Origin of the sequence: Photobacterium sp. GB-50 (assembly GCF_003026755.1) — a bacterium.
GTDB lineage: Bacteria > Pseudomonadota > Gammaproteobacteria > Enterobacterales > Vibrionaceae > Photobacterium.
In genome coordinates this window covers 115,343-173,013 of the sequence record NZ_PYNX01000006.1, presented here as the reverse complement: position 1 = coordinate 173,013, position 57,671 = coordinate 115,343, and the positions used below count along the sequence as shown (strand labels likewise).

Below are 57,671 nucleotides of genomic sequence, written 5' to 3'. Positions count from 1 at the left end.
TGATTTGTATATCTTATCTGGGAGTATTGAGCGATCCCAAAAGTTAACGATAATCCATATCCATCATAGTCCGGTTGAGACTGTTTAATTCGTTCTAAATCGCTGATTCTCATAAATTGACTATGAGTGTGTAAAATAGAGGTCCAATCTTCTTGCGTGTTTATACCATATGCTTTAGTGACTCTGACAGGGTAAAATGATGGCATAGCGTAACCAACCGTCCAATCAGGAACTTCATCAGGTACGCGTTCTCTATTTATCATGCTACAACCAGCCAGTAATAGGCAGAGCACCCCTGTTGATATGATCTTTTTCATTTACTGTCCTTGTGTAATGAATGCTGAATCTAGCTCTTTCATTGAGCGCCTTACAGAAAATAGTGAGGCGGTAAACCAATATTAATGAAGCTGATCTACAATATAGTTTTTTGATGTATATATCTTATTTACCTTGTCCCAAGGGATAGGCGTTAAGGTTGCGTTAGCCTTTTTAGCTCTTTTAAGTACAGAGTTTCTTGTCTGGTTATGATCAGAGTAAGTACTTCCGTTATAGTCCGTTTCGGGTGTGCTCGTTGGTGACAGCTCAGTAACGTACGTATACTTGCCACACCCTTCAAGCCACACTTTCACTTGCCCATTTGGTAGGAAACCAAAATCAAATTGACTCTGATAGCAAATACGTTTTATTCCGTCAGATTCCACATGATGCTGTTGTGTGTACATCAGCGCTTTCATTTTTGGGGTGACATCTAATTCAGTAATATAGAACTTCGCATCAAAAAGGGATGTCCAGTAAAGCACGACTTTATCGGGTAGATGATTGGTTTTCATAATCTGTTCATAGTAAGCAATTGTAGAATAACTTCTTAATGGCATACCATAACCATCATAATTAGGTAAAAAGCCTTTTATACGCTTAAAATCACTAACCGTCATAAACTGACTATGAGTGTGTAAAATAGAGGTCCAATTTTCTTGCGTGTTAATACCATATGCTTTAGTGACTCTGACTGGATAAAATGATGGCATAGCGTAACCAACCGTCCAATCAGGAACTTCATCAGGTACGCGTTCTCTATTTATCATGCTACAACCAGCCAGTAATAGGCAGAATACTCCTGTTGATATGATCTTTTTCATTTACTGTCCTTGTTTACATTCGAATATTTGACGCTCATTGTATCTTTGCTCTGTCGGCCTTTTCTGGCCATTTGAGACCAAAAGCCTTTATGATTCGCTGGCGCTTGCGGCGGAATATGCTGAGAATTGTACGGGGTATGTTTCATGGTTATTTTCTATCTTTCTTCGGCGTTAACGATTCCCTGAGTGAGAATACACGCTAAATAGACTGGGCAATAATTGGCCTGATTATAAGATATGACCTCCACAAAAAAGCACGCCGAGATGGGCGTGCTTATTATGCGTTAGGCAGAAGCCGTGTTTGGTGTGGTTGCTATAGAATCAGTGGTAGGGATCGGTATAACTTCACCCAATGGTGGCTCTGAATTTTGCTTCTCAACAATTTTCGTCACTGCTTGTTCAAACGCTTCATCATCCATACTGAACCAAAAGTCTGGCTTTCGATGATGCGCCTTATCATAAGCAACGGTTGCACTGTCTTTATGGCGGAAAGGCTCATTCATTGGAATGTCGGGCAAAGGCTGGCTCACATCCATATAGGCTTGGATCATGTTCCATAAGCGTTTGTATTCATCAAGATCTCTTGAACCATTGATAAAACGGCCAATGGGAACCCCATGTTTATAACCATTATAACGATGAACAAGAAACAGTTGATAATTAATAAAACCCTGTGGGGTTGGCGATGTTGTCAGGTAGCAATCAAACTCAACAAAAGGGTGACTAAATCGCACCTTATTACCGAAACCATACAGTGTGACCATGCCCGTTTCTCGGCTTAATGAAAATAAGGTTTTAATGGGTAATTTTCCATTAAAAAAAGAGAAAGACCACCAAATGAGTAAGGATGGTATCAATACGTATAAAAGAAAAGTCAAAATATCGATTGATGATTGCGATGAAATGTTGGTTACGAGATATATTATCCCCAGAAGAACAAATGCTAACGGCATCATATAGAGAGCAATAAATTTTCCGAATGTCACGGCATAAAAATAGACCAAGCCCCACCATGGGAAAGTGATGTCGTGAATCTCACGCTCACTGTATATATCACTCTCAAATGTCTTAAGCTTTTTCAGTTCAGAGGGGGTACGGGATCGCAGCTCTTTTTCTGGCACATGATGATTATTGCAAGTAAATGGGAAGTGCACACCTTTTCTGGCCATGTTTGACCAAAAGCCTTGCTGATTCCCCGGCGCTTGCGGCGGAATGTGCTGTGAGTTATAAGGATTATGCTTCATGGTTATTTTCTATCTTTCTTCGGCGTTAACGATTCTCAGAGTGAGAATACACGCTTAATAGACTGGGCAATAATTGGCCTGATTATGAGATATGACCTCCACAAAAAAGCACGCCGAGATAGACGTGCTTATTATGCGTTAGGCAGAAGCCGTATTTGGTGTGGTTGCTATAGAATCTGTGGTAGGGATCGGTATAACTTCACCCAATGGTGGCTCTGAATTTTGCTTCTCAACAATTTTCGTCACTGCTTGTTCAAACGCTTCATCATTCATACTGAACCAAAAGTCAGGCTTTCGATGATGCGCCTTGTCATAAGCAACGGTTGCATTGTCTTTATGGCGAAAAGGCTCATTCATTGGAATGTCAGGCAAAGGCTGGCTCACATCCATATAGGCTTGGATCATGTTCCATAAGCGTTTGTATTCATCAAGATCTCTTGAGCCATTAATAAAACGGCCAATGGGAACCCCATGTTTGTAACCATTATAACGATGAACAAGAAACAGTTGATAATTAATAAAACCTTGTGGGGTTGGCGATGTTGTCAGGTAGCAATCAAACTCAACAAAAGGGTGACTAAATCGCACCTTATTACCGAAACCATACAGTGTGACCATGCCCGTTTCACGGCTTAATGAAAATAAGGTTTTAATGGGTAATTTTCCATTAAAAAAAGAGAAAGACCACCAAATGAGTAAGGATGGGATCAATATGTATAAAAGAAAAATCAAAATATCGATTGATGATTGCGATGAAATGTTGGTTACGAGATATATTATCCCCAGAAGAACAAATGCTAACGGCATCATATAGAGAGCAATAACTTTCGCAAAAGTCACGGCATAAAAATAGACCAAGCCCCACCATGGCAATGTGATGTCTCTAATTTGACGTTCGTTGTAGCCGCCTTCAGATGGGTCTAACGTTCTAAGCTCAGAGGGTTTACGGGATCGCAACACTTTACTTGACACATGATGATTATTGCAAGTAAATGGGAAGTGCACACCTTTTCTGGCCATTTGAGACCAAAAGCCTTGCTGATTCCCCGGCGCTTGCGGCGGAATATGCTGTGAGTTGTAAGGATTATGCTTCATGGTTATTTTCTATCTTTCTTCGGCGTTAACGATTCTCAGAGTGAGAATACACGCTAAATAGACTGGGCAATAATTGGCCTGATTGATGATGAGATATGACCTCCACAAAAAAGCACGCCGAGATGGGCGTGCTTATTATGCGTTAGGCAGAAGCCGTGTTTGGTGTGGTTGCTATAGAATCTGTGGTAGGGAACGGTATAACCTCACCCAATGGTGGCTCTGAATTTTGCCTCTCAACAATTTTCGTCACAGCTTGTTCAAACGCATCATCATCCATACTGAACCAAAAATCTGGCTTTCGATGATGCGCCTTATCATAAGCAACGGTTGCATTGTCTTTATGGCGAAAAGGCTCATTCATTGGAATGTCGGGCAAAGGCTGGCTCACATCCATATAGGCTTGGATCATGTTCCATAAGCGCTTGTATTCATCAAGATCTCTTGAACCATTGATAAAACGGCCAATGGGAACCCCATGTTTATAACCATTATAACGATGAACAAGAAACAGTTGATAATTAATAAAACCTTGTGGGGTTGGCGATGTTGTCAGGTAGCAATCAAACTCAACAAAAGGGTGACTAAATCGCACCTTATTACCGAAGCCATGTAGTGTGACCATACCCGTTTCTCGGCTTAATGAAAATAAGGTTTTAATGGGTAACTTTCCATTAAAAAAAGAGAAAGACCACCAAATGAGTAGACACACCACTGATATAAAGATTAACCCAAGATATGCTGTATTTAGTTCACTTTGTGGGGCTTTAGTAAAAATATTCACCATACCAAAAACCAAAAAAGCTAACGGCATAAAATAGATTGCAATAACTTTCGCAAAAGTCACGGCATAAAAATAGGCCAAGCCCCACCATGGGAAAGTGATGTCGTGAATTTCACGCTCACTGTATATATCACTCTCAAATGTCTTAAGCTTTTTCAGTTCAGAGGGGGTACGGGATCGCAGCTCTTTTTCTGGAACATGATGATTATTGCAAGTAAATGGGAAGTGCACACCTTTTCTGGCCATTTGAGACCAAAAGCCTTGCTGATTCCCCGACGCTTGCGGCGGAATGTGCTGTGAATTGTACGGGGTATGTTTCATGGTTATCCTTTTCATTTTATAGGTTATCAGCCCATTCTTTTTGTTGTTGAGTAAAGTCAGCACGGGGAGGTCCAATATTGTTCAAACGTATTGCATTTTTATCTAAAGAAGGAAGTGGAAATACCGTACCTTTATGTGTTATTCGCGCTTTCGCTAAAACAGCGACTTCTATTGTTTCTCTGACATTTTTTGTCTGGCGAGTATCTTCCGTCGTTTTTATACAAAAAACATAACTATTACCTAAACTCATTCCTCCTAGGGAGGAGAGGGGCTGCTGGCTGGAATACTGATCACTCAACTGATTATTCCCATCAATTAATACCTTTGTAAGCTTTTGGCATGCTTTCACAGTGATATTCTTCTGATTTAATGAGATGGGTAAATTCGACTGAATATGAATATAATGTGTTGTAGGCATTGTATTCAAACGTTGTGATACTTTATCACTTAATTGTAACTGCACTTTATCTTTTGGATAAACAGTGATTTTAATGCCAATAATTTCGTTCAACCATGTAAGATATGCAAGCTCAGGGTCGTCCTTTAATGATGCATACTCTCCATTAAAACGATCTTCCTCCTCTGCAAAAGGACCATTGGCGAGCCATTCTTGCATTGAGTTATCTTTTAGCCATAAGTAGCAAAGCCCACCAGTAAGGGAGATTGCAATGGCTAACCACCCCCAAGGTCCGACTAAAACAGACGGCGTTTTAATCCTGTTCTTTCCTAATATTCTGCTTGTTCTGCAAACAGTTTTTGTGCTTTTTCTACCCACTTCTCACTGCATTGATTTTTAAAATACATATTACAATAGCGGCTATCTGGTGAAAAAAATAGAGCGGCATAGGGGTTGCCTAACTCTGCTGCTTCAATCAACATTTTTCCGGCCTTCGGAGTATCATATATACTCGAACCGTAGGTAATGGTGGCTAACCAATACATCGCTTCTGGATTTTTTTTATCGGCTAAAGGTTGAAGTGCTTTTTCAGCTTCTCCCCATAACTTACGCTGTATATTAAGTACCCCTTCAAAAAGCGGGTCACCTGGCTGATAGATACTCGCTATATCAATAGAAGGGTTGATACTTGATATCGGATTTTCTGATAAAAATTGTTCAAATACAGCAATATCGGCTTGTTGAGGTGTTGTTGCTTTTGAGCAACCGGTTAAGGCTATCGAAGAGAGAGTTAAAAGAAGGGTAGTAATTATTACTTTCATGCATTTAAGGCCTTAATTTAGCTGACTAAGAAGCTAATAGATTTAATGTTGAATAGTACACCTAAAAACAATTGGGCAATAATTTGCTTTAATATTGATTAAAAAAGCGCTTCCTTTTTATTTAGGAAGCGCTCAAAAATTAAAAAATAATTAACCTTCAGGTACGTGAGCCCCATCAATATAAATCACTCTTTTTACCGAATCTGCTTTTTCTTGTGCTTTATTATTTGCAACAATCAAAGCTTCTTTTTCTTTAGGTGGATGAGTAAAGCTTATTGCAAAGTCATCACCATTAAAAAGTTCAGTTGCTTTTGCTGCAATATATTTCTCTTTTTCAGATAAAGAGTCATCTTCAATACTTAAGATTCTATATCCTCTCCAGGCATAGTTTGCACCCAAAGAGATACCTTGTGTCATTAATTCTTTATATATAGAACCATTCATTCTTTTATGTTTACCCTCAATTTTCATTAAGGATTCAATAGCCGGAACAAAGTTATTAAAACGTGCATAATTAAGAAGCTCAATAGCGAGTTCCTTCATTTCTTGATTGGAATCTTCTGCTTTTCTTAAATTATTAGAGTATTCAACAAGCGGGTAGTAGTAGTGACTTTTCGCTGCGTTGATAATGGCACTAATATATTGCTCGTGGGTTAAATCTGGTTTCAATACTGTACTGTAATATACGGCACGAACATCGCCTGTTTTTGCTTTTTCTACAAAAAGTTTTTGTGCTTTATCTACCCATTCCTCACTGCATTCACTGGAATAGTACATTTGACAAATATCGTTTTTAGGCGAAAAAAACAATGCTGCATAAGGGTTGCCTTGTTCAGCTGATTCCATATATAGCTTTTTAGCCATAGGGTTGTTTTTAATACCCGTTCCCCATGTAATTGATGCTAACCAAAATTTTGCGTCAGGATTTTGGTTTTTTACCATCGGTTCAAGTTGTGTCTTTGCCTCAGCCCAAAGATTACGTTGGATGTATAAAACACTTTCAAAAAGTGGATCCCCTTGTTGGTATATACTTGCGATATCAACGGTTGGACTTACTGACGATATAGGATTTTCTGATAAAAATTGTTCAAACACAGCAATATCGGCCTGTTGTGGCTCTGTTGCTTTTGAGCAACCGGTTAAGGCTAAAAAAGAGAAAACTAATAGTAGGGTAGTAATAGTTACTTTCATGCATTTAGACCTTAACTTAGCGGACTGAGAAGCTGATTGATTTTAATGCACAATAGTACACCTAAAAATTACTAGGCAATAATTTGCGCGAGGTGTAGATAGTGAAAGGAAATGTAGAGTAGGTTAAATTAAGAAAACCTACCAAGAATTTGATTTTCAATAGTTAAAAATCCCCCCTCATAATAAAGGGGGGAATAGGGTATTAATCGGAAATCATTTTATTCACTTTGTTAAAAAATCCGCTTAGGCTTTCGTCGTTATACAACTTTTCGTATGGTTCAATACTATAACTTCGCATTTCCATATCCCATCCTTGATTATTATTTAATTTTATCGCCTTATCATATTCTTTTTTTAATTTAGTAGGTATTTTTGAATGTGGATGTCTTAAATATTTTAAGAAATTAATATAATCCTCATTGTTTTCAGCATAGAATAAAATAAAAGCTAACGAGTTATACCCTAATAAATCTCCATTTTTAGCTAAATTACCGAGCATTGTATTTAACTCTTTATTTGATGGACAGATATCCGATAATGATTTCTCTTTTGATTTAAAACAAACCCCAATAAACCCAGTTGATAAATATTTATTTTCTGCATTAATTAGAATGTCTTTAGCTAATTTTTTATAATACTCATATTCTTTATTCTGTTTATCATTTTTATTTTCAACAAAAAATAAACCTTTCTGTAGTTCATTAGCACATTCAAAAAAACGCTCTTCTGCACATTGCTTAAGAAGTTTCTCTGCTTTTGGTGTGAACCATGTCCTCTCTTTATTTACTCTCTCTTCAAATGACATATAACGATACTGTTCATAATCTTCGTTATATAATACCGATGAGTTTCCCTTTTTCCATTTACGATAAGTGGATCTTAATACTTTGTCATAACCAGAATTATCACATAATTCTTTATATCTATTAAGTTGACAGGTTCTTTTCTCCCCATAGGTATCCATGGCATAAGGATATCCTTCATCAGTTAAAGCTTTTAGCATCTCTAAAGACTTTTTTAGATCATAACGTGCCATTGAAACTGCATAAATATATCTTGCCTCTATATTATCTTTATTATTAATATAAGGTGTAGTTAGCTCTATCGCTTTTTTAAAATCAAAATCGTACACCATAAAATTTTTCGCAAGATATATTTTACCTTTATCTAAATTTGACAACTCAGAAGAATAACCATTCTTCATTATCTTATCCATCGCAAAAACTGGATTTAACTGGATAATACATAAAATCAATCCATAAAATATCTTTTTCATTATCTATTTACCTATAGATCTAGCCCCCTGGCTTTAAGGAGGCTAACCAGTCACTATTCGGAATCTAACTTATTTACTTTGTTAAAAAATCCGCTTAGGCTTTCGTCGTTATACAACTTTTCGTATGGTTCAATGCTATAACTTCGCATTTCCATATCCCATCCTTGATTATTGTTTAATTTTATCGCCTTATCGTATTCTTTTTTTAATTTAGGGTCTAACTTTGAATCTGGATATCTTAGATACTTAGAAAATCTAAGATAATTTTTTGTATTGTCATTATGAAATAATTCATAAGCAAGAACTTGATACCCTTTTAAATCACCTTCTTTAGCTAAATTAGTTAACATTAATCCTAATTCTTTTTTAGATGGACAAATATTAGATTCTGATTCTGGTTCATTACAATATCCAAGATAGTCAATTCTTAAATATTTATTTTCTGCATTAATTAAAATATCTTTAGCTAGTTTTTTATAATACTCGTATTCTTTTCTCTGTTTATCAGTTTTATTTTCAACAGAAAATAAACCTTTTTGAAGATCATCAGCACAATAAAAAAAACGCTCTTCTGCACATTGTTTTAGAAGTTTCTCAGCTTTTGGTGTGAACCATGTTCTCTCTTTATTTACTCTCTCTTCAAATGACATATAACGATACTGCTCATAATCTTCATTGAATAATTCAGATGAATTTCCTTTTCTCCATTTATAATACATTGTTCTTAATAATTTTTTATATCCTGAATTATCACACAATTTTTTGTATCTATTAAGTTGACAGGTTCTCTTCTCTCCATAGGTATCCATGGCATAAGGATATCCTTCATCAGTTAAGGCTTTTAACATCTCTAAAGATGTTTTTAGATCATAACGTGCTAATGAAACTGCATAAATATATCTTGCCTCTATATTATTTTTATCGCTAATATAAGGAGCAGTTAACTCTATCGCTTTTTTAAAACCAGCTCCATAAGTAAGAAAATTTTTTGCTAGATATATCTTATTTCTATCTACATTTGACAATATCGAAGAGTAACCATTTTTTATGGTCTTATTTATAGCAAAAACAGGATTTAACAGGATAATACATAAAATCAGCCCATAAAATATCTTTTTCATTATCTATTTACCTATAGTTCTAGCCCCCTGGCTTTAAGGAGGCTAACCAGTCACTATTCGGAATCTAACTTATTTACTTTGTTAAAAAATCCGCTTAGGCTTTCGTCGTTATGCAATTTTTCCCAAGGTTCTATATTGTAATTTTTTTTCTTATAACTCCATCCAACACCATTATTCAATTTTAATGCATTATCAAAAATGTCTTTTAGCTTAGATGATGATAAGAGTTTTGGATATAAAACATATCTTGGAAAACTAAAATCATATATATCTTTATATAGTAAAAACGATAATGTATGATATCCTGATAAATCTCCTTTTTTAGCTAAATTAGTCAACATCGTATAACTTTCATTTTTAGTTAAACAAATATCATTATCTCTATATTTACTCTTATCAAAACATCTATCCATATAGTCTATTTTTAGATATAAATTATCTGCGTTGATTAATATTTTCTTCGCTAGTTTTCTATAATACTGATAATCTTTCTCTTGTTCTGGAGTTCTTTTATTAATAAAATATAATCCATTTTGTAATTCATTTGCACATTGAAACACATTATCATTAGCGCATTGACGAAGAAGCTTATCGATTTTAGGATTAAACCAAGTATGCTCTTTGTTAATTCTTTCATCCCATGGGGTATCAAGAAACTGTTGATAAAATTCATTATATTGTTCAGAAGGATCTATTTTTCTCCAATCTAAATACGTCTGACTCAATAATTTATCATATCCATATTTTAAACAAGCATTCTTATATTTATTAAGTTTGCAGGTTCTTTTCTTCCCATAAGTTTCCATCGCATAAGGATATTCCTCATTAGTTAATGTTTTTAGCATTTCTAACGAAGTTTTCAGATCATAACGCGCTAATGCTGATGCATATATATACCTAGCAAAAATATTGTCATTGTTTTTTATATATGGTTTTGTAAGTTTAATAGCTTCTTTGTTGTCTTTACCATATTCCAAATAAATATTTGCTAAGTTTATTTTTTTTAAATCATCATTTGATAAATTACTTTTATTTATTTCGCTTCTAGAATAAACACAACCTGAGAATAAAAACAAAAAAATTAGAATACTATTAAATTTCATAATAACCATCCATCAAATCTAATAACGCACTCATGTCACCATTCTTAATGGCTTCTAATATACGTTTTTTATTTTTGAAATCACCAATACTATTTTCTTTTTCAACCATATTATCAACTAAATTATTTATTGATTTAACCATACTAGACTTTATCATCTTCGATGGTGAATTTATAAATGATAATAGGCCATCAGAAAATTCTTTATATTCATCAGGATAAACCTTAGACCTTGCTAAATGGTAATATCCAAATTTCAATTCTAATGAGAGGTTAGTTCTCTCGCCATTAAAGACTACAAATTCCAAATCAGTACCATAAAGTTTTCTTTTTATTACTTTGTATTTAGTTTCAGGGTAAGAATTAAAATATGCATCTATATTATCTTTAACTTTATTTACAAAATAAAGTTCATTAATGTTAATGCTTTCGTGATAATCTAACCCATCAATATAGAACTGATCATATCTCTCTAAAATCTCTTTTAACTTCCCCCAAACAATATAAGGAATCAATTTATTAGCATAATCCCTCACAAGCATTACTTTACCAAGAGCATTAAATCTTGTAAAAGTTTCGCATATTTGTCTATCTTCAACAGACTTATAAATATAACTATCTTGATTAACCCAAAAATTAAGTAATTTACAGATAGCTATCCAACGAGGGGCCTCCTCATTAACACCATTTACTAATTTTTCTTTTTCTTTTTCAGAAAGTTGTGGTGGCTTTAATATTTGAAATGGAGACTGATTAAAGCGTTTTAACTCACTAACTTTGACACCTAGAGTAATGTCAAGAAGAGTACTATCAACCGTTAGAGAATATAAAAGTCTTGCTCTTGATTCTGGGGGCATATTATTAAACCAAGGCTTCATATCCTGTATATTCTGATTCTTATTATGAAATGATATTATATTATTCGCAATCATATCAGCATGCCCATGAACCAAGATTTTTTTCTCTTGCTTTATCACTTCATTCATATTTAATAAAGCCAGCTGAGAAACCTCCAGTCCTGTCACCATAGTCATCGTAATGAGAGTATTTAATACTTGATTACCATCTAAAGTACCATCCTCATCGTCTTTCTCCGTAAAAATATCTAAGCGTCGAAAATCATTGCTTGCCAATAAGTCAACGAAAGCATTAACAAACTCAAGTAAAGATTCTGGATATAGTGCTATCGTCTGCTCTACATAGCCTCCACCACCAACAGTAAGACCACCACCACAAGTTAGAATATATTGATTCTTTCGATAGCCAAATTTGAGTGTGCCACGTAGCCCAATACCAAAACTTTTCTCAGTCGTATTACAGAAACGTCCTATTTGATGCCAATCTCGATCTTCTCGAACGTGATAATTATTTGTCGTTCTTAAATTATTAGCTTGCATTGGCGTAAGTTGAGCAATCCAACTTTTATTTAGAGGATCGAGCACCATGCCCTGCATATTCTTAATTGGTTTACACCATTTAACATCACTGGATACAGTAACACCAGCACGAGCACCCGCGAATACATCAACAGAGCCAGCAATATAGCCGCCATTTGGTAGATTGGTATCACCAGGTAAAATAGGTGAAAGAGAAAGGCCTCCGTCCGTTGATGTCATAGAAACTGCCGCACTTAAACTTAATCCGATCCCGACACTTCCATAAAGTACCATATCAACATCCGATCTTAATTGCCCCAAATGCAGTTCCTTTACTTTATTTTGCTCACCAAAACGTGCGGATATAATCATAGGAAAGCCATTACGGCTCGGCAGCATCTGCTTTATTGACATATATCCACTCAATATATCAATACTGGCCGACGCTTCTATACTGGCAATATCTGTCTGTTTAATCGCTCGTTTTACAAGATCCTCAAAAGACTCTGGATAATCAGCTTCAAAGCGGCAATTATCAGCACAAAAGCGAAATAGCTCAGCTTGCGCATTGACGATATAACTTAGCCCCTTTCCTCCACCTATAGTTTGTGACATTTGAATAAGGGAAGTGTATTTTGTAAATTTATCAATACTACTATCAGGGATATCACTATTAAGATTGACTGTTTTAGTTTGGTTATTTTTTACAGAATCACGAGCCAATTTTATAGCTTGCTTAATTCCAGCCTGTAATGAATCGGCTGAATTGGCTTGTTTAATGTCTTCATCTTTAACGCCACGAGCAACATCTATATTGTCTTTTAATTTTAACTCTGTAACGAGACCATGAGAGTCTAGTAATTTATTTAAATCACTGCTTATCATATAACGAGGTTTATTTTCTTCGCTCATGATAAAAAATTCAACTATGTGCGTATCCGACTCTTTCCATGCAAATTTATATTCAGTTAATTTGATATCATTAGAAGACCAAGTAATGGTATCAAGTGCAAGTAATGATTGTTTAATTTTATTGCTATCAAGACAAAAATTTACTTTCCCTTGTTTTAAATTTTGATTTGCACAATATTTTAGATAGTCGATTTGATAACGTATCGCTGCAAGAATATATATGCCACCCATTCCATAGTTAAGAGCAGTTGTTTTGTTTCCTAAAATTTCGGTAATGTATTCTTGGATATCTGCGGATAACGCTTTATCTAAAGCATCAGAGAAAGCAAGACAATTGTAATACCCTAACTTTTCGATAAATAAGATAAATTTGTGGTTACTAATCTCGTGAAGTATTTTCGGGTTACTACTATCAAAGCGTAGCATTTCTATATTATCTGTAAGGTCACGCCCAGTTCTATCCAACTTGCTTAATATAGATTTATCACTCAATTTACTGACCAAATCATCAAACGCTTTCTGAGTTTCTTGATCTGTAGCAAAAAGCTCTTTTTTTGATAGCACTTGCTCTGGAACCGCCATCCCTTGAGCATTCAATAGCTCCAAACATTTGTATACATTTGCAGCAACAATGCTATTTGTTCGAACATTTCCTTTTTGTTTGTACTTTTCGAAATCATCAAGCATGTCATATTGAGGATCTCTATACATATCATTAAAATCTTTTCGAAGAGCAATGTATCCGTTATAACTTTTCTCAACGAACTTTTCATCACCTTTAACAAAACGATATTTACCAGTTAGTAAACTTTGATACCATAAGAATCCTTCTTTTTTCGCTTGCTCTTTAGCCTTTTCCTCATATTGTTCAATTTGATTGCTCAACTGCTTAATGACTTGCGTATTGAGAAAATTAACTAAGTCTTTTTTTGTACTGTAACCAATCCGCGTCGAATTACGTAATTCTATATTATGCTCAATCGCTCGCATGGTATTTCGTACAATAGAATCTTCCGCCAAATCTGAATACGTCAGACCTAGCTGTTGACTGTAACGCTCAATAATTGAATCTTCAGCAGCGGCAACTTTCTCTAGTTTTGGTATTTTTGACGTATTTTCAATAATCTTGACATAGGTTTGAATTAAGTTTCTCGTATAAAGACATTGGACATAGTCACTTTTATCTTTTTCAGAGGATAAAAAATAAGTAAATGAGCGGATCTTATAGTTTTCAAGAATGCCTTTTTGATTTAATTTTTCTAGCACTTCTTGTTGGATCGCCTCTTTACCTTTTTGTTCATCCTTTTTGGCATCGCCTGAATACAATTTTTCCGTTACCACTTTAACGGTATCATCTAATTCATCAGCTTGCGCCTTTAATTCTTCAGCATCTTTTGCTGAAACATAAAACCATTTCTTTTGCTGAGGAATATATAAAATATCAGCAACGTTTTTAGGTTCACAGGGCCCAGCGGTTACTCCGTCTGAACTAAATACATCACATTGTTGTAATTCTGTATTGGTTAAATCTAAAGTCTTAGCCATAATTTATTTCTTATACGCAATTTTAAGTAGATCCCACTCAACTTCATTCAATTGAAACCAAGCAATTGTCTTTGAATTTTCGAACGAACTAGGGTGATGATTTTCAATGGTATGAACAGCTCCATTTTGTTTCCATCCAATACGAATGATTGGCCCTAATAGCGTTTCTTGGCGTTCTGTCGTTAGATCCGCGAACCAATACTGCAAATATTTAGGGTTATAAAATCGAACGACATAGGGTTTGTGGGTAGGGCTAAGCATTAGCACAAGAGTTTTTATGTAGTCTTCAAATTGTTCATCATTTAACTGACTTGCAAACACTGCACTGCTAGAGAACCTCGTCAATATTTCTTCCACTTTATTTGATGGAACCTTTACCCAAAGAGGAGAAACAGATAAAGAGTCAGCCAAAGGTGTATTGGTATACCACCAAAAGTAATCGAACCCTTGCGCTGTAATAAAATTAAGTGATTGTTGACTATCTGGAGTATCAATAACAATCCAATGGTTTTCACTTTCTAAGAACATGCGTGTTCTCCATTACATAATCCACAAGTTGTTTTACCTTCTTGTTTTAAACAAACCCCCACGGCTGCCAAATTTAGTTTTGCGGCATGCTCTAATGCTTTTGTTGGTGAGTGAACGAGTGGAGAAACGGACTCAATTTTATGTGCCGCTTCAACCGCACGCGGTAATAACGGTGATAAACCCCCAAAGCCAGAGCCACTGCCCGCACTGCCACCTGCATTGATGTTGACCGCTGCCCCTGAAATTGAAACGCCAGATGCATCTATTTTGATAAAGCTGCCGCCAGCCTTCAGCGTGATTTCAGCACCCGCTTCAATCACGGCTTTTGAGCCTGCTTTAAGGTGTACTTCATTACCCGCATCCACCAATAATGCTTGGCCTTGTTTCATGTGTAAGCTGCCATCAACCGCAACGGTTTGATCGGCTTTTACATGGGTACGGCTTTCACCGTCGACGGTTAGGTGGTCGTGGGTTTTGATGTGGGTGAAGCGTTCATTGTCTACATCAAGGTGTAAATCGTGTTTGATGTCGTCTTTGCGATCGTTTTCCACCAACATGTTCACGTCTTTTTGCGCGTGAACATATATTTCTTCTTTGCCTGCTTGGTCTTCAAAGCGCAGCTCGTTATAGCCATCACCTTGGTGTGTTTCTGTGCGCAATACCGTACGGGTTTTATTGGCAGGTAACGGGTAAGGGGGCTTGTTGGTCGCATGGTAAGTGCGGCCTGTGATAATCGGTTGGTCTGGATCACCCTCCAGAAAATCAACAATCACTTCATGACCAATACGGGGTAGTGCGAGCATGCCATATTGGCTCCCCGCCCAACCTTGGGAGACTCGTATCCAGCAACTCGCATTGTCATCACTGTTACTGTATCTATCCCATGGGAATTGGACTTTGACCCGACCGTATTCATCACAGTAAATCTCTTCGCCTTCAGGGCCCACAACCATCGCAATTTGTGGGCCGTCTACACGAGGCTTAGCCGTGTAGGTGGCTCGCCATGGGCGATGACCGGGTATCACAATAAAATCATTGTTATAGGTTGTTACGCCTTGTCCGCCAGCTTCTTCTAATGCTTGCGGTTGCGTGCCCATATGGTTAACCGCCACCACGAGCCATTCGTCATTACATTGCTCATCATCGTGTTCTTGGAGAGTGAAGTTCACCCCAGCAATTAAACCGTGGGTGTTACTTTCACCATAGGCTGTATTGGCATCACGACGTAATGATTCGAGTCGAAAAGAAGTAAACGGCTTACCGCTGGCATCGTCTTTGTAACGCCCAGGGTAATCGTAATGTTCGTAATTGGCTTGCTGGTAATCGGCTTCTTTCGCATTGGCCGTTTGTAAGAAGCTATAAGCCGGCTTTTTAAAGCTGTAATCTTTGAGTTGCGCTGATGATGGGCGCATTTGCGTATGGCGAGCAAAGGTGCGCACAAAAGGCACGCCACTTTGCCCACCACTGCGGCTGTTATAAGGCAGTGGTGCCGCCAGTCGAGCGGCACTTTGGGTGTCATCAGAAAAGCGCAGGGTATTCTTTTTATTATCATGGACAAAGCTGTAAAACAGGCCTTCTTCTGCGGCAATGCGGTCGATAAAGGCTAAATCTGTTTCACGGTACTGGACGCAATATTCACGCGGCACGTAATCTCGCGTTAAAACGAAATCAACATCGGTAATCCCTAATTCTTGTAGTATCACCGAGATAATTTCAGGCACCGTTTGTGTTTGAAAGATACGGCTATTGTGGCGCAACGCGAGGCGGGCTGCTGGCGGTACAAATTCCACCTGATACAAGGTGTGGTGATGACCTGTGTCACCTTGGGTAAAACGTCGAATAATGCCATGCCATTGCTGTTGCTGTTCACCGTCTCGCCAGACCGTGAGCGTGGCCGTGTTATCGACGGTTTCTTGCGGCGTATAGGCCGGGTGACGACTGGCTAAGTCGATGGTAAAGGCGAAAGGCATAGACAGGTTGTCAGTGCCTGAAAATTGCGTGACGGCAAAGGCATCAGCCTCTAGCCCATCGACTTCGAATGTAAATTGCAAACCCGTTTTTGTTGCCATACTGACCTCGTGGTTAAACCTTTGCTAACGTCGGCCTTGCGGCGTATTTAGCAAAGGCATAAACGAAAAGCAGCCTACACAGTTGTGTAGGCTGATACATAGTTGAGTGCGATTACGCTTCTAGCGGTGCACGCCAGTCATCAGCACCAGATGTGCCAGATACCGTGTGATCCCAGTTAATTGCACGGTAAGCCATTGATACTTCGATAAGCTGCGTGAAGTCTTCTTTTGATGAATCTTGGCAGTGTGGCATGTGGGTGTTGATATCAACAATCGTTGCATCGGTCAGCGTTGTGGTGAAGTAGTGCTCTTGTTTACCTTCAACCGATGTGCGGTACCACTTTAGCTCTACAGACGGTAGCATTTCACCTGATGCCAATGAGTTGTACATCAGAGGAACGGCTTTGTTCAGTGCCACGGTAAATTTAAATGGCTTGTGAACACGTTGACCTGAAGGCTGACCTGATTGTGGGTCTGTAGGAACAGTAACAACGTGCTTGAATTCTTGAACAAGCATTTGGTCTTCGTGACCTTCAACATAGATGTTACCGACAGAATCAGGTGTGAATGCACCCGCTGTAATATTACCCTGAGTTTGGCCTTGGATCGCGATATAACAAGGAGTTGGCATCTTAGTATCCTATTTTATGATGGAGTAAATGACACAGCCTATGCTGTGATGACGTGCTGTTAGAGCAGGAAGTGTGCCAAACTTTAAGTTACTGATAAGTATGGATTTTGCGTTTTTACGCTATTATATATCGAGCAAGATCTTGCCCGGCTGGGCAACTTATTGCTCGATTTGGGCAAGTTCTTGCTCGGTAAGCTAAATGTAAAATGCTCGAAATATGAAGTTAGAGAGGGGGGTGGTAGTTATTAATATGAGTTTGGCAGCGTGAGGTGTAGACCTTCTGGTCGAGTATGACTTATTGAAATCAGTGACGACGATTTTTTACGATAAACCAAGCGTTAAAATAGATTTTCCATATATTTTCTAATACGAATCTCCCCAAATAGAGCTAAGAATCTAACTCATTTATGTCCAAAAACGAGTTTGCATACTTTTTAAAGTGGATTAAATAAGGTATGCACAATCCACAGTGGGTTTCGCTTGAGTGAATATTAAAGGTAGCCTCAGATGAAATTAATCAGTAGATACAGAGTCACTATCCTTTTGAGCGTTATCGGGTGGGGATGTCTGGCTGTTTACACCTATAAAGGCTCTTATGTCGATGACAATGGCGTGTTAATTGAATCGTTTGGTTTTATTCCTCTGTTTTGGCTATTTCAATTATTGGCATTGGTGAGCTTGATTTATACCGCCTTGAAACACAGAAAAACGAGGTAAGGTATAAGGCTCAAATAAAAGCGACGCTGTAATTTATACGGCATCGCTTTTTTATTATCTTTTGTATGCAAATGAAGTGGGTTTTCAACCTTATCGTGACTCGAACGGGTAATAACGATAATTTTCCATACTACAAGTAAGCACTACATCACGACAAATGCCGAGTCATTCACTAGTCACTGGCTGTTTTGTCACGATAGTCATTATTGTGATACCAGATATGTAGCTTGTAATGCTTTTGGATAAAACCATTTACTATCTAATATTCAGTTAGTTAAGATTGTGGTTAGTGATGGGGATGAACAAGGATGTATGATGAAAAAACGGTTTTATTACCCAATGGTTGCGGCTTTCATTTTGCCAACCTTCTTTAAATCTGCGTTTGCCGATTACAGTAAAGAGTTTGATCAGTGCATTGATACGTTAGGAGCCTATAGCCCAGCCGTTGTTAAATGTATGAACGAGGAATTATCGAAAAGGGATAAATTGCTCAATACGGCTTATAAGCAATACATGGCGAGAATCCAAGATTTTCGTAAAGAAGATCTAAGAAAAACCCAACGATTATGGATTCAATACAGAGATGCTAAGTGTGGCATGTTTTATCATAGTGAAAGTGGCTCTGGTGGGTTAGAGGATTTACACGACTGCCTAATTACAGAAACTATCCAGCGCACGAAAGAGCTAAATGAAGGTTGGTAGTGTAAGCATGAAAGGGGCTGCAACGTCTTTCTATAATGTTATAAAAAAGCCCGATTTTTTAAATCGGGCTTTTTTTATCTATTCTTTCTAATTCTTACTTGCTAATAACGCGTTTGTTAATAAGGGGCGATGCTGGGATCAACACACTGGAAAATCTGACCATTAGCGTCACTTCTTAACAGCAATTCATGGCTTAATCGGGCGACTTCTCCCCGAGTGATCGCGCCATGCACTTCTTTATGTTGTGATAACTCACCTAGCTGGGTTGGCTCACCATCTTTCAGTCCGCCAGGTCGTAGAATCGTGTAATTCAAATTGCTGCTTTGTAGCCAAGCTTCAGCGAGTGTTTTTTCACGCACTGCGCTGCCAAAACCTGCTTTTGCACGGTCTGAAAGGTATTGCCAACTATCACCACAACCCAGTGAAGTAATTAACAATAAGTGTTGTGAAGTGCTTTGTTCTAATGCATTTGTTAAATAGCGGTGGCCAATGTAATCGACAGGCGTATCAGAGCGAAAACTGCCCATTGTCGAGATATTAAAAGTGTTGTCGGGCAGTGCTGATACCGCCGCTTCAACTTGTTGTTTATCTGTTGCGTCACAACAAATGGACGTTATGTTGTGCTCGGCAAGCTTGGTATTTTTATTAGGGTTACGTGCAATGGCGATAACGTTCATACCTTGAGCATAAAAGTAATCTACCATTGCTGCGCCTAATCCAGTTGAAGCACCCCAAATTGCAATATTCATTACGTAAAAATCCATCTCAAATAACAGTAATGATAATAGTTTGCATTATTCTAATGGTGGAGTCATTAGTTTGGTTGATTATCTGTTTGTTATTAGTCGACTTAGAGAATTGCGTAAATGAAAAAACGTTGCCATCTCAGTGATGACAACACTTTGATTTATATACTGGCTTTTGTTTCAAGAAGTCGCTTAGTGCGCTTGTTTAACTCTCTTTGTTGTCAAACAGGGCGTTTGAGTTTTCGGCTTAGCCGCTCAATATTATTCTGTTAGCGGTAGCTCTACCTCACCAGTGGCACTGGTTCCCCAGTTAAAGGTTTTATCGTCTTTCCCTGTAATTTTCGCTGTGCCGTTTGCCAGCCAGCTATGTTGGCTATTGGTATCTTCATCATAATCAAATGGGGTGGTACCTAATGATTCTGCCGTCCAATAGGTGACATCTACGGTTTTATCGTCACGGAAGAAGCCTCTGAACGATGCGCTATCTGATCCTGTTTCATTCACAATAAAGTGAATCGCGTTATCATCAACAAGGCGATAATTTAATGTGCCATCGCTAATGCTAGCAGCATGAAACTTGACGTTATCTTTGGTTTGAATTTTGAAGTCGGTTTCGCTAGAACGGGTAATATCAAGCACGCCACTGATCAACGAAATGCTAGAAAACTGAGTTTGGCTTACTGCGTCTTTATGATCGGCGATGTTACAGGTAAAGCCTGTCAGCGTCAGGCTAGGATTTTTGTTTGATTCAGCCGTCAAACATTGGCCACCAATATAAATAATCAATGTATTAATGTCAGTTGAGATCTGGGCATAATTTTGTTTTTGTTGGCTCGATAAGCTATCGATATTTAGCCCAACGGTTTCTACAATCGCATCTTCAGCATCATTAGAACCACACCCCAGCAATAAAGCCGATGCCAAAGCTAAAAGACTCCATTTTTTCATAGCATATTCCTATTGTTTATGTATGAAAGATCCCAACAAAAAAGTCAGTATCTAAGTAATCGTACTTTTGAGATTAGCTAAAGCTTTTTGATTTGATTGTCTTGAAAGTAATACTGTTATTCAATTAAAGATCATCGTTTCTTATGTAATAGGCACTCGGTATTTAGCACTTTTCTGTCGCAAATTGTTCACACTGGTAGCGATCAATCATGCGGTTGATACTTTCAGGTGAAAGTAAAAGGTGTGGCTTACTCGGCAGTGATAACACTATATCAACCACAGGTAAGCTAGGCAGGTGCGGGGCGGTAAGCTCGATCAGATCATTCGGCATGCTGCATTTCGCCATCGCAGAAATTGCCAAGCCTTGTCTTACTAAGCCTTTGTTTGCTGTTGCACTGCTGCAACAACTGACGAGCTGATAATGGCGGTTACGTTTTATGAAGCCTTCAATGGCGGCATCGTGGAATTTACAGTCGCGTTGGAATAATACAATTGGTAAGGGTTGCAGGTTAACAATGTCGTGATGTGGCGAGCCAACCCATATACCTTTGTCGGTTTGGAGAAAATAGCCTTCTTGTGAGGTAGGTGAACGGGTAACAATAGCAAGATCAAGTCGATTACTGTCAAGTAAACCTTTTAAATATACGCTTGGCGCACAAGTGATTTGCAGGCTAATGTGTGGGTGTTCTTCACGGAGTAAAGCCACAATATAGGGCAAGATAGACTCCGCATAATCATCAGGACAACCAAGGTGGATGGTTTGTTGCGGTAACTTGTTTTTAAGTTCTAGCAAGGCTTCATCGTGGGTTGCGATAATTTGGGTGGCATGCGTTGCTAAGCGTTGCCCATCTTCTGTTAATACCAGCATTCGACCATCTTTAGTAAATAGCTGAGTATTGAGTTCATCTTCAAGCTTTTTCATCTGCATGCTAATGGCAGATTGAGATCGAAAGCTTTGCTTGGCTACGCGGGTGAAACTGCCAGTTTCTACGAAAGCTAAAAAGCTTCTTAATGCATCAATATCCATATGATATCCCTCTATTTAGCAATAAAAACATAGCGTTAAATCACTTCCATAACAAGCGGTAAATACTTCAATATTATTGATAGTTGGTATTCGTATTTTACGATAGTCGAATCGTGCTTTGCTGATTACAGTTAACTTTATCAATGAGGGCGGAAAAGTGCTTTCAGTTCAAACCCAGACAATACAAGGAGTGGTTATGGTTGTTTATGGCGATTTACAGTCGGGAAATTGTTTGAAAGTGAAGTTGATTTTGTCACTGCTAGGGATTGAGCATCAGTGGCAGCATATTAATATTTTGGAGAACGAAACCCATACGCCTGAATTTTTAGCGTTGAATCCTAATGGAAAAATCCCTGTTGTGGTGTTGGATGATGGCCGAGTGCTGTATGAGTCGAATGCGATTTTGAGTTATTTCGCAGAAGGCTCTGAATATTTACCCCAAGACAGTTTTCTCAAAGCTAAAGTCTATCAATGGTTGTTCTTCGAGCAGTATTCGCATGAACCTTATATTGCGGTAGCACGTTACATTCAAGTTTATTTGGGTATGCCAGCAGACAGAGTTGAACAGTATGAAGCGTTACATGCAAAAGGCTATAAAGCCCTCGATGTGATGGAGCTGCAATTGTCGAAATCACACTGCTTGGTAGGTGACAATGTCACGATAGCGGATTTTGCATTATATGCTTACACCCATGTAGCTGATGACGGTGGTTATGATTTACGCGACTACCCACACATTAAGCGTTGGTTAAAAGCGGTCGGGCAGTTACATGCCAGTGTCGATCTGAAAGAAGCGGTGTAATGTGTAATTAGAGGGATAAAGGTATGTCACTTGTTATGTCAGATACGTTATTGACCGGATAAAGAGGTGTATTTGAATTTCATCGACGCAAGTGGTTGCCTTTATTGGAAAAGATCAGCGGAAAACATCACGGCTATTTTCTTCCATCTGAGGGTCGAATAACACTGCCTTAGCTTTTGCAGTTCTAAGAGCCTCACTGCTTATGAACCGTATGGAAGGGATAAATTTGCAAAGCAATAGATCGCATTATCAAATATGAGCGTAGTTTATTATCCGACTTTTTTGAAAAAGGAGAATGACGAATCATGAAGCTGGCACAATTCAATATCGCAAAGGCAAAATACCCATTAGATGCACCTGAGATTAAAGACTTTGTTGATAACTTAGATAAGGTGAATGCGATAGCTGAAAGCTGTGATGGCTTTGTATGGCGCTTAAAAGATGAATCTGGTGATGCGACGAAAATTCAGCTATTTGATGATCCTTCTATCATCGTCAATATGTCGATTTGGGACTCGGTGGATGATCTTAAAAACTTTATGTTCCGCACGCATCATAAAGATTTTATGCGCCGTAAAAGTGAATGGTTCCATGGCTTAACGGAAGCTAATTATGTTTTATGGTGGGTTGAAGATGATGAGATCCCCACGCCACAACACGCTGTGTCGCGACTTGAGCATTTGCGTGAACATGGCGAAACGCCTTATGCCTTTTCATTTAAATCCCGTTTTACGCCAGATGACTTATTGTTGCTGGATGAGCTGATTATAAGTAATCGATGAGTGGCGGGTATTAAAAATTCAATCTCAGTTTGTTTGTCAGTTGGCGGCTATGATTGGTATTAATGGTAGAACAATCTAAGCCAAAAAAGGTGTATGTCATGTTTACTGTTAAAGAAGCCACCCTTGATGATTTAACTCACGTTACGCCTTTGTATGAGGCATATCTAACGTTTTATGAAGTAGATTATAGCGAGAAAAACCCACTTCAATACCTGCAACAACGCTTAGGAAATAAAGAGTCGGTTATCTACTTTGTGGTTGATGAACAAGGGCAATATGTTGGTTTTACTCAATTATATCCGCTGTTTTGCTCGCTTGAAATGAATCGTACTTGGTTGCTTTATGATCTGTTTGTAACCGAATCTGCTCGCCAACATGGGGTTGCGCAGTTGCTGCTTGATCGCGCTGATCAGTTAGCGAAAGAAACTCAGGCCTCTTTCATTATGTTAAGTACTGCTATCGATAATTTAAAAGCGCAGAACTTATATGAAAAAAATCACTACGAAAAAGACACTGAGTTTTTTACTTATCTAAAGCATTGTTAACGTTAGCGTTGATTTCTGGTTTTTCATTAGTTTGATGGTTAAAGATCTTACTAGCAATAAAGGCTGTAAATGGAATGGTAAGCACAATACCGATACTGCCTGCCAAACCGTGAATAATGCTTAACGCGATCACTGGGGTATTCATAAACTGTTCAACAGGCATTGAAAGACCCCAGACCATCATGATGGTGGTGAGCGAGCTACCTGCAAACGCTAAAATTAACGTGTTTGTCATGGTTCCCATGATGTCTTTGCCTATGTTCATGCTGGCAAGCATCAATTGCTTGGGAGTGAGTTTAGGATTGGCTTGTTGTAGCTCTTGATACGATGAAGCAATTGAAATGGCAACGTCCATCACGGCGCCTAGCGCGGCAATCATAATGGTAACAAACATCAGCCAACGCACTTGAATAGGATTGTCTGTGGCAAGGTAAATGACATCCTCACCTTTATCTAAGTAAATACCTGATAGGTGTGCCCATTCGCCAAAGGTTTGAGCAAAAATACCCGCCATGATAACCCCAACTAAGGTGCCTAATATCGCACACAGACTTTTCTTGTTATAACCAGAAACTAGGATGAAATTAACGACAATTTTTATTGCCATTAATTCGATAGTGACCAAGGCTGGGTTTATTCCGTCAAATATGGCTGGAATTAATACGCCAATGATCAGTGCGGCTGTGAAATACAGTGAAATCACAGCGTTTAAGCCTGCGCGTCCACCAAACAATAAAATAAGCCCAATAAAGACCAGTGCCATGGTGTAGATGGGAGTAGTACGCTGGTGGTTAAACGCCCAAAAATGGCTGCCGTGAATGGTTTCGCGGATCATCAATATGAATTCTGAACCTTTATCCAATAACACGTTATGTTGACGACTTAATGGGTTATTGATTTCAACGGTTTCATTGGCATGCTCACCTTCAAGTACTTTGATTTTTAGGTGTTGTGTACCGCGATATATCCCAGGCGCTAAATCATCTTCAAAGACATTTTCATCGATGATGTTTTCCACTTTTGCGGAGACGAAATGCTGAGATTGTGTTTTATTTGGATGGAAAGATTGGCTCAACAAAGGGGAGTAAAGAAAAATAGCTGTTGAGAGCGCAAAAATCATGATCGGGAAAACGTATTTTTGAAACATGTGGCCTACAGAGATAGTCAGAGAAAAAAGCGGTAGAGGGTATCTACCGCTTAGGGTGTTGAAAGCTATAAACGATTAAATTTTGTTATTTGGATCAACCGTCCAGCTACAGCCAAGGTTGAGTGCTTCTTTCGTTGCACTGCCGTCTGCTTTATAGGCTTTGTTTTCGAAATAACTGGTTGGATCGTTCATGTTTAACGCATGACTAATACTTGGGTATTTCACGTTATCTGGGTTGATATGAATACACAGTTGTTGATGAGTAAACTGTTTCCAGATATCGCTATTAGCACGGTTCTTTGTGATTTCACCGTTCGGTGCTAACTGCTTAATTTGCCAGTTATTCGTGGTGTTTAGGTGCTCATCGTTGATGCTAATACCGTTATGCTCTGTTACGTAAGCGGTGATCATATCTCGGATTGCTGGAACCGTTGCATCACTTGAATCGTAGAACACATCATCTTTCGTGAACCAACCATTAGTGACCCCTTGGGTACCAAAGCGGTATGAGTTTAATGCTAGTTTGTATGTCGCATTTGGATCAAACGCTTTGCCGTCAACAAGGGTGATGTCAACACGATCACCTGCAGGCTTTGTAAGATCAACGGTGTATTCAATGGCACCATCGAATAAGTCGTAGTTATACGCTTGAACTTCTGGATTAAATGAAACGGTTAAATCACCTTCTTTGTAAGTATTGAAGTAGTTGTATGACCACTCCATGTACTCTTTAAGGTGTGCACCTGTGATGTTTACGCCAATGAGTGCGTTATCGTATTTGTACAGGTTTGCGGAGTCTTTACGTTGGTAGTCTTGACCATCACGTAGGTTAGAAGTGTCGCTAAATAACGCAGCAGCAGAAATTGTCGCCCCTGATTTTTCACGCTCAATGAACTGAATTAAGTCAATCAGTGCGCTGTCTTGTACTTTTGCTTTGTGAATGGTGCTGTATAGTCGCGTACCTAAGTCATCAACAAAGTAGTCATCGTTTGTTGCTTCATCAGCACCGCCACCGTTAACAAAGTCACCGTCTATTTTGCCCAAAATTTCACGAGCATCTTCTACAGAACGATCATGAATATCTTGGTATTCATCAACCATGTTCTGATTTTCTGCGATCTCTTTGGTATCAAGGTTAGAAAGGGTGGTATCAACGATTTTCCATTTACCTGACGCATCTTTTTCAACGTCAATTTTCGCCATGGCTAAATCTGAACCCCATTTACCCGGTTCAATGATTTTTACTGAACCTTGGCGATTACTGTCGTCGTATTTACCTGATTTTGCTTTGTCTTCAACTAGGCCACTTTTCACACTGATGTCGTTACCGTTAGGATCGTCTTTTTTCACGGTTTCAATGTAAGTTGCGTGTTCGTGTCCTGCCATGATCACATCAAACTTATCAGCCAGCTCTGCGGCAATGTTGTATACGCCCACACCTTGATCGGTTCGACCTAAGTGCAGCGCACCAACAATAATATCCGGCTGGTGGCGAGCAATAACATCGTCAACGACAGCACGTGTTGCATTTAGCTCGTCTTCAAACTTTAAGCCTTTGAAATGCTCGGGTGCTGATGCTTCCCAGTTAGGGACATAAGAAGGGGTTAAACCAATAACCGCTACTTTACAGCCGTTAACGTTATAAATCTGGAAGCCACGCAGATAGTTTGCGTTATTTGATTCCCATTTGATGTTGCTAGAAATTACCGCGCCATCAAAGTTTTCTAAGTTACGGTCAAGGAATGAGCGATCAAAGTTAAATTCGTGGTTACCGGGCACCCATAAGTCGTAATTAAGATATTGTAAGGCATCGATCATTGGATGCGTTTCCATATCATTAAATAGCTGTGCTGAATTGCCTTGTACCGTATCACCGATATCTAACAGAATAAGGTTAGGATCTAAAAGGCGTTGTTGCTCTAAGATAGTAGCAATACGGGTTAAACCTGCGTGTTTGTCTTCAGCATCAATGGCATAGTCATAGCCGCGAAGGCGACCGTGTAAGTCAGACGTTGCAGCCAATGTGATGGTTTGTTTGTTTACTTGTTGATCACCTTTACTAACCACTTCTGGAGTGTGGGTCAGTGTTTGTCCATCAATAACTTTATTGTTGTCATCATGGTGGTGGTGGTCATCATTACAGCCAACAAGGGCAATAGAAACAGCTAGGCTTAATGATAGAATTTTAAATTTGCGCACTATTCGAGTTCCTTAACGAATAAAAGATAGTTTCTTGGTAGGGGAGAAACGGCGCGATAATAGGAAGCGAATGTAAGCGTTGTGTCAGCGTTATATGATGCTTCTGTCATTGATTTAAATAATGGGACTTTGCTTGTAAATTCTTATTCTGAATGATTTAGGCTATTAAGATAAAAATATGAAGAAAGGTGAAATAAGTATGGCTGGTCAATATTGTGTTGTTTTAACAACGTTTTCAGATCCCAAGGTAGGGAAAACTATTATCAATGAGCTGATTAGCCAGCGTTTAGCGGCGTGTGTACAGGTGATGCCTATTCAGTCTTATTATCATTGGCAAGGTGAAGTGAATTGCGATCAAGAGCAGCAAGTGTTCATTAAAACCAAAACATCATTGTTTGAAGAGGTTAAAGCCACGATTGTTGCGCTTCATGATTATGAAACCCCTGAAATCATTCAACTACCGATAACAAATGGTTTTGGTGATTATCTTTCATGGATAGACAAAGAATGTCGCTAATTTAACCCAGTAAGTTAAAAACAGTGACTTTTCTTTGATTTATCTATTGGGTTTAGGTAAAACTAAAGCATATATTGTGTTGCTAATTTGATAAATAACATAAATTTTCACCTTAAAAGAGAACGGTAAGGTAAGGCAACACACAAGGATGAGATAAACCGTGGCAAAAGACATTGCTACGGCTTTATAAAAATTAAGCAGGTGTTATCTATTGGGTAATACACTGTGACAACATGGAAGTGAGCATTTATGTCGGATCAATATCAACCCACCCCTGAATCTGAACTGCGTGTCCGTTATAACGACATCACACGCGGTGTTTATTTTATTGGTACAACCCCACCAAAAACCAGTACACCGATTGAAGATGTTGAAGGTATTGCTGATCGTTTAGTTGATCGTATTCGTGATCTCGCTATTGATGGTTTGATTGTTTACGATATTCAAGATGAAGCATCACGTACTAATAAGCCGCGTCCGTTCCCTTTTAAATCGACCCATGATCCTCGTCATTACTCATCACTTTTGAATAAGAAAACCGACCGTCCTGTGATCACTTACAAGAGTGTGGTGCAGTCAGAAACGGAAGCGTTTGATGAGTGGCTAAATGAAGCGTGGGATGAGTACCGTGTACGTGACATGGTATTAGTGGGTAGTCCATCGGCGAAAAATGATGTTTCACTGCCATTATCTACGGCATATCAAACGCTGGCTGAAAACCGTAATGACTTCTTTACCGGCGGTATTATGATTGCTGAGCGTCATGCTAAGAAAGGTAATGAGCATGAACGTTTAATTGAAAAGTATAAGCAAGGTTGTAACTTCTTTATTTCTCAAGCGATTTACGATACTCAGGCGACGATTGATATTCTGACTCGTTACGCGATTGAGTGTAAAGAGCAAGGCTTAAAACCGCAGCGTATTATCTTAACCTTCTCACCTTGTGGTAGTGCAAAAACGTTAGAGTTTATTGAGTGGCTAGGTGTAAGCGTTCCTGAAGCAACAAGTTTGCGTATTTTGAATGCGGAAAACCCACTGCATGAGTCGATTAAGATGTGCTGTAACAGCTTAAATCAGATCTTGGATGCGGTAGTGGAGTATGACTTACCGCTGGGCTTAAACATTGAAAGCTTAACTAACCGTAAAGAAGAAATTGACGGTTCTATCTTACTTTACAAGTTGCTACGTTCTTCAATGGATAGCCACTTAGCAAAGCATGAATTCCGTTTGTTAAAGCGTAAAGCTCGCGCGAATAAACTCGCATCTGCTTAACGTGTTCTAGTAACAAAGATTGCTAATAAAAATGGCTACCGACTTGAAAGAGCGGTAGCCATTTTTGTATCTGTTTCTTTTTTAATTCTCTTTAGAGAGAGTAGCGTTAAGGTTTAGGTATTTGGCAATTTTTTTCTGAGGCGGGTTCGCAGCCTCCAGTACATAAAATATCACCAAGGTCGTTTTTTATCGCAAAGCCACCATCTTGTTTGGAACACTGGTAGTTATCTTGTCGGTCTTTGATGCATTGCCCTTTACCACATAGTGGGTTGCCGAGTTTATCTGCGTAGATATGACCAAAAGGCGGCGGGCATACATAGTCACCTAAGGTTGTTTTTAGACAGTAACTAGCACTCCATGACGGGAGAGAAAACAAGAGTAATGTTGCTAATAATATCGATCTCACCATGTATTCCTTTTTCGCTAGTTTGAAAGCAGTAACGTTATTGAGCTATATGATGTATTAATAGTGGCTAGGCTTATATTTGCTAATAGTGATGTAATTATAGTGTGATTGTGTGAGAGAAGCTGAGACAGATAAAAATCAGGAATAATTCTGATCCTGCGTCTTTGATTAATGCGACACAACGGTAAAAGGAGAAACTGATACGTTAAACAACGAGTAAACGAAAACAGAGATGATCTCTGCTTCCGTTACTGTGCCATTAAAAGGTGTCTTTACTCATTAATAAGAGCAATATTACGAATATATTCAGCTTGCACTTCTTTAGTGAAAGCATTGGGTCTTAATGCTTGAACTTGGCTAATGATGTCTTCTAATTGCCAGTTTTTTTCTAATAATAAGTGGGCTGCAAGTAAACCAGTCCGGCCTGAGCCACCCATACAATGTAGCGCGACTTTTTCCCCGTTATCTAATGCTTGGTGTAATGCAGGGGAGATTGCATCCCAATGCGGTTGAAAGCTTTCATCTGGGGCACAATCATCTTTTATTGGGGTATTGAACCATTGAAGCCCGACTTGCTGAACAACCAGTGGTAACAGACCCACTTTCTTTGCTTCCATTTCTTTGATGCTTAATGCTGTGACAACAATTGTGACACCTTGTGCTTTCAGTTGATCAATGCTGTCAACTAATGGCGTGCCTTTTGTTCCTGGACAAGGGGTTAATACCAATCCTGCTGATTTATTGCTTATTGGTAATTCCCATGTTGGATGTGTCATGCGGTATATCCTTATCGTCTTTTCCATTTCTAAATAGTTATACACGGTAATTATGACACATATGATAATTCATATGTATTGATTTAAAAAATCTCATTAATGTTTGACCTCAGGTTTACTTGAGGTTTTATCCTATGTTGAGATTTATGAACTGAATAAGGACGTTTTAATGAAAGCGATAGGTATTGTTTATTTCTCGAATACAGGCATCACAGAAGCTTTAGTCGAGGCTTGTTGTGACGAGTTAGTATCAGATCCTGTAGAGATTATTATGCATAAGATAACGGGAACAGAAATTATAGAAGGGCGATTTGTTAATCATGAAATAATGGAAAAACTTCAGCACTGCCAAGCGATTATTTTTGCCTCTCCAACTTATATGGGATCTGTCGCGGCACAGTTCAAAGCCTTTGCTGATGCAACAAGTGATCAATGGTGCGATCAGAGATTATCAGGAAAAATAGCAGCAGGAATAACTTCTGGTGGCTCACCGAATGGCGATCAAACTGAAACGCTACGGTATTTCCAAATATTAGCATCGCAACATGGCATGATTTGGATGGGAATAGATAGCCCTTCAAATTTCAACGCATTGGGGGTAAACCGTTTAGGTTGTCAGGCTGGCGTCGTTGCTACCTCTGAGGACGGTAAACCTGATGCTAAAGATATAAATACGGCCAAATACTTAGCACGTCGTATCTATAATTTTATTCAGTAACTTGACGTTGGATCAGCGCTTATCAAAAAAGTCTTTATTACGAATATACTTTTGCATGAAGTGATAACTAAAAGGGCGCATGATCCAACTTATTATTGATCGTGATAATCGTATGATGGTGGGAATGTTTTGATATATTTTACCGTTGTGCAACCAGAGCATTTGCCCAACGTGCCAATGCATAAAAGGAATCGCGGGCAGAAAGGTGACAATATCTAGATCACAACAGATACGGTAGGTTTGTTGATGCAATGGGTAGTGTTTTTTAAAACTCCAAAACCCTGTTGCTGGCTGCCCAAAAGTGACTACACGCTTTATTGCATTTGGATAATATTGGTGTAAGTAGTCAGCACTGAGTACCGCCATTGCACCACCAGACGAGTGACCAGTTAAGCTAATGTGCTTACCGGATTCAATTAAGGGTTTTATTACGGCTTGGATCTGTTTAATGATTTCGTTGTAGTTCGATTGATTGCGGTGTGAGGTTAAATATGATGCTTGAAAGATATCGAGCTTTTGGCTATCGCTTAAATCTGGATGACATTGATGAAAAGCATAGTTACGTTTTATGCTTTTTTGATGTATTAGATAATGGTAACCCCAATGAACGTAATATGGCTTAGGTTGTGATTCGATTTTTTTCGGGAAACATGCAAGGTTGAGTAGCCAATCCCATATGTTTTGCGACCCTTTAAAGACTAAGACGACTTCTTTACTCTCGCCCCATAAAATACGAATAATAGTGCGTCCCCAGCGATCGACAATTTCTTCTCTGCCCTCAGGTAAAAAACCATATTGGGTATGATCAAAATCATCAGGGTAAGCCAGCTGACATAAAATCGCATATTGTTCATATTGATAGCGTTTTAGTTTATTCATCGTATTCTTTTTTTAGTTAACTTATCACCAGCATAAACACGGTATTTATCAATCTAATGACAATAAAAGAATACAGGGAAAGTCCAACCTAACACGTTCTGTATTAGGTCGGACTTAAATTAATGAGCACTCAGGGTAAATAAACTCTTTTGGGGGAAAGAGCCTAAGTTAATGTTCATTAAGCTACAAATGGCTTTGTAGACTCATCAATATTTCAATAGGTATCACACTGTAAGTAGAGCAAAACCTGTTTTCATATCGACTGTTATATTTTTACGCTAAAATGAGGAAGTTAAAAGAGAACAATATAGGGAATAAGGTTTCCTCTTTATGAGCGGTCAACGATTAAAATTGCAATTCCAGCGTTTGTACAACCATTACTCAGGTAGGAATACTGAGACTAATCTTCATGATATTTCAGAGGTTTTATTTTGTACGCGTCGTAATGTGCGCATGGTCATCAATAAGATGGTCGATAAAGGCTGGATCGATTGGCAACCTGCCGTTGGGCGCGGAAAGCAATCACGCTTAATATTTAATAGCACTGACAGTGAGTTACAATTTATGCAAGCGCGTAAGTTAGTGACTGATGGCAAACTAGAAACAGCCTTGTCTGTGTTAGATAATAATGCTGAAAAACTGGTGCAATTGATCCATGAGCAATTGGGTATTTCGCATGTTCATGGTAGGCAAATTGTGCGACTACCTTATTACCGTAGCTTCGGTAATCTTAATCCTCTCAAGCCGCTTCGCCGCTCTGAACAACACCTTGTTAGACAAATTTTCAGTGGGTTAACCCAATTTAATGAGGAAAAAGGGGAAGTTGAACCTGATATTGCTCATGCTTGGGAAATGATCTCGGTAAGACATTGGCGTTTTCATATTCGTCCAGCAATCCGTTTTCATGATGGGCGGTTACTTGAAAGCGATGATATTATTCAAACGTTTAAGGAATTGAAACAGCAAGCATTGTTTAAGCATATTGATGATGTTATTTCGCCCTTTGCTAATACGATAGATGTGTATTTAAAACGGGATGATTTTCACCTTCCTGCTTTACTCGCGAATATCAGTGCTGTTATTCAGCCTGCAAAGGATCATCGTCGCTCTGATGCAACCGCATTTCCTGTCGGTACGGGGCCTTATAAAGTCACGATTAATGATAAGCAGCGTTTAAAACTTGAAGCATTTGATATGTATTTTGGTTTTCGTGCCTTAACAGACGTGGTGGAAATTTGGATTTTAACGGGTTTTTCTGCTTGTTATTTAAAGCCATCACTAGAGTTAGCGCAGACACAAAGTGCAACGGTATCTAATAAGTTAAGTTTAGATCAAGGCTGTAATTACTTATTATTAAATAGAAATAAAGGCTTAGCTCAACAAAAAGTTTGGTTAGATTATTTTCAATCTCGTTTAAACAGCTTGAGTATTATGCGTCATTTAGATCTTAATAAAGTCTCTAACTTTAAGATGATTAATGCCTATGGCTTATTACCAGGATGGGTTTGTGCAACGGATTACCCACACGATATTGTTGTGCCAACGACTAAACGCTCTGTGACACTCGCCTATCAACAAGAACATCCTATTTATCCTTATATGGCTGAATTGATAGCTGAAATATTAGCGAATGACGGTATTACGCTTAAAGTGATTGAAATTGCTTTTGAAGAGATAATGCAAGGCAAACAAGCCGATAAAATAGATCTCTGGTTAAATGGCATGAGTCTTGGGAGTGATAGAGCCGATGCTATATTGCCGTGGCTATATAACTTTGAACAAATTGAACGCGCTATGCCACCTCAAGCATTCTCGCAACTTGAGATCCTCATAGATAATTGGCGGATGAATATTACGCCTGAATTTCCATTAGAAGAGATTCAGAATTTATTGGTCAATTCAGGCCAAGTATTACCCTTATTCCACGCGTGGTTAGGTGTTGATGGTAACGGTGAATTGGAAGGGATGGCGTCTAATCAATTAGGTTGGTTTGATTTTAAATCGGTGTGGGTAAAACCAAGACACTAAGTGATGCCATTACGTTTTGAAATGAAAATCACAAGTAGGCGTTAAATAACGCCTACTTATTTTATTTAATTATCGTTGTGATTTTCTTCAAATTCGAGAATATCACCAGGTTGGCATTCAAGTAATTCACATAACTTATCTAAGGTTGAAAAGCGTACTGCCTTCGCTTTACCGTTTTTAAGAATAGATAAGTTTGCCTCTGTCATCTCCATAGCTTGAGCCAATGCTTTTAATCGCATTTTGCGTTTAGCCATCATGACATCTAAGTTAATACGTATTGTCATCGTCGGCTCTTAAATGGTTAAGTTTTGTTCATCCGCAAGAATATAAGCTTCTTTCATTACCCATGAAATTATCAATACGATTAGTCCCATAATAATGGTGATAAAATCTATACCCAAAAAACTAATAGCGATCATTCTCTGTCCTGGTGGATTATTGAAGCTAAGTATGAGTGTCATAATTGGTTGATAGAATATTGAGCCACCGACCCAATAAAATATGCTATAGCCAAGTTTTTGATAAATAGTTGCATTTTCTAAGGTAAAGATATTGTTATTTTCATAATTACGGAAGAGTTTAATTAACTTTGTTAAAGCATACATGATAATTGAGCAATAAATGAGGCTAGCTAACGTTGCGATGAGTCTTGTTGTGAGTGTTAATGGCACTTGAGTAATGTTGTGTAAATCATCATACGATGTTTGTACTATTCCAGTGTTCGTTAAATAGGCATATGGCGTATCAATGGTTAGCCAAAAATAGCAAACTAATATAGGTGTTAAAACGAAAAATAGTTGAAACAGTAAACGAGCTCTTTTACTTTGCTTTTGGATATTAGACATGTATTACCTCTTAAGTTGATGAGGCAAGGATAGAGACTAAACTAGAGATAAGCAATAAAAAATTATCGTTTTACGATAATTTTTTATTTAAATATTTGTGGTTAAAAAGTATTGTTGACTGTAATGTTTTGATAGATAAAGAAAAAAAGAGCAATATTCACTTTTCTAGGTGGAAAGTGAATATATACTCGTTTTTAGGTTCCGGATGGGATTTAATTTTTTGCCGAATATTTTAAATTCAAATGCTGCTGTGATTCCATAAAAGCGACATGTAGGTTAATGAGTTGGACACTTTCTTGCTGCCATTGAGGATCGGTTTGATGTTGGCAAAACTCCACCATAGCAACAATGATTCGATCTAGCTTTTTTAAGCTCCAACGCTTTAGTTCTGCGCTATAACTGGCATCACATACCACGGCTTGAAGTTTGGCATAAGAAAGTTGAATGTAACCAAATGCCTGCTCGTTATAGCCTTGATGTTGATAATATTTAGTTAAGCGAAAACACGCATCTAGCCAGTAGGCTAGAGCTTCACTGCCAGTCTCATTGTCTAATTCATCCATCATGCTGCTAGGCGTTTGCTGAATGAGAGTAACCAACTCTGAAAAATCATGGTTATGGTTGGGTTGGTACCACCCTTTAACTGATTCTAACCAGCAGTGAAGTGTCATCATGCGATTTTTTCCTCTTTAAGTGCGTTGACTTCTGATTCATCCCAGTTTGCTACAAAGTGATTGTCAGCAACTTGGCGATGTCCTGAAACAGACTTCAAACTTATTGCACGGATCTTATCGGCGCTCTGTGAATAATCAGGTTCTGAATCCACGAGTTTATTAAAGGGTAGATCAGGATCGGGCACTGCAGAGATTAATAATTTAGTATAAGGATGCTGTGGGCTACGTAAAATAGAGCGAGTGTCTCCCCATTCAACAATACGACCACGGTACATTACAGCGGTTTCTTCTGCGATATAATGCGCAGTAGCTAAATCATGAGTAATGTATAAAAAGCCAATACCAATTTTATCTTTCATCTCTTTCATTAGGTTCAACACACCTAATCGAATAGAAACATCAAGCATTGAGGTGGGTTCATCGGCGAGGATGATTTCAGCACCCACACCAATTGCGCGCGCTAGGTTCACACGTTGACGTTGACCACCACTGAGCTGATGGGGGTATTTATCAAGATCTTCAATCGGTAACTCAACCAATTCCATTAGTTCATTTAAACGCTGCTCTATTGCGTCTTTACCCTTCACTTGTTTATGAATTAACAGTGGGCGAGTAAGGTGATGGCGAATAGTATGAGTGGGATTTAACGATCCAAAAGGGTCTTGGAATACCATTTGGACTTTACCGCGATAATTTAATACATCTTTACGTTTACGAATAGTATCGACATTATCGCCTTTAAATAAAATTTCACCTTCCGTTACGCCGTGAACTTTAGTAATGAGCTTTGCACAGGTACTTTTACCACAGCCGGATTCACCAACAAGCGCTAAAGTGCGCCCCTTATAGAGCTTAAAGCTGATATTATCGAGAGCACGAAAGATTTCAGTCGAACCAAAACCACCGCCAGCAGTGAACTCTTTCACCACATTATTTAATTCAATAATTGGTTGTTCCATTACGATATTTCCTCTGCTGAGATAGAAACGTGTGGGGCGTCTTCATGAATGTTAGGGAATGATGCCCATAACTTTTGGGTGTATGGGTGTTGAGGATTGTTACGTATTTCACGTGCTTGATTGACTTCAACAATTTCACCGTATCGCATTACGGCAATGCGATCACAAAGTTGACTCATAAGCGCAAGATCGTGAGTAATAAATAACACAGAGAAATCGAATTCTTTACGTAGTTGATATATTTGCTGCAAAATCTCACGTTGAACAACAACATCAAGCGCCGTGGTTGGTTCGTCCATAACAATGAGTTTTGGGTTGAGGCATAGCGCTATCGCAATAACGAGCCTTTGACGCATACCACCACTAAATTGGTGTGGATACTCGGATAAACGCTCGCGAGGGATATTAACCAGATCTAACAGCTTTTCGGCACGTTCTTTTGCTTGTTCATTGCTGTAGCCAAGGTGGTGGCGCATTACATCAGCAAATTGCTCTTGAATAGGGAGTACGGGATTTAATGAGTTCATTGCACTTTGGAATACCATTGCAATGTCTTTCCAGCGAACAACGCCCATTTGTTGTTCAGTTAATGCGATAAGGTTTGTACCGTTGTATTCAATACTGCCTTTTGTGATAAGTGCTGGCGGCTTGTGTAAGCGATTAATAGCAAAAGCGATAGTACTTTTACCACATCCCGATTCACCCGCTAAGCCGAATATTTCACTTTTACCTATATCAAAATTTACTGATTTTACGGCTTTAAAGTCGCCATTGTCTGTAATGTAGGTGACTTCGAGATCACGTACTTTCAGTATTGGGTCTGAATGAAACGCTTGTTCCATGATGCTCTCCCTGCAAAAATAAAACTACATGATAATGAAAGTGATTATCATTAATATTTAAACAAATTAAAGGAGCAAGAAGAGGGTTGCAAAGGTTCAAGTTAAAGAAAGTGAGGCAGGTATCAAAAAATCATGTAAAAGTTGAGTGTCGCAAAAATATATACCACAAGGGTAATTATTATTTGTGAAAAGATTCCATATGGCAGCAATAACAGAGATAAAAAAGAAAAGCCCACACAAGATCACATTGTAATGTTGTGTGGGGGGGAGGTGAAAGATCAAACAGCGGCTTTTAATGCAGAGATAAAAATATCAATATCGTCTTTTGTAATGTCTAAATGAGTGACAAATCGCAATGGGTTTCCAGTTGAGATCAAAATGTTTTGTGCTTTTAATGTGGTCGCCAATTGGGTTTGATCTATCTTACTATCGACTTTTGCAAATAAGATATTTGTTTGTACGTGACTCGTGTTTACTTCAAAACCATTCACTGTATTTAATTGTTCCGCTAAGTATTTAGTATTGGAATGGTCATCGACTAAACGACCTGTGTTTTCAGTCAGTGCAATTTTACCCGCAGCGGCAATGATTCCTGCTTGGCGCATGCCGCCACCAAGAACCTTACGCCAGCGACGGGCTCTGGCTATTAGTGCTTTATCACCCAGTAATAGTGACCCAATTGGCGCACCTAAACCTTTTGATAAACAAATGGTGAAAGAATCAAAATATTGAACAATTTCTGTAATATCGACATTAAGTGCGGTGGCTGCGTTATAAACACGCGCCCCATCAAGGTGAAGTTTTAGGTTATGTTGTTCAACAAATTCACGCGCTTGTTGAAGGTAGGTGAGCGGTAACACTTTACCATTGATGGTGTTCTCGAGGCTTAAAAGTGTTGTGCGGGCAAAATGAGGATCGTCTGGTTTAATTGCTGCTATCAATTTTTCGAAAGGAAGTGTGCCATCATCGGCATTTTCTATCGGTTGAGGTTGGATCGAACCTAAAACGGCTGCACCGCCGCCTTCGAATTTATAATTATGTGCCTGTTGGCCACATAAATATTCATCTCCACGTTCACAGTGTGCCATTAATGCCAGTAAATTAGCTTGAGTGCCAGAACTACAAAAAAGTGCGGCTTCAAATCCATGGCGTTCCGCTGCAAAAAGCTCTAAATCATTAACGGTTGGATCGTCGCTATAAACATCGTCACCCACAAGTGCTTGGGACATCGCTTGACGCATTGCGGGAGAAGGGCGAGTTACCGTATCTGAACGAAAATCTATCATTTATTATCAACTTCCTATTCTGTTTTATTCACTATATCACTGTGTACTATTTGGTTTCTATAGTCGTAGATCCTTGTTATTAAGCATATGATGACACTATGTTTAAAACAGAATATTTGATGGTTATATTAATACGGCATTCGCATAAAACATATTCTGTAAAGCATCTACACTTTAATAGTTGGTTGTTTATTATGCAATTATTGAAGAGACTCTGAGTACGGCCACACTAGGAGGATGATGTGATGTTAGTGGAACAACGTGATTTTACCTTACTTGGTAAAGTTCAGCGGCATGCTCATATTAGCGTAATCCCAACGGGTAAGTTACGCGTTAATATTCTTGAGGATAATGCAGAGCAAGAAGCTGAATTCTCGCAATTATGGTTTAGCAAGACCGGAACAAAAACATTATTAGTCTGCCGAGTTGAATCAAAAGTCAATTGGCAACTAGATCTTAGAAACCAAGACGCGAAAGAGCTCGAACACCTTATTGAATCGGCGCAAGAAGATTATGAAATCTTAATGCGTGATTTATAACTATCATCAATCTTGTTGAATGGTTTGGTGGGGCAATTTGTGATTTTGCGATATGAGTGTGTTTAACCCTGCTAGTAACTAGCAGGGTTTTATTCAGTTTCTAGGTTTAGGTAAAATGAGGCTTGCTTTCAAACCGCCGCGCTGGCTTTTACTTAAAATTAAATCACCACGATAGCTATGCGCTAGTTCATTCACGATATTTAATCCAAGCCCTGTTCCAGGGGTATTTTCATCTAACCGCACTCCACGGTGAAGTACTTGCTTGCATTTTTCTTCTGCAATACCAATGCCGTCATCTTCAATGACAAGGGTAATTTGACCTGATTGGTTCGACTCTTGGTATACGCGAATCAAAGAGTTAGCCCATTTATAGCTGTTTTCGATTAAGTTACCGATCATTTCATCAAGATCACGGCTTTCTACTGCAACCATCACACTGCTATCAAGCTCGTTAACTAAGATCAGCTCTCGATTTGCGTAGACTTTATCCATGGCTAAGGAGATCGCATCCACTCGACTAGAAACGGCGGTTTTTGCCGCTAGGATATTCACAGCACCAGCCATACGAGCACGACCTAAATGATAATCGATGTGCTGTTGTAACTGCTGGAGAGCGGGTACTAGCTTGGCTTTTGTTGGTTCATCAAGTAACGCGACTTCATTATTCAAAATAGCGATGGGTGTTTTAAGTGCGTGAGATAAATTCCCTGAATGATTACGTGCACGTAATAGTAGCTCTTGATAGTGGAAGAGTAAGGCATTTAAATCATCAATAACCGGTTGTATTTCAACAGGATATAATCCAGTTAGTTCTGTAGAATGTCCTTCTCGCACTAGCTTTAAATTTCGACGCAATTTACGTAGAGGCCACAGTGACCAGCTGACTTGTAGCGTGGTAAGTGTGAGAATACCAATTGCCATAATGGTTAAAATTAACCATAAACCTCGCGTTAGTTGTTGCAAGGTCTTGAGTAATCGATCCTGATTGACGGCAACGGATAGTTCTACTGGATAATCACTATCAGGCAGTAGGAATTTACGTTTAACCACGATTAAGGATTGTTTATTAGGACCTTCAAAACCCTCTTCGCTATTCCCTGAAATGGTGGTGTCCCATAACGAGCGTGAACGTAGATGTTGTTTGTTGAGTTTGAGTGACCAATACAAACCGCTATAAGGGGAGTTAAATCGCGGGTTTGATAATCGACCATCAAGAAATACACGACCATGCGCATCAATATCGACAAGCGCTGTAATTTGATCAAGGTATAAATAAAGCTGGGTTTTTTCTTGGTCAATAAGGTAGCTTTTAATAAAGCTTGGCACAAGATAACCAGCCGTGAGTGTGATCGCTAATAGCCATATTGCAGAAGCGCTTAATAGGCGATTACGAATACTTGGCTGGCCTTTTTTCCGCATATTAATTCGCATTAATCCGATATCCAAGACCGCGAACTGTTTTTATTACATCATTGCCAATTTTTCGACGTATACGACCAATGAAGACTTCAATTGTGTTGGAATCACGATCAAAATCTTGCTTATAGATATGTTCCACTAATTCTGTACGTGAAATAACCTTATCAGTGTTATGCATAAGATAAGATAACACTTTGAATTCAAGTGCTGTAAGATCAATGAGTTGACCTTCCCAAGTCACCTTGGAAGTACGTGTATCAAGGCTTAAATTACCAGCTTGAATAACAGGAGAGGCATTACCTGTAGAACGGCGAAGTTGCGCTCTAACACGAGCGACTAATTCCACCATCTGAAAGGGTTTGGTTAGATAATCATCAGCGCCTGCATTTAAGCCATCGACACGTTGTGTGAGTTCATTACGTGCACTTAAAATAACGACAGGGCAGTTTACATTTTCTTCACGAATACCTTTTAATACGGTAATACCATCAAGTTTAGGAAGACCCAAATCTAAAACAATAGCATCCCAAGGTTCTGATGTTGCACGATAGAGGGCATCAATACCATCACAAGAAAGCTCTGCCACCCAACCGCTTTGTTCTAAACCAGCGATAATTTGTTCGCCTAAAGTTACTTCGTCTTCTACGACAAGAATTTTCATTTTGGAGCCCTGATGACATTTTCTAAATGTCGTCCTTTGATATTTAACATTTGTAAAGATTGAGCTTGATATTCAACTTTTATTATATTGTTTTGATTATCAATAAGCTTTAGTTCATAGATCCACTCACCATTGTCTTCGTTGAGCTCTACTTTAATTATACGTGCTGATAACTGTTGAGAGACTTTATGTTGAAGGGCTGAATAAGGCTTGATTAATCCTTTCTCGACAGCTGTCATTACATCATCGTGATGCTCTTCATCGTGGGTTATCGGCGTTGCTAATGCACAGAAAGTCAACGATCCGAGAAGCCCGACTATATATAAATATCTATGACGTATTTTCATATTTATAATTGTAACGTAACAACCATGAATGGAAAGTGAATGAGACGATTATGATAACGTGTGTAATGGTCATAAGTCGTTAAATTTTTAAGCTTTTATTCGAAAATTATGATCCCGTTATAGTAGAATAAGTATTGCATGAATGGTGTTTTTAAATTTTATTCAAATTTAGTGAATAGCTTGCTAGTTTACGGCATTTATCGCAAAATTGCGCAATAAAAAGTAATGAAATAGGTAACCCACGATGGCTTCTAGCGCACACGCACTTCATATTTTAGTGAAACACAAAGAATTGGCTGATGATATTCTAGAACAGCTTAAAAAGGGTGCAAAGTTTCAAGATCTTGCTAAAAAACACTCAACGTGCCCGTCGGGTAAAAAAGGGGGAGATCTTGGTGAGTTCCGTAAAGGTGCAATGGTGCCGCAGTTTGATAAAGCGGTCTTTTCTGGTAAAGCAATCAGTACCAGTGAAGCGTTAAAAAAGAAAAATAATAACTTACGCGGATTAATTCCAGAACCTGTAAAGACTAAGTTTGGTTGGCATGTGATTAAAGTTCTTTATACCGTTTAATCTATTTATTGAACCAGATTGAATTTATATTAACGCTCTTATTTTAGAGCGTTTTTTTATGCTTAATAGATACATAATAATATTATTAATGGTATCTATTGGTTGTTATTATTCAATTGTCTATGTGAATAAAGTGGCTAATTTACATTGATTTACGCTTTAAAGCTGTTTAATTAATCTGTTTTTCCATAGTATTAATATATGCCCTTTTTATGGAGAATGACGATGAAAGGTTTATTCGATCAGCTAATAAATCAAGCTAGTAATTATATGGATAAGGGAAAAACCACATCTAGTTCAAGTACCTCTGATTTATTAAAAGGAGCGACAGCCGGTGGGGTTGTTGGTGCATTATTAGGCAATAAGAAAAGTCGTAAATTAGCCAAAAAATATGGTGGTAAAGCTGCCTTAGTTGGTGGTACTGCTGTGATTGGCACGGTCGCTTATCAGGCTTATAAGAAATGGTCGCAAGAGTCATCACATGCTTCTAATATGGCAATGGACTCACAGCAAGCGATTTCCCCAAATACCCAATTAAGAACAAACCAAGACTTGTTAGTTCAAGCTATGATTTTTGCAGCAAAAGCTGATGGTCATATTGACGAGCAAGAAAAAACAGCGATAGCACAATGGATGATTGAAAATGGGATCAGCCATGATGTTGAAACTGTGATTGTTCGTTGGCTAAATGCACCGTTAGATCCCCAAGTCATTGCGGCGCAAGTTAGTGGCTTAGAGCAAGCTTCTGAAGTTTATTTAGTTACATTATTGGCTATTGATGTCGATCATTTCTTAGAGCGTGCTTATCTTGACGCATTAGCCCAAGCATTAAAACTGCCAGTAGGCTTAGTTCAGCGAATAGAAGAACAAGCAAATGTTATGTCGTGATTGATTTAACACAGCGAAGATAGGGGCTAATTAAATATAGCCCCTGATTGTCAATATTATTTTGTTTGACCCGCTGGCATAGAACTATTGATTCTGACTGGACCTAAACCAATAACACACTGTTTATAACCTTTTTCCCAGCCTTTTAGGTAAGCTGCTCTATTTACGGTATCGTAGCTATTTACTATTTCTTTGGATGGTAAAAACTGCGCTTCCATGGCATTTTTACAACCATCGTCATATCCTTTTTTTTCTACTGGCGCCGTATCTTGTTTTACGATTTTTGTGATCACTTGTGGTTCTGATTGCGGTACAGTCTGTGTCGCACAACCTGAAATCAATAAAGTTAAGCCAATAAAGGGTAAATATTTATTCATAATATACTCAGTTATATATTCAATCTTGCTGTGATTACAAAAGCGACAAGCAAAACCATTATAATTCGTTATGAGTATATTATAGCAATACCCTTAATCAAACCGTAACCAATGCCATAGTGGTTGAAATTGTGAGTATTTTAAGCGATGAACTAAATGCATTATTGCTTAAGCGATACAACTATCTCTTTAGAAGAGCGAGTATCACTCCAATTTAATAATTTTGAATAGAAGTATTTTAGTATTATCAGATAGATAGTGATGAGACTGAAACTGGTTATGGTACTAATCCCTTGTTGAAAATGATTATCACCAGAAAGAAGTAATATTAAGCCAAGACTGACACCAAGTGATGAAATCATTAGCCATAGCGGAAAACTAAGCCTGAAAAACTGATAGAAATGGAACAATACAGAGAAGATCACTTTCTTTAAATGAAACATAATGTACTCCTAAGCGAAATTGTTGCCTAGTTGTTAAATTATTCCAGTTATTGATGAGAGTGAAGTGCAGTGATCAGATTTTGTGTCGTTGTTCATGGTTTGATGGTAACGATGAGGCGGTATTTCGCATCATCGTTATAGCCATACCATAATTACTTTTGTGCCTATGGGTGAGTTGGTTTAGGAATATAACGGCCTAAACGATCAATTTTTCTGTTTTTAGAGAAGAACATTTCAAGCTCAATCATGACCCCAGGGTTAGCGTGATAGTTGTATTCACGAGGGAATTCTAGCTGCGGACGAACACCTAGATATAGCCAGTGTTTGTAAATACGTTTATTCCATGTTGCAGATATCCAATAGTTTGTGATTTCTTTATTTTCTCCAGTATCAGCACTGATCCCTGTTGAATATTCGAATAAATTCTTATCATCATAACGATGGAATAATTCAAATTGCTGGAGAAGTTCCCATTTATCGTCTTCTTTCAAGTACTGCGCGCTGGTTGTGGTTTTGAATATTTTCGAATGCTCAGGGTTTATCGCGTAATAGCCACTGAGCTCACTCAGATAACCTAACCCTTTTGAGTGATAATAAAAGACTTGTTGTTCAAGTCGGGTTGTCCAGTTTTCACTAATAGGATCAACGCGTGTAAGTCGCATTTTTGTGAAAGGATCAAGTGGAAGCTTTAATTTAATACCAATATCAAAATCTGAATTCCAGTTGCCAAAGTGGGCATCTTGAAGACGAAATGCACCCACAGTATCGCCTGATGTGGTTTTGTTGCCTGTGGCAATACCACGTTGCTTGTTTTCAAGACTATCGAAGTCGCCGGGCTCGGAATCAATGATTAGTTTCCAGTCTCTTTTTACATGGGGCAGGTCAAGTTTGAAATAAACTTTGAAGTCATTATCAAGTTTGCCACGGTAAGAGTAGGCTAAACGATTACGAATACGTAAATAGCTTCGGTTGGTAAGTGCACTTTCGTCATCGTCTTTCGCTAAACTTTCGTCAAGGTACTCGCCAATATCATGGACGGTGTTGGTAAGTGATTGGTGTGAGTCATCAACCCAATCTGCCATGCTTGATTGATTGTTGGGATCAGTACTCGTATCGCTAACGGGTTCAGCTTGGCTAATACTGGGTATTATTGAGAATAAAAAAAACGGTAAACAAAGCTGTTTATAGCGAGTTTTAAATGAGACTAATGGTTTCAATTTGTTCAAACTTCCTTTTCGAATTCGTCACTATAGTTCTAAATAAACATCAAAATACAGATGTTATTTTTTACTGAGAATAGAGACACTTAAATTGTTATGATTTTATGCTAACAAAGCTAATTATCTCAGTTGTTATATTTTCATCACTAAATCATCATCTGAATGATGTGTAATCACACTATACTGAAAATGATTTTTATGCTTACGTCCTCATAGCTAGGATATTATTGATACACAGTATTTATCAATCGCTTTTGAATATTGTGGCTTATTATCACAAAGCTTTTGTGACATGTAGTGTAAATATTAATGGTATGTTCTAGAACTTAATGACAGTTTTAGATATTTCTGTTATTGAATCATATGAAACTAAGTGCGCTCGAGGGATGTATGGATAGTTCAGAGATAGAAAGCATTAAACGGGATATGTCAGTAAAAGTTCATGATATTTTTGATAACTTTGAAGAGCATAATAACCGACTACCAACGATGGAAGAATTTCGGAGTATCTTTCATGATTGTGCTGATCACTATTTAGGCCCATTAGATAAACAGATTGTCGATGGTATTAATGCTAATTTAGAGCGTCAACGTATCCGTGAACAACAGTTGTGGGACGCTGTGAACGAGCTTGAATCTGAAGAACGAGTTCGTAGAGACGCTGAATAAAGTTTATGGGCGATGCGCCATAGCTAAAGCAACTTTAGACTGTGGTCGTATCCCCAATTGTTGGCAAAATGTTTGACTAACCAGTGTGAATTTTTCTAAATCTATGCCGGTTTTGATGTTAAGTCCTTGGCATAAATAAAGAACATCTTCTGTTGCTACATTACCACTTGCTCCTGGTGCATATGGGCAACCACCTAATCCCGCAATACTACTGTCTATTGTCGTAATGCCCATTTGCATTGCTTGATAAATATTCGCGATTGCTTGCCCATAACTATCATGGAAATGGACGGCGATGGCTTTTGATTGAAGTTGCTGATTTACACATTCCAACAGGGTAGCAACGCGTAATGGCGTTCCTGTTCCTATTGTGTCTCCCAGTGACACTTGATAGCAGCCCATGTCGATGAGAGCTTTTGCAATTTCTGCGACTTGTTGTGGTGGTGTTTTTCCTTCGTACGGACAATCTATCACACAGGATAAATACGCACGTACAGGTATTAAGTGTTGATGGGCTATCGCAATAACAGATTCAAATCGTCGAAGGCTTTCATCAATACTGGCGTGTATATTGTTTTGCGTGAAGGTTTCAGAGCAAGAAGTAAAGATAGCGACTTCATTGGCATTAACGTTAATGGCCGCTTCTAGGCCTTGTAAATTAGGAGTCAGAGCTGAGTAGAAAATATTGGGATGGCGTTGAATGTGCGAAAATACACTATCCGAATCAGCCATCGCTGGGATCATTTTTGGCGAAACAAACGCACCTGATTCGATATGCGTTAAGCCTGTCTGACTCAGTTCATTAATCAGCGCTATTTTAAGCGCTGTTGCTTTATCACCTAATGTTGAAAGATGAGGTTCGTTTTGTAATCCATCACGGGGCCCAACCTCAAAAACGGTAATAGCATCGGGTAGCGATAATTGAAGCTTATTCGTTAATGTCATTGGCTTTACTCCAACTTGGTGGGACTTTATCGAAAAAAGCTTGTATGCCTTCTTGTGCTTGTGGTGAACATCGAACTCGGGCGATTAATTCACTGGTATAACGAATTAAACGTTGATCAATGATTTCGACTTCACATTGACGACATAAGGTTTTGACTGTTGCAAGCGCTGCTGGGCTATTGGTTAAGATTTGCTGAAGTATTACCTGTTTTTCTTGTTGTATATCATCACAAATAAGGTGAATTAGACCAAGTTCGAGTGCTTGTTCTACCGTGATTAACTCTGCGGTTAACATAAAACGTTTTGCTTGGCGGATCCCAATTGCACGACAAACATACGGGGCAATTGTCGCTGGCACTAACCCTAACCTTACTTCACTTAAACAGAATTTAGCGTTGATACTTGCAATAGCAATATCACAGCAACAAATTAACCCTAATGCCCCCCCAAAAGCAGCACCTTGAACGATGGCAATGGTGGGAGCTGGAAAGTGGTTGAGTTGATTTAGAAGTTCAGCAAGTTGAGCTGCATCTTGTTGATTATTTTGCTCTGTTTCTAAAGCCATGTTTTTCATCCAATGCAGATCAGCACCCGATGAAAAATGTTTACCATTGGCTTCAAGTAGTAGGCCGCGTATCTCTTTGTTTATTTTAAGTTGATTAAGGGCGGTGAGCAGATCACCGATGATTTCAGCATTAAAAGCATTCGATTTATCGACACGGTTTAAAGTAATGGTCGCGATATTATTAGGTGAAACCGACACTAAGATATTTGGTTGTGTTTTCATAATATGACCTAAAAAGTTACATGCGGAAAATACCAAATCGGGTTTCTTTTATAGGGACATGCTGAGTAATTGAAAGCGCCTGAGCTAATACATCACGTGTAGATTTAGGATCAATAATGCCGTCATCCCACAGCCTTGCACTGGCGTAGTAGGGATGACCTTGTTTGTCATAGAGCGCTAAAATCGGCTGTTTGATTTGTTGTTCGTCTTGCTCTGTCCAAGGTTTATTTCCTCGTTGGCGGATAGCCTGAGTGATTTGTGATAAGACTTCAGCGGCTTGCTCACCTCCCATGACGGATATGCGCGCATTAGGCCACATCCATAACAGAGTTGGATCATAAGCTCTCCCACACATACCATAATTCCCTGCGCCGTAAGAGCCTCCGATGATAACGGTAAATTTGGGCACATTGGCACAGGCAACAGCCATCACCATTTTTGCGCCGTGTTTTGCAATACCTTCTGCTTCAACCCGTTTACCAACCATAAATCCGGTGATGTTTTGTAAAAACAACAGAGGGATTTTCCGCTTACAACATAGCTCAATAAAGTGAGCGCCTTTTTGTGCCGATTCTGAAAATAGAATGCCATTATTAGCAACAATACCAACAGTGTGACCTTCAATGGATCCAAAGCCACACACGAGGGTATTGCCATACATAGCTTTAAATTCGTCAAATTCAGAGTTGTCGACTAAACGGGCTATGAGCTCTTTAATATCAAATGGAATACGGATATTGGTACCCACAATGCCGTAGATGTCATCCATGCTGTATTTAGGTGGAGAAGCAGTCGAATCATGATGAATACTAGCACTTGGTATATTGCAGCTAGCAATAGCATCACGTGCAAGACTCAATGCATGTGCTTCATCATTAGCATAATAATCAGCAAGACCTGATTTTTTACAATGAACATCGGCTCCACCTAATTCTTGTGCTGTTACTTCTTCACCTGTTGCTGCTTTTACTAAAGGGGGACCAGCTAAATAGATTGTTGCTTGATCTTTTACCATGATAGACACGTCAGACATGGCTGGAATGTATGCGCCACCTGCAGTGCACAACCCCATAACTACGGCAATTTGAGGGATCCCTTTCGCTGACATTTGAGCTTGATTGAAAAAGATGCGACCAAAATGATCTTTATCGGCAAAGACTTCGGCTTGGTGGGGTAGGTTAGCGCCGCCAGAATCAACAATATAAATACAGGGAAGATGACACTTTTCAGCGATTTCTTGGGCTCTCAGGTGTTTCTTTACCGTTAGTGGGAAATATGTTCCACCCTTAACTGAAGGATCGTTGGCAATGATCATACACGCATGCTGGTGGATGTAGCCGATGCCAGCAATAATGCCAGCACAAGGCACGGCTTCGGTATAGACATTTAGTGCGGCAAAAGGGGCTATTTCTAACCATGGACTGTGTTTATCAAGTAACTGATGAATTCTTTGTCTTACTGGTTGTTTACCTTGTTTTTTTTGATGTGCTAATGCCGATTCTCCACCACCTTGATGGATTATCTCTAGCTGGGTGTTTAAGTCGTCAACCAACAATTGCATCTCATCATTATTGTTTTTGAACCATTGGCTGGTTGTATCTACTTTTGAGGTAAGTTGAGCCATGGCTTACTCCTTAGCGAGCTGATTCTGAGAATAATTCACGTCCAATTAGCATGCGTCTTATCTCTGAAGTTCCTGCACCAATTTCATAAAGTTTGGCATCTCGTAATAAACGTCCGGCAGGGTAATCATTGATGTAGCCATTACCACCGAGTATTTGAATGGTTTCTAACGCCATTTTTGTGGCTAGTTCAGCACTAAGCAAAATTACGCCAGCTGCATCTTTACGGGTGACTTCACCGCGGTCACAGGCTTTTGCAACGGTGTAAACATAGCTGCGAGCAGCATTGAGTTGGGTATACATGTCTGCAATTTTGGCTTGGATCAGCTCAAATTCACCAATCGCTTTGCCAAATTGTTTTCGTTCATGGATGTAAGGGATCACGACATCCAAACATGATTGCGCGATACCGAGTGGGCCGGCAGCAAGTACTACGCGCTCGAAGTCTAATCCACTCATTAAGACTTTTGCGCCGTGGTCGACGTCACCCAGTACGTTTTGTTTCGGTACTTTGCAGTTAATAAAAACTAACTCGCACGTATTTGAACCACGCATACCTAATTTGTTGAGCTTTTGCGCAGTAGAGAAACCATCAAATTGTGATTCAATAATAAAAGCAGTGATTGCGTTGGCTGAGGTGCGGGCATAGACCACAAGCGTATTGGCTTCTGGTCCATTAGTGATCCACATTTTATTACCGTTGAGTAAAAAATGATCACCGTGATCTTCTGCTTTTAACTGCATGCTCATAACATCAGACCCAGCATTCACTTCGCTCATTGCCAGTGCACCAATGTGTTCTCCTGTGATTAATGCTGGTAGGTATTGTTGCTTCTGAGCATTATTACCATTTCTGAATATTTGGTTTGCACACAAGTTAGAATGAGCACCGTAGCTCAATCCGATTGAAGCAGAAGCACGACTGATCTCTTCCATCACGATAACATGTTCTAAATAGCCCATAGCAGCCCCACCGTATTGTTCAGCAATGGTGACGCCAAGTAAGCCCATTTCGCCTAATGATTGCCAGAGGTAATGGGGAAATTGATTGTCTTGATCTATTTCGTTAGCGATAGGAGCAATATGTTCAGCAGCATATAAGTTAACCTGTTCGCGCAGCATATTGGCAGTATCACCTAAATCAAAGTTGAGTGGTGAGTATTGGCTATGCATAGTAAAGCCTCCTTTGCGGAACCTGTTCAGATTACTTGTCTTTGTATGATTCTGTTTTTATTAGGGTGTGCATACAGCGTTTTTTTGCGCGTTCAAGTTCAATAAGAGTGATATCAATATCGGCGCGTTGATGGGTCAGTTGTCGTTGTTTTTGGTCGATGATGTTGATCATGGAAAGAAGCTGAGCATGGCTTTTGTTGTCATCGTATAAACTGAAGAGTTCCCCGATTTCTTGTAAAGAAAAGCCTAAACGCTTACCGCGAAGTATTAAACCGAGTCGAATTTTATCTCGTCGTCCATAGACACGATTAACGCCATCTCGTTTAGGTGAAAGCAAACCTATATCTTCATAAAAGCGAATACTGCGTGGTGTTATTTTAAATTCGTTTGCAAGCTCGCTGATTTTGAAAGTCATCACATTGAGTCTCCTGCAACGTTAGATAGGTAAAAACTTTTCACCTATCGGTTAAGCAGAGCAGTGATTTTGAGTATTAAAATCCCAGCAAATGTTTCTTAACGTTTACGTAAATGTTAGTGCTATGCTTACAAAAGCGTCAAGAAATCCCCTAATATTCCTGCAGGCAATGTTTTCTAAATTGACGTAAAGAGGTGATTGGTATGAGTAAGGATATTCTGATCGTTGCTGCTAAAAGAACGCCAATTGGGAGTTTTCAAGGCGATTTACGGCATTTTTCCGCCACTCAGCTTGGTAGTATTGTTATTGAAGCAGCATTACGAGATGTTAAACGTGTTCAGCCAACAGATACGACTTTAGAACATAATAATGAGATAGAGTATGAGCACATTGCACAATTGATTGATGAAGTCTTTATGGGCTGTGTATTAACGGCAGGTGTTGGGCAAGCCCCTGCAAGACAAGCAGCTTTGATGGCAAAAATTCCTGTATCGGTTTCCTGTACTACGATAAACAAAGTTTGTGGCTCAGGGTTAAAATCAATCTTATTGGCTTGCGATATGATTAAAGCTGGAGCGATTCGAACGGCTGTCGCTGGAGGCATGGAAAGTATGACCAATGCACCTTATTTACTCACAGACAGTCGAAACGGTATGCGAATAGGCCATAAAGCGGTACTTGATCATTTATATCTAGATGGATTGCAAGATGCATTTGATGGGCACTTAATGGGCGTTTATGGTCAACAAACGGCAACAAAATATAATATTTCACGAGAAATCATGGATGAATGGGCTGTAAGGTCAATTAATAAAGCCCGCAAAGCGGATAGTCGTCAGGCATTTCACGCTGAAATCGTCCCTATTACCGCTCAGAGTCAAAAAGCATTAGTGACGGTTGAAAAAGATCAGCACCCGAATGAAGTGAATATTAAGAAAATACCAAACCTTCCTCCTCTATTTTCGCAACATGGTGAACAAGGTACGATCACTGCCGCTTCATCAAGTGCTATTGGTGACGGTGCCGCAGCTTTAGTGTTAATGGAAGCTGAACAAGTTCGACGACAAGGCTTATATCCACTGGCATCAATTAAAGGTTATGCCAGTCATAGTCGATCCCCCGATGAATTTACCATTGCACCTATTCATGCCATTAACCAATTATTAGATGATCTTAATTGGTCTATTGATGATGTGGACTTGTGGGAAATTAACGAAGCTTTTGCTGTGGTGACAATTGCCGCGATAGAGCAGCTAGGTATTGATGCTGAAAAAGTGAATGTTAACGGTGGAGCTTGTGCATTAGGTCACCCAATAGGCGCGACAGGAACAAGAGTCGTGGTGACATTAACCCATGCATTACGACAACAAGCGCAAATGTTGAGTGGCACGAAAACGCTAAAAGGTGTTGCTGCTGTATGTGTTGGTGGAGGAGAAGCATTGGCAATTGCGATTGAAGTTGATGTTAAATAGTATGACATTGAAGATTGGAAATAAGTTAAAGGAGTAAGTGATGACAGGAATGGTGAATGTTTCCTATATCCGTTGTACTGATGGGCATAGTATTGGTGTACTAGAGCTGGATAATCCATCATCGCTTAATGCACTTACGTTAAATATGCATAAAACGATTTACCAGTATCTACAGCTTTGGCGTGAAGATGAAAGCATTGTAGCTGTAATTTTTAAATCGGTAGGTGATCGCGCTTTTTGTGCGGGTGGGGATGTGCGTAGTATGTATTATGCAATGGAAAATGATCCTGCATTAAATCATCAACAAAAGCCACCACAAATAGAATTAGATCAAATCGATAGCCACGTAGCTAAGCCGTTTTTAACTGAATATTTCTCCGTTGAATATAGCTGTAACTTACTCATCCATAACTATAACAAACCCGTTATTGCTTGGGGACATGGGTTTATCATGGGGGGAGGGTTAGGATTGTATATTGGCGCAAGCCACCGCGTTGCTTTACCTAATGCATTATTAGCGATGCCGGAAATAACTATTGGCTTATATCCTGATGTTGGCGCGACATGGTTTTTAAACCAACTTCCTGCTGGTATCGGATTGTTTTTGGGTTTAACTGGCGCACATGTCAATGTTTGTGATGCTCGTGATTTAGGTATGGTTGATCATATTGTTCCAAATAATGCTTATGATAATGTTGTTAAACAATTAAAGGATTACCCATGGTCAACAATATTGGCTGATACGCAAAGTCAGTCATTGGTATCAGAAGCAGTCTCGACCATATTAAATAACTGCGCTGTAGAAGAGCGCACCGTGTTACCAGCAAATCAATTAATACCATACTTCGCACAAATTCAGGCGGCCTGTTTTTCCCAATCATTATCTACTATTTATGAACAGATTAATGCCATTGATGGCTTGGGACTTTGGATTGAGACAGCAAAAAAGGCAATGAATGCAGGTAGTCCTATTACAGCACATATATGTTTTAAACAAATACAAGACTATAAAGATGTATCTTTACTAGACTGTATAAAAATGGAGTTGGGTCTTTCAGTAAATTGTGGTTTGTTGGGGGAGTTCAAAGAAGGTGTTCGTGCGCACTTAATTGATAAAGATTATATGCCTAACTGGATTTATTCATCAGTAGATGATGTCGATAAAAAAGTAATTGAGCAAATATTTACACCTATCTGGTCTGAGCATGAAAATCCACTTAATCAGGTTAATATTAGCTAACTATTTATAATAACTTAGTTTTTATGAATAGAATTATTGTGATGGTTAAATATACGTTAAAGTAGCAAAGTCAAAAATTTTGTTTTAATTCAGGAGCAATAAATGAATATTGAGAATAGCGTTGTTGTCATTACCGGTGCTAGTCAAGGTCTAGGCCAGATGATGGCTGTAACTCTAGCTCAAATGGGCGCTGAATTGGCTTTAATTGATATCAACTCAGCTGGGTTACGTCAAACGCAAGATCAGTGTCATATGCTAAATAGTAAAGCAATGATCTATGAGGCTGACGTAACAAGCGAAGAGGAAGTTGTTCAAGCATTTGCGCATATTATTGAAGATTTCGGTCATATTAATGTCTTGATTAACAATGCTGGTATTCTTGATGATGGCTTACTGGTTAATGAAAGTAATGACGTATTAACGAAAATGCCTTTAGAACAATTTCAAACGGTGATGGATGTTAATGTTACTGGTTCATTTTTGTGTGGACGAGAAGCCGCTGAAAAGATGATCAAGACAGAATCTCAAGGCGTTATTATTAACATTTCAAGTGTCGCTAGAGCAGGAACATTAGGCCAAACTAACTACGCGGCGTCAAAAGCGGCAGTTGCAACGATGGCAGTGGGCTGGTCGAAAGAGTTAGCAAAATACGGTATTCGTGTTGCTGCAATTGCTCCCGGTTTGATTGATACTCCTTTAACTGACCAATTGAAGCCCGAAGTGCTTGAAAAAATGAAGGCATCAGCACCTTTTGAGCGTGTTGGTAACCCTGAAGAGATTGCTCATACAGTGAAGTATATTATTGAGAATGACTACTTCACTGGGCGTATTCTTGAAATTGATGGTGGTATGCGTTTATAACGTTAATTAACCATAAAACATCGCATATAGTGCCATGCCTCCGCCGACTACAAACATAATCATAGAGACAGTAAAGGCGAATTTAGCAAGGTATGGCATTAATTTTTCCATGAGATTTCTCTGTTCATTATTTCAATGAATGAATATTACCTTTCATCTTCTGTTTAGTGAAGATAATTAAATTTATTAAATATAATTCTATTACTTATTCTTTATACTTATTTCGTATACAATTGCGAAAAACAAGATTAGAGATATCTTATGAGTATATTAAAGTCTGCAAAGCTCGCTTACAGTCATAAAAATCACGGTAAAACATTATCTATCGCTAAATACGCGATTAGAGCGATGGTATATTCACGCCAATATAATGAACTCGCTCATTTCTTTTTAAATGATCAACGAAAAGAAGTCATTGATCAGCAACCTGAATTTTTAATGCGCTTTACAAAACCCTATTTGGCTACGTGTTTTTCTAAAAATCAAATTGTTGAGGTTTTAAAAAAACATTATAACTGGATGGAAAGCCATTTTTCAGATTCAGCTCGACATACTATTTATACTGATGAATTAGAGCTTTATAGCTTTGATATTGAAGAAAAGTCCTATCAAGTTAAACTAAGTTTTGACCACACTTATCGCCGCGAAGGGGAATTAGCGTTAATACTGACAGATAGCAATGATCACCGTTATTACGCTATTGCATTTACCGTTATTGATAATGATATTTATGTTGGTTGTATGCAAGGTGGTTCTAACGATAATGGATTTAGTCGTTTATTTACGAAAGCTTTTTATGGCTTACGACCAAAGTCTTTTATGGTTGAAACCTTACGTTTATTTGCTAATGATATGAATATTGAGCATATATATGCGGTTAAAAATAGTGCACATGTATACACTGCTAAGCGCTATGGTAAAAAAGCATCAACGATCAACCTTAACTATGATCAATTATGGCAAGAACATAATGGTGAAGAATACAATGATGCTTTTTATTCATTACCATTACATACAGAGCGTCGCGCAATGGAAGATATCAAACGACCAAAGCGTAAAATGTATCGTGAACGTTACGCCTGGTTAGATGAATACGATCAAGATCTTAAAGAACAATTGGATAGTGTTACGATTCAACATTGATTTATTGTAGTGAATGAATCGATTAAGCAATAAAAAAGGCTTGTCACGATACATAGTGACAAGCCTTTTTATGTTTTTCTTATTTTAACCTGCTGCGACGTTATCTTCAGGATATTTCAGCAAGGTTGGTTTAGGACGAGCTAACATGTATGCCAAGGTTAGTGGGCCTAAACGACCGATGATCATGACGACTATCATGATGTATTTACCGGGTTCAGATAAGGTTGCTGTTAAACCAGCAGTAACGCCTACGGTCGCAAATGCTGAAATGGTTTCAAACATTACCTCATAGAATGGGGCTTTTTCCGTGATCATTAAGGCAAACATTGCAATGGTAAGTACAATGCCACTAACCACAATGATGGCTAATGATTTTGTCACCGTTTGGTTTGAAATTGTGCGCTTAAATAGCACTACACGATCACGTTGCTTTAAGAACGACCATGTTGCCAAAATAGCTACGACAAAGGTTGATACCTTAATACCGCCACCTGTAGATGTTGAACCAGCACCAATAAGCATTAATAGCATCATGACCAACATAGTTGGTTCAGTAAACTTACCAATATCAACACTGTTGAAACCGGCTGTACGTGCTGTAGCTGATTGGAAAAAGGCTGCTAACCATTGCCCTGATTCATTAAGTGACCCAAGAGTGTGGCTATTATGGTGTTCTAAAAGCCAAATCATTACGGTACCAACAAATAATAGTATGGGTGTTGCTATTATCATTATTTTTGAATGCAAAGATAAAAAATGGAACCCACGGTGTGCATTTCTTTTGATATCAGAAATAACAGTAAAACCTAAACCGCCTAATATGAATAATGATGAAATCGTAATAATAACAAGAGGATCATCAACATAGCGTGTTAAGCCATCTGAAAATAAAGAAAAACCCGCATTGTTAAAGGCTGAAATCGAATGAAAGACAGCAAAGAATAGACCTTGCTCCCAACCCATCTCAGGTACCCAGCGTAGCGACAGAAAAAATATACCGATCAATTCACAAATAAGCACAAAGATAATGATGTGTTTTACAAGGCGGCGAATATTTGTGAATTTATCTTGTCCTAATTGTTCTTTCGTTAATGCTTGTTGACGTAAGCTTAACCGCAAACCAAACATGTAAAGTAAAACGGCAGACAATGTCATTTGTCCTAAACCGCCAATTTGCATGAGTAGCATTAATAACACTTTACCACTAATGGAAAAATGCGAGCCTGTATCTACTACACCTAAGCCCGTTACACTGATCGCAGAAGTTGCAGTAAATAGAGCATCGACAAAACTAAGCCCTGAAACTGAAAATGCAGGTAACGTGAGCAGGATTGCTGCTGGCATTAAAATGGCTAAAAAACTAAAAATGATGATCTTAGGTTCAGACCATCTTTTTTTATGGTTGTCAGTTTTGATAGGGACATACATGCCCCTGTTTGGAATGAAACTCATAGCTTTCTTAAAGTCTCAGTTAATATTTTTTCAGGTCCTGTGATAATTAAAATATCGCCTACTTGTAATTCAGTGCTTGGATCAGGAGCTTTACGTACTTCAGGGCCACGTTTAAGTGCTAATACTTGGGTTTCTTTATGAGCACCACATGGGTGTTCATATATTTTACGTCCCATATTTTTTGCTGTAACAACCACTTCTGCGAGTGAAATACCACTTCCTAGTTCAGAGAACTCAAAAATACGTTTATCTAACATATTGCGAGCTATACGAATCCCCATATCACGTTCTGGACGGATGATCTTATCTGCGCCAATTTTAGATAAGATTTTGCTATGAGGTGTATCCTTTGCTTTAACCCAAACTGTTTTCACTCCCGCCTCTTTTAAAAGAAGGGTAGTAAGAATACTGGCATTAACATCTTCACCAATTGATACCATAACAAGATCATAATCGTCCAATTTTAGCTCAGAAATGGTGGCTTCATTTGAACAATCAGCAACAACAGCTTGAGTTGCGACATCTGCCGCTTTACGCACACAGGTTTCATCAAGATCGATAGCAAGTACTTGAGCGCCACGCTCGCTAAGTTCTTGACAAAGTGACATACCAAATCTGCCAAGACCAATAACGGCAAATTGTTTATCTTCAGGATTCATTGTTTTTCCCCAAACTGTTTTAGTATAGCGTTTTAATTGTTTTGTTGTTGATTCAAAATACATTTTTTAAAATGTTGTAAAGACTATGGACGTGTAAAATTTGTCTTATTCAATTTAAGGTACGTAGTCGTTACACATTTCCAATTATCAAAATAGATCATGAATAGTGCTAGGATTTTATTTGTAATACAAGATAATTGAGTGTTGGTATAGATTGCACCTGCTACAGAGTATTCTGTAATATTAACTTAATCTATTGATTTAAATTCAATTTATTTTATTACTAGTGCGTTTATTTTAAAAATAGCAATCTTATATTTAGTACAAATCATATAAACTTATAAATTTTGCACATCTAACTGTTGTTTTTTTGCCCATTTATGTGTGCAGTGTCACGTATAT

58 protein-coding genes (1 of these 58 cut by a window edge) are annotated in these 57,671 nt (G+C 38.6%); 17 read left to right on the top strand and 41 right to left on the bottom strand.

Features of this window, described 5'->3' with window-relative positions:
• The 15 genes from C9J41_RS10755 to C9J41_RS10685 all read right to left on the bottom strand — a co-directional run.
• Positions 1-317, bottom strand: partial view of a DUF2931 family protein gene (locus tag C9J41_RS10755; protein ID WP_107206447.1) — the start only. 418 nt of this gene lie to the left of the window's left edge; the window shows 317 of its 735 coding nt (coding positions 1-317); it begins with the start codon at positions 315-317; the stop codon falls past the left edge of the window.
• Positions 318-398: 81 nt separating this feature from the next.
• Entirely contained in the window at positions 399-1,139 is a 741-nt protein-coding gene (locus C9J41_RS10750; RefSeq protein ID WP_107206448.1) for a DUF2931 family protein, read from the bottom strand.
• 284 nt (positions 1,140-1,423) lie between these two features.
• On the bottom strand, positions 1,424-2,383 hold the full coding sequence (locus tag C9J41_RS10745; protein WP_107206449.1) for a hypothetical protein: 960 nt from the start codon (positions 2,381-2,383) through the stop codon (positions 1,424-1,426).
• A gap of 138 nt (positions 2,384-2,521) precedes the next feature.
• On the bottom strand, positions 2,522-3,478 hold the full coding sequence (locus tag C9J41_RS10740; RefSeq protein ID WP_107206450.1) for a hypothetical protein: 957 nt from the start codon (positions 3,476-3,478) through the stop codon (positions 2,522-2,524).
• Positions 3,479-3,620: 142 nt separating this feature from the next.
• The gene (locus C9J41_RS10735) at positions 3,621-4,580 is read right to left on the bottom strand and encodes a hypothetical protein (RefSeq protein ID WP_107206451.1); all 960 of its coding nucleotides are present in this window, start codon (positions 4,578-4,580) and stop codon (positions 3,621-3,623) included.
• A gap of 16 nt (positions 4,581-4,596) precedes the next feature.
• Positions 4,597-5,196 carry a hypothetical protein gene (locus C9J41_RS10730; protein ID WP_107206452.1) on the bottom strand — a complete coding sequence of 200 codons (600 nt, stop codon included), beginning with the start codon at positions 5,194-5,196 and terminating at the stop codon, positions 4,597-4,599.
• A 110-nt stretch (positions 5,197-5,306) separates the two neighbouring features.
• The gene (locus C9J41_RS10725; protein WP_107262343.1) at positions 5,307-5,798 is read right to left on the bottom strand and encodes a hypothetical protein; all 492 of its coding nucleotides are present in this window, start codon (positions 5,796-5,798) and stop codon (positions 5,307-5,309) included.
• A 150-nt stretch (positions 5,799-5,948) separates the two neighbouring features.
• Positions 5,949-6,989 carry a hypothetical protein gene (locus tag C9J41_RS10720; protein WP_107288160.1) on the bottom strand — a complete coding sequence of 347 codons (1,041 nt, stop codon included), beginning with the start codon at positions 6,987-6,989 and terminating at the stop codon, positions 5,949-5,951.
• 202 nt (positions 6,990-7,191) lie between these two features.
• Entirely contained in the window at positions 7,192-8,265 is a 1,074-nt protein-coding gene (locus C9J41_RS10715) for a hypothetical protein (RefSeq protein ID WP_107294546.1), read from the bottom strand.
• A 53-nt stretch (positions 8,266-8,318) separates the two neighbouring features.
• On the bottom strand, positions 8,319-9,386 hold the full coding sequence (locus C9J41_RS10710) for a hypothetical protein (RefSeq protein WP_107294545.1): 1,068 nt from the start codon (positions 9,384-9,386) through the stop codon (positions 8,319-8,321).
• 53 nt (positions 9,387-9,439) lie between these two features.
• Positions 9,440-10,489, bottom strand: a complete 1,050-nt coding sequence (locus C9J41_RS10705; RefSeq protein ID WP_107208779.1) for a hypothetical protein — start codon at positions 10,487-10,489, stop codon at positions 9,440-9,442.
• On the bottom strand, positions 10,479-14,321 hold the full coding sequence (locus tag C9J41_RS10700) for a hypothetical protein (protein ID WP_107294544.1): 3,843 nt from the start codon (positions 14,319-14,321) through the stop codon (positions 10,479-10,481). Before C9J41_RS10700 ends, C9J41_RS10705 begins: the two co-directional genes overlap by 11 nt.
• A 3-nt stretch (positions 14,322-14,324) precedes the next feature.
• Positions 14,325-14,849 (bottom strand): DUF4123 domain-containing protein, encoded by a 525-nt coding sequence (locus tag C9J41_RS10695; protein ID WP_045131087.1) that lies wholly within the window; start codon positions 14,847-14,849, stop codon positions 14,325-14,327.
• Positions 14,840-16,918 (bottom strand): type VI secretion system tip protein VgrG, encoded by a 2,079-nt coding sequence (locus C9J41_RS10690; RefSeq protein WP_107208777.1) that lies wholly within the window; start codon positions 16,916-16,918, stop codon positions 14,840-14,842. The genes C9J41_RS10695 and C9J41_RS10690 overlap by 10 nt, the downstream gene beginning before the upstream one ends.
• Before the next feature lie 112 nt (positions 16,919-17,030).
• The gene (locus tag C9J41_RS10685; RefSeq protein WP_005365509.1) at positions 17,031-17,549 is read right to left on the bottom strand and encodes an Hcp family type VI secretion system effector; all 519 of its coding nucleotides are present in this window, start codon (positions 17,547-17,549) and stop codon (positions 17,031-17,033) included.
• 507 nt (positions 17,550-18,056) lie between these two features.
• Here C9J41_RS10685 and C9J41_RS10680 point away from each other — a divergent pair.
• On the top strand, positions 18,057-18,266 hold the full coding sequence (locus C9J41_RS10680) for a DUF3955 domain-containing protein (protein WP_107292228.1): 210 nt from the start codon (positions 18,057-18,059) through the stop codon (positions 18,264-18,266).
• A gap of 312 nt (positions 18,267-18,578) precedes the next feature.
• Positions 18,579-18,968: a lysozyme inhibitor LprI family protein gene (locus tag C9J41_RS10675; RefSeq protein WP_233220408.1), complete on the top strand. Its 390-nt coding sequence runs from the start codon at positions 18,579-18,581 to the stop codon at positions 18,966-18,968.
• Positions 18,969-19,084: 116 nt separating this feature from the next.
• Here the strand turns inward: C9J41_RS10675 and C9J41_RS10670 are convergent, their stop codons facing one another.
• The 3 genes from C9J41_RS10670 to C9J41_RS10660 form a co-directional block, all read right to left on the bottom strand.
• Positions 19,085-19,717: an SDR family NAD(P)-dependent oxidoreductase gene (locus tag C9J41_RS10670; RefSeq protein WP_107294543.1), complete on the bottom strand. Its 633-nt coding sequence runs from the start codon at positions 19,715-19,717 to the stop codon at positions 19,085-19,087.
• A 258-nt stretch (positions 19,718-19,975) separates the two neighbouring features.
• Positions 19,976-20,662: a hypothetical protein gene (locus tag C9J41_RS10665; protein ID WP_107206902.1), complete on the bottom strand. Its 687-nt coding sequence runs from the start codon at positions 20,660-20,662 to the stop codon at positions 19,976-19,978.
• Between the two features lie 163 nt (positions 20,663-20,825).
• Entirely contained in the window at positions 20,826-21,689 is an 864-nt protein-coding gene (locus tag C9J41_RS10660) for a LysR family transcriptional regulator (protein WP_107206903.1), read from the bottom strand.
• A gap of 196 nt (positions 21,690-21,885) precedes the next feature.
• Here C9J41_RS10660 and C9J41_RS10655 point away from each other — a divergent pair, with 196 nt between their 5' ends.
• The 3 genes from C9J41_RS10655 to C9J41_RS10645 all read left to right on the top strand — a co-directional run bounded on the left by C9J41_RS10655 (position 21,886) and on the right by C9J41_RS10645 (position 23,818).
• A complete protein-coding gene (locus C9J41_RS10655) occupies positions 21,886-22,491 on the top strand; it encodes a glutathione S-transferase family protein (RefSeq protein WP_107294542.1) in 606 nt (201 codons plus the stop codon).
• Between the two features lie 305 nt (positions 22,492-22,796).
• Entirely contained in the window at positions 22,797-23,273 is a 477-nt protein-coding gene (locus tag C9J41_RS10650) for a DUF3291 domain-containing protein (protein WP_107206905.1), read from the top strand.
• A gap of 98 nt (positions 23,274-23,371) precedes the next feature.
• Complete coding sequence (locus tag C9J41_RS10645; protein WP_107206906.1) at positions 23,372-23,818, top strand: GNAT family N-acetyltransferase; 447 nt, start codon at positions 23,372-23,374, stop codon at positions 23,816-23,818.
• Here C9J41_RS10645 and C9J41_RS10640 read toward each other — a convergent pair.
• Together C9J41_RS10640 and C9J41_RS10635 are read right to left on the bottom strand one after the other, a co-directional pair.
• Positions 23,796-24,965: a YibE/F family protein gene (locus C9J41_RS10640; RefSeq protein ID WP_107294541.1), complete on the bottom strand. Its 1,170-nt coding sequence runs from the start codon at positions 24,963-24,965 to the stop codon at positions 23,796-23,798. The genes C9J41_RS10645 and C9J41_RS10640 overlap by 23 nt on opposite strands.
• A 75-nt stretch (positions 24,966-25,040) precedes the next feature.
• A complete protein-coding gene (locus C9J41_RS10635; protein WP_107294540.1) occupies positions 25,041-27,164 on the bottom strand; it encodes a bifunctional UDP-sugar hydrolase/5'-nucleotidase in 2,124 nt (707 codons plus the stop codon).
• Between the two features lie 199 nt (positions 27,165-27,363).
• On the opposite strand from C9J41_RS10635, the gene cutA reads away from it, so the two are divergent.
• Complete coding sequence (gene cutA / locus C9J41_RS10630; RefSeq protein WP_107261367.1) at positions 27,364-27,681, top strand: divalent-cation tolerance protein CutA; 318 nt, start codon at positions 27,364-27,366, stop codon at positions 27,679-27,681.
• Between the two features lie 249 nt (positions 27,682-27,930).
• Complete coding sequence (locus C9J41_RS10625; RefSeq protein ID WP_107206910.1) at positions 27,931-28,953, top strand: methylenetetrahydrofolate reductase; 1,023 nt, start codon at positions 27,931-27,933, stop codon at positions 28,951-28,953.
• Positions 28,954-29,059: 106 nt separating this feature from the next.
• On the opposite strand, the gene C9J41_RS10620 is transcribed toward C9J41_RS10625, so the two are convergent.
• On the bottom strand, positions 29,060-29,362 hold the full coding sequence (locus C9J41_RS10620) for a hypothetical protein (RefSeq protein WP_233217807.1): 303 nt from the start codon (positions 29,360-29,362) through the stop codon (positions 29,060-29,062).
• Between the two features lie 269 nt (positions 29,363-29,631).
• The gene (locus C9J41_RS10615) at positions 29,632-30,135 is read right to left on the bottom strand and encodes a cyclin-dependent kinase inhibitor 3 family protein (RefSeq protein ID WP_107294539.1); all 504 of its coding nucleotides are present in this window, start codon (positions 30,133-30,135) and stop codon (positions 29,632-29,634) included.
• Between the two features lie 169 nt (positions 30,136-30,304).
• Here C9J41_RS10615 and C9J41_RS10610 point away from each other — a divergent pair, with 169 nt between their 5' ends.
• On the top strand, positions 30,305-30,853 hold the full coding sequence (locus C9J41_RS10610) for a flavodoxin family protein (protein ID WP_107206912.1): 549 nt from the start codon (positions 30,305-30,307) through the stop codon (positions 30,851-30,853).
• A gap of 12 nt (positions 30,854-30,865) precedes the next feature.
• Here the strand turns inward: C9J41_RS10610 and C9J41_RS10605 are convergent, their stop codons facing one another.
• Positions 30,866-31,732, bottom strand: coding sequence for a DUF2974 domain-containing protein (locus C9J41_RS10605; protein ID WP_107206913.1), 867 nt, complete (start codon positions 31,730-31,732; stop codon positions 30,866-30,868).
• 330 nt (positions 31,733-32,062) lie between these two features.
• On the opposite strand from C9J41_RS10605, the gene C9J41_RS10600 reads away from it, so the two are divergent.
• Positions 32,063-33,760, top strand: a complete 1,698-nt coding sequence (locus C9J41_RS10600) for an SgrR family transcriptional regulator (protein WP_107294538.1) — start codon at positions 32,063-32,065, stop codon at positions 33,758-33,760.
• 65 nt (positions 33,761-33,825) lie between these two features.
• Here the strand turns inward: C9J41_RS10600 and C9J41_RS10595 are convergent, their stop codons facing one another.
• The 6 genes from C9J41_RS10595 to ltaE form a co-directional block, all read right to left on the bottom strand.
• Entirely contained in the window at positions 33,826-34,044 is a 219-nt protein-coding gene (locus tag C9J41_RS10595) for a helix-turn-helix transcriptional regulator (RefSeq protein WP_005364730.1), read from the bottom strand.
• A gap of 9 nt (positions 34,045-34,053) precedes the next feature.
• The gene (locus C9J41_RS10590; RefSeq protein WP_107206915.1) at positions 34,054-34,605 is read right to left on the bottom strand and encodes a DUF2975 domain-containing protein; all 552 of its coding nucleotides are present in this window, start codon (positions 34,603-34,605) and stop codon (positions 34,054-34,056) included.
• Between the two features lie 212 nt (positions 34,606-34,817).
• Entirely contained in the window at positions 34,818-35,279 is a 462-nt protein-coding gene (locus tag C9J41_RS10585; protein WP_107206916.1) for a hypothetical protein, read from the bottom strand.
• Positions 35,276-36,238: an ABC transporter ATP-binding protein gene (locus C9J41_RS10580; RefSeq protein WP_107247288.1), complete on the bottom strand. Its 963-nt coding sequence runs from the start codon at positions 36,236-36,238 to the stop codon at positions 35,276-35,278. Before C9J41_RS10580 ends, C9J41_RS10585 begins: the two co-directional genes overlap by 4 nt.
• The gene (locus C9J41_RS10575; protein ID WP_107206918.1) at positions 36,238-37,080 is read right to left on the bottom strand and encodes an ABC transporter ATP-binding protein; all 843 of its coding nucleotides are present in this window, start codon (positions 37,078-37,080) and stop codon (positions 36,238-36,240) included. Before C9J41_RS10575 ends, C9J41_RS10580 begins: the two co-directional genes overlap by 1 nt.
• 278 nt (positions 37,081-37,358) lie before the next feature.
• Positions 37,359-38,366 carry a low-specificity L-threonine aldolase gene (gene ltaE, locus C9J41_RS10570; protein WP_107294537.1) on the bottom strand — a complete coding sequence of 336 codons (1,008 nt, stop codon included), beginning with the start codon at positions 38,364-38,366 and terminating at the stop codon, positions 37,359-37,361.
• Positions 38,367-38,611: 245 nt separating this feature from the next.
• Here ltaE and C9J41_RS10565 point away from each other — a divergent pair, with 245 nt between their 5' ends.
• Positions 38,612-38,905 (top strand): hypothetical protein, encoded by a 294-nt coding sequence (locus C9J41_RS10565; RefSeq protein WP_107206920.1) that lies wholly within the window; start codon positions 38,612-38,614, stop codon positions 38,903-38,905.
• Positions 38,906-38,998: 93 nt separating this feature from the next.
• On the opposite strand, the gene C9J41_RS10560 is transcribed toward C9J41_RS10565, so the two are convergent.
• From C9J41_RS10560 to C9J41_RS10550, 3 genes are read right to left on the bottom strand one after another with little or no spacing between them, the layout of a single operon-like run.
• On the bottom strand, positions 38,999-40,336 hold the full coding sequence (locus tag C9J41_RS10560; RefSeq protein WP_107206921.1) for a sensor histidine kinase: 1,338 nt from the start codon (positions 40,334-40,336) through the stop codon (positions 38,999-39,001).
• The gene (locus C9J41_RS10555; RefSeq protein ID WP_107206922.1) at positions 40,326-40,985 is read right to left on the bottom strand and encodes a response regulator transcription factor; all 660 of its coding nucleotides are present in this window, start codon (positions 40,983-40,985) and stop codon (positions 40,326-40,328) included. Before C9J41_RS10555 ends, C9J41_RS10560 begins: the two co-directional genes overlap by 11 nt.
• Positions 40,982-41,224 carry a PepSY domain-containing protein gene (locus tag C9J41_RS10550; RefSeq protein ID WP_233217632.1) on the bottom strand — a complete coding sequence of 81 codons (243 nt, stop codon included), beginning with the start codon at positions 41,222-41,224 and terminating at the stop codon, positions 40,982-40,984. Before C9J41_RS10550 ends, C9J41_RS10555 begins: the two co-directional genes overlap by 4 nt.
• 352 nt (positions 41,225-41,576) lie before the next feature.
• Between C9J41_RS10550 and C9J41_RS10545 the strand changes: the two genes are divergently transcribed.
• Together C9J41_RS10545 and C9J41_RS10540 are read left to right on the top strand one after the other, a co-directional pair.
• Positions 41,577-41,903, top strand: coding sequence for a peptidylprolyl isomerase (locus tag C9J41_RS10545; RefSeq protein WP_107206924.1), 327 nt, complete (start codon positions 41,577-41,579; stop codon positions 41,901-41,903).
• A 225-nt stretch (positions 41,904-42,128) separates the two neighbouring features.
• Positions 42,129-42,791: a tellurite resistance TerB family protein gene (locus tag C9J41_RS10540; RefSeq protein ID WP_107206925.1), complete on the top strand. Its 663-nt coding sequence runs from the start codon at positions 42,129-42,131 to the stop codon at positions 42,789-42,791.
• 56 nt (positions 42,792-42,847) lie between these two features.
• On the opposite strand, the gene C9J41_RS10535 is transcribed toward C9J41_RS10540, so the two are convergent.
• Together C9J41_RS10535 and C9J41_RS10525 are read right to left on the bottom strand one after the other, a co-directional pair.
• Positions 42,848-43,168: a hypothetical protein gene (locus C9J41_RS10535; protein ID WP_107206926.1), complete on the bottom strand. Its 321-nt coding sequence runs from the start codon at positions 43,166-43,168 to the stop codon at positions 42,848-42,850.
• Positions 43,169-43,775: 607 nt separating this feature from the next.
• Positions 43,776-44,828, bottom strand: a complete 1,053-nt coding sequence (locus C9J41_RS10525) for a hypothetical protein (RefSeq protein WP_107206928.1) — start codon at positions 44,826-44,828, stop codon at positions 43,776-43,778.
• 393 nt (positions 44,829-45,221) lie between these two features.
• Here C9J41_RS10525 and C9J41_RS10520 point away from each other — a divergent pair, with 393 nt between their 5' ends.
• Positions 45,222-45,500, top strand: coding sequence for a hypothetical protein (locus C9J41_RS10520; RefSeq protein ID WP_107206929.1), 279 nt, complete (start codon positions 45,222-45,224; stop codon positions 45,498-45,500).
• A gap of 3 nt (positions 45,501-45,503) precedes the next feature.
• Here C9J41_RS10520 and C9J41_RS10515 read toward each other — a convergent pair whose 3' ends face one another.
• From C9J41_RS10515 to C9J41_RS10495, 5 genes are read right to left on the bottom strand one after another with little or no spacing between them, the layout of a single operon-like run.
• Complete coding sequence (locus tag C9J41_RS10515) at positions 45,504-46,445, bottom strand: hydroxymethylglutaryl-CoA lyase (protein ID WP_107206930.1); 942 nt, start codon at positions 46,443-46,445, stop codon at positions 45,504-45,506.
• Complete coding sequence (locus C9J41_RS10510) at positions 46,429-47,232, bottom strand: enoyl-CoA hydratase-related protein (RefSeq protein WP_233217808.1); 804 nt, start codon at positions 47,230-47,232, stop codon at positions 46,429-46,431. Before C9J41_RS10510 ends, C9J41_RS10515 begins: the two co-directional genes overlap by 17 nt.
• Before the next feature lie 16 nt (positions 47,233-47,248).
• Complete coding sequence (locus C9J41_RS10505; RefSeq protein WP_107294536.1) at positions 47,249-48,856, bottom strand: carboxyl transferase domain-containing protein; 1,608 nt, start codon at positions 48,854-48,856, stop codon at positions 47,249-47,251.
• A 10-nt stretch (positions 48,857-48,866) separates the two neighbouring features.
• Complete coding sequence (locus tag C9J41_RS10500; protein ID WP_107206933.1) at positions 48,867-50,027, bottom strand: isovaleryl-CoA dehydrogenase; 1,161 nt, start codon at positions 50,025-50,027, stop codon at positions 48,867-48,869.
• A gap of 31 nt (positions 50,028-50,058) precedes the next feature.
• A complete protein-coding gene (locus C9J41_RS10495) occupies positions 50,059-50,442 on the bottom strand; it encodes a MerR family DNA-binding transcriptional regulator (protein WP_199188099.1) in 384 nt (127 codons plus the stop codon).
• A gap of 203 nt (positions 50,443-50,645) precedes the next feature.
• Here C9J41_RS10495 and C9J41_RS10490 point away from each other — a divergent pair, with 203 nt between their 5' ends.
• From C9J41_RS10490 to C9J41_RS10470, 4 genes are all read left to right on the top strand, one after another.
• Positions 50,646-51,914: a thiolase family protein gene (locus C9J41_RS10490; RefSeq protein WP_107206935.1), complete on the top strand. Its 1,269-nt coding sequence runs from the start codon at positions 50,646-50,648 to the stop codon at positions 51,912-51,914.
• Between the two features lie 40 nt (positions 51,915-51,954).
• The gene (locus C9J41_RS10485; protein ID WP_107287908.1) at positions 51,955-53,154 is read left to right on the top strand and encodes an enoyl-CoA hydratase/isomerase family protein; all 1,200 of its coding nucleotides are present in this window, start codon (positions 51,955-51,957) and stop codon (positions 53,152-53,154) included.
• A gap of 102 nt (positions 53,155-53,256) precedes the next feature.
• On the top strand, positions 53,257-54,015 hold the full coding sequence (locus C9J41_RS10480) for an SDR family oxidoreductase (RefSeq protein WP_107261384.1): 759 nt from the start codon (positions 53,257-53,259) through the stop codon (positions 54,013-54,015).
• Positions 54,016-54,276: 261 nt separating this feature from the next.
• The gene (locus tag C9J41_RS10470; protein WP_107206939.1) at positions 54,277-55,158 is read left to right on the top strand and encodes a VirK/YbjX family protein; all 882 of its coding nucleotides are present in this window, start codon (positions 54,277-54,279) and stop codon (positions 55,156-55,158) included.
• 84 nt (positions 55,159-55,242) lie between these two features.
• Here the strand turns inward: C9J41_RS10470 and C9J41_RS10465 are convergent, their stop codons facing one another.
• Together C9J41_RS10465 and C9J41_RS10460 are read right to left on the bottom strand one after the other, a co-directional pair.
• The gene (locus tag C9J41_RS10465) at positions 55,243-56,586 is read right to left on the bottom strand and encodes a TrkH family potassium uptake protein (protein WP_233217642.1); all 1,344 of its coding nucleotides are present in this window, start codon (positions 56,584-56,586) and stop codon (positions 55,243-55,245) included.
• A gap of 20 nt (positions 56,587-56,606) precedes the next feature.
• On the bottom strand, positions 56,607-57,269 hold the full coding sequence (locus tag C9J41_RS10460; protein ID WP_158259293.1) for a TrkA family potassium uptake protein: 663 nt from the start codon (positions 57,267-57,269) through the stop codon (positions 56,607-56,609).
• Positions 57,270-57,671: the final 402 nt, after the last annotated feature.

Coding starts and splice junctions, on each gene's coding strand:
- C9J41_RS10750 (WP_107206448.1), bottom strand. CDS start 1,139: ATGAAAAAGATCATATCAACAGGAGTATTCTGCCTATTACTGGCTGGT.
- C9J41_RS10745 (WP_107206449.1), bottom strand. CDS start 2,383: ATGAAGCATAATCCTTATAACTCACAGCACATTCCGCCGCAAGCGCCG.
- C9J41_RS10740 (WP_107206450.1), bottom strand. CDS start 3,478: ATGAAGCATAATCCTTACAACTCACAGCATATTCCGCCGCAAGCGCCG.
- C9J41_RS10735 (WP_107206451.1), bottom strand. CDS start 4,580: ATGAAACATACCCCGTACAATTCACAGCACATTCCGCCGCAAGCGTCG.
- C9J41_RS10730 (WP_107206452.1), bottom strand. CDS start 5,196: ATGCAAGAATGGCTCGCCAATGGTCCTTTTGCAGAGGAGGAAGATCGT.
- C9J41_RS10725 (WP_107262343.1), bottom strand. CDS start 5,798: ATGAAAGTAATAATTACTACCCTTCTTTTAACTCTCTCTTCGATAGCC.
- C9J41_RS10720 (WP_107288160.1), bottom strand. CDS start 6,989: ATGAAAGTAACTATTACTACCCTACTATTAGTTTTCTCTTTTTTAGCC.
- C9J41_RS10715 (WP_107294546.1), bottom strand. CDS start 8,265: ATGAAAAAGATATTTTATGGATTGATTTTATGTATTATCCAGTTAAAT.
- C9J41_RS10710 (WP_107294545.1), bottom strand. CDS start 9,386: ATGAAAAAGATATTTTATGGGCTGATTTTATGTATTATCCTGTTAAAT.
- C9J41_RS10705 (WP_107208779.1), bottom strand. CDS start 10,489: ATGAAATTTAATAGTATTCTAATTTTTTTGTTTTTATTCTCAGGTTGT.
- C9J41_RS10700 (WP_107294544.1), bottom strand. CDS start 14,321: ATGGCTAAGACTTTAGATTTAACCAATACAGAATTACAACAATGTGAT.
- C9J41_RS10695 (WP_045131087.1), bottom strand. CDS start 14,849: ATGTTCTTAGAAAGTGAAAACCATTGGATTGTTATTGATACTCCAGAT.
- C9J41_RS10690 (WP_107208777.1), bottom strand. CDS start 16,918: ATGGCAACAAAAACGGGTTTGCAATTTACATTCGAAGTCGATGGGCTA.
- C9J41_RS10685 (WP_005365509.1), bottom strand. CDS start 17,549: ATGCCAACTCCTTGTTATATCGCGATCCAAGGCCAAACTCAGGGTAAT.
- C9J41_RS10680 (WP_107292228.1), top strand. CDS start 18,057: ATGAAATTAATCAGTAGATACAGAGTCACTATCCTTTTGAGCGTTATC.
- C9J41_RS10675 (WP_233220408.1), top strand. CDS start 18,579: ATGATGAAAAAACGGTTTTATTACCCAATGGTTGCGGCTTTCATTTTG.
- C9J41_RS10670 (WP_107294543.1), bottom strand. CDS start 19,717: ATGAATATTGCAATTTGGGGTGCTTCAACTGGATTAGGCGCAGCAATG.
- C9J41_RS10665 (WP_107206902.1), bottom strand. CDS start 20,662: ATGAAAAAATGGAGTCTTTTAGCTTTGGCATCGGCTTTATTGCTGGGG.
- C9J41_RS10660 (WP_107206903.1), bottom strand. CDS start 21,689: ATGGATATTGATGCATTAAGAAGCTTTTTAGCTTTCGTAGAAACTGGC.
- C9J41_RS10655 (WP_107294542.1), top strand. CDS start 21,886: ATGGTTGTTTATGGCGATTTACAGTCGGGAAATTGTTTGAAAGTGAAG.
- C9J41_RS10650 (WP_107206905.1), top strand. CDS start 22,797: ATGAAGCTGGCACAATTCAATATCGCAAAGGCAAAATACCCATTAGAT.
- C9J41_RS10645 (WP_107206906.1), top strand. CDS start 23,372: ATGTTTACTGTTAAAGAAGCCACCCTTGATGATTTAACTCACGTTACG.
- C9J41_RS10640 (WP_107294541.1), bottom strand. CDS start 24,965: ATGTTTCAAAAATACGTTTTCCCGATCATGATTTTTGCGCTCTCAACA.
- cutA (WP_107261367.1), top strand. CDS start 27,364: ATGGCTGGTCAATATTGTGTTGTTTTAACAACGTTTTCAGATCCCAAG.
- C9J41_RS10625 (WP_107206910.1), top strand. CDS start 27,931: ATGTCGGATCAATATCAACCCACCCCTGAATCTGAACTGCGTGTCCGT.
- C9J41_RS10620 (WP_233217807.1), bottom strand. CDS start 29,362: ATGGTGAGATCGATATTATTAGCAACATTACTCTTGTTTTCTCTCCCG.
- C9J41_RS10615 (WP_107294539.1), bottom strand. CDS start 30,135: ATGACACATCCAACATGGGAATTACCAATAAGCAATAAATCAGCAGGA.
- C9J41_RS10610 (WP_107206912.1), top strand. CDS start 30,305: ATGAAAGCGATAGGTATTGTTTATTTCTCGAATACAGGCATCACAGAA.
- C9J41_RS10605 (WP_107206913.1), bottom strand. CDS start 31,732: ATGAATAAACTAAAACGCTATCAATATGAACAATATGCGATTTTATGT.
- C9J41_RS10600 (WP_107294538.1), top strand. CDS start 32,063: ATGAGCGGTCAACGATTAAAATTGCAATTCCAGCGTTTGTACAACCAT.
- C9J41_RS10595 (WP_005364730.1), bottom strand. CDS start 34,044: ATGACAATACGTATTAACTTAGATGTCATGATGGCTAAACGCAAAATG.
- C9J41_RS10590 (WP_107206915.1), bottom strand. CDS start 34,605: ATGTCTAATATCCAAAAGCAAAGTAAAAGAGCTCGTTTACTGTTTCAA.
- C9J41_RS10585 (WP_107206916.1), bottom strand. CDS start 35,279: ATGATGACACTTCACTGCTGGTTAGAATCAGTTAAAGGGTGGTACCAA.
- C9J41_RS10580 (WP_107247288.1), bottom strand. CDS start 36,238: ATGGAACAACCAATTATTGAATTAAATAATGTGGTGAAAGAGTTCACT.
- C9J41_RS10575 (WP_107206918.1), bottom strand. CDS start 37,080: ATGGAACAAGCGTTTCATTCAGACCCAATACTGAAAGTACGTGATCTC.
- ltaE (WP_107294537.1), bottom strand. CDS start 38,366: ATGATAGATTTTCGTTCAGATACGGTAACTCGCCCTTCTCCCGCAATG.
- C9J41_RS10565 (WP_107206920.1), top strand. CDS start 38,612: ATGTTAGTGGAACAACGTGATTTTACCTTACTTGGTAAAGTTCAGCGG.
- C9J41_RS10560 (WP_107206921.1), bottom strand. CDS start 40,336: ATGCGAATTAATATGCGGAAAAAAGGCCAGCCAAGTATTCGTAATCGC.
- C9J41_RS10555 (WP_107206922.1), bottom strand. CDS start 40,985: ATGAAAATTCTTGTCGTAGAAGACGAAGTAACTTTAGGCGAACAAATT.
- C9J41_RS10550 (WP_233217632.1), bottom strand. CDS start 41,224: ATGACAGCTGTCGAGAAAGGATTAATCAAGCCTTATTCAGCCCTTCAA.
- C9J41_RS10545 (WP_107206924.1), top strand. CDS start 41,577: ATGGCTTCTAGCGCACACGCACTTCATATTTTAGTGAAACACAAAGAA.
- C9J41_RS10540 (WP_107206925.1), top strand. CDS start 42,129: ATGAAAGGTTTATTCGATCAGCTAATAAATCAAGCTAGTAATTATATG.
- C9J41_RS10535 (WP_107206926.1), bottom strand. CDS start 43,168: ATGAATAAATATTTACCCTTTATTGGCTTAACTTTATTGATTTCAGGT.
- C9J41_RS10520 (WP_107206929.1), top strand. CDS start 45,222: ATGGATAGTTCAGAGATAGAAAGCATTAAACGGGATATGTCAGTAAAA.
- C9J41_RS10515 (WP_107206930.1), bottom strand. CDS start 46,445: ATGACATTAACGAATAAGCTTCAATTATCGCTACCCGATGCTATTACC.
- C9J41_RS10510 (WP_233217808.1), bottom strand. CDS start 47,232: ATGAAAACACAACCAAATATCTTAGTGTCGGTTTCACCTAATAATATC.
- C9J41_RS10505 (WP_107294536.1), bottom strand. CDS start 48,856: ATGGCTCAACTTACCTCAAAAGTAGATACAACCAGCCAATGGTTCAAA.
- C9J41_RS10500 (WP_107206933.1), bottom strand. CDS start 50,027: ATGCATAGCCAATACTCACCACTCAACTTTGATTTAGGTGATACTGCC.
- C9J41_RS10495 (WP_199188099.1), bottom strand. CDS start 50,442: ATGACTTTCAAAATCAGCGAGCTTGCAAACGAATTTAAAATAACACCA.
- C9J41_RS10490 (WP_107206935.1), top strand. CDS start 50,646: ATGAGTAAGGATATTCTGATCGTTGCTGCTAAAAGAACGCCAATTGGG.
- C9J41_RS10485 (WP_107287908.1), top strand. CDS start 51,955: ATGACAGGAATGGTGAATGTTTCCTATATCCGTTGTACTGATGGGCAT.
- C9J41_RS10480 (WP_107261384.1), top strand. CDS start 53,257: ATGAATATTGAGAATAGCGTTGTTGTCATTACCGGTGCTAGTCAAGGT.
- C9J41_RS10470 (WP_107206939.1), top strand. CDS start 54,277: ATGAGTATATTAAAGTCTGCAAAGCTCGCTTACAGTCATAAAAATCAC.
- C9J41_RS10465 (WP_233217642.1), bottom strand. CDS start 56,586: ATGTATGTCCCTATCAAAACTGACAACCATAAAAAAAGATGGTCTGAA.
- C9J41_RS10460 (WP_158259293.1), bottom strand. CDS start 57,269: ATGAATCCTGAAGATAAACAATTTGCCGTTATTGGTCTTGGCAGATTT.